The sequence below is a fragment of the Streptomyces sp. NPDC048171 genome (assembly GCF_043202655.1).
Taxonomy (GTDB): Bacteria; Actinomycetota; Actinomycetes; order Streptomycetales; family Streptomycetaceae; genus Streptomyces.
On the sequence record NZ_JBIDAU010000012.1, the window covers coordinates 226548 to 284218 of the forward strand.

Sequence of the window (57671 nt, forward strand, 5' to 3'; positions counted from 1 at the left end):
CGAACCGCGGGAGGTGGAGACCCTGTTCTCGGTCATCCGCCGCCTGCGCGACCAGGGCATCGCCGTCATCTACGTCAGTCACCGCCTGGACGAGCTGTACGCCGTGTGCAGCAAGGTCACCGTGCTGCGCGACGGTCGCCGCGTCCACCACGGAGACCTGGCCGACCTGGACCGCATCGACCTGGTGTCGACCATGCTCGGCCGCGAACTGGGGGAGGTGCGCGCGGAGGGGCAGACCAAGTTCTCCGGCGACCACCTGATCGCCGACGACCAACCGGTACTGTCGGCAGCGGAGTTGTCCGTCCGGCACAAGCTGCACGGTGTCTCGCTCGACATCCGGCCCGGCGAGGTCGTCGGTCTCGGCGGTCTCCTCGGCTCCGGACGTACCGAGACCGCCAAGGCCATCTCCGGCGCGCTGGCGCTGAGTTCGGGCAGCGTCACGGTGGCCGGGACACCGCTGCGCGGCGGCTCCACCCCCGCCTCCATCCGGGCGGGCATCAGCCTGCTCCCTGAGGACCGCAAGAGCGAGGGCATCGTCCCCGGTCTGTCCGTGCGGGAGAACATCGCGCTCGCCGTCCTGCCCCGGCTCTCCCGCTTCGGCCTGGTCTCCGAGTCCCGCGTCGACTCCGTCGTCGACACCTTCATGAAACGGCTGCGCATCAAGGCATCCTCACCCCACCAGAAGGTCGGCGAACTGTCCGGCGGCAACCAGCAGAAGGTGCTCCTGGCCCGCTGGCTGGCGATGAACCCGAAGGTGCTGCTCCTCGACGAACCCACCCGCGGCATCGACGTCGGCGCCAAGGCCGAGGTGCAGAAACTCGTGGACGAACTGGCCGCGGACGGCCTGGGCGTCCTGCTCATCTCCTCCGACCTGGAGGAACTGATCGAAGGGTCCGACCGCGTGGTCGTACTGAAGGACGGTGCGGTCGTAGGCGAACTGACCGGCGACGAGGTCACCGAGGACCGGCTGATGCGCACCATCGCCGGCGAGGCCCCGCCGCGGGACACGGCCGAGGAGGCGGTCAGCCATGGCTGAAGCCGCCCTCCGCACCGCACCCCTGGACAAGGCCCGCCTCATGCAGTGGCTGCAGACGTACGGCGTCTACGCCGGCGTGGCGCTGCTGCTGATCGTCAACATCGTCATCACCCCGCACTTCCTGTCCGCCGAGAACTTCCGCACCCAGGCCGTCCAGGTCGCGCCGGTCATCATCGTCGCGCTCGGCATGGCCCTGGTCATCGGCACCGAGGGCGTCGACCTGTCCGTCGGCGCCGTGATGGCGCTGGCCGCCTCCGCCACCGCCCTCTACCTCGGATACGGGCTGCTGCCCGCCCTGCTGGTAGTGGCGCTGTTCGCGGCCGGCGTCGGGCTCGCCAACGGAGCGCTGGTCGCCTTCATCGGCGTCCAGCCGATCGTGGCCACCCTGGCGCTCATGGTCGGCGGCCGGGGGCTCGCCCTGGTGCTGCTGCCCCAGCTGGAGGACCTGCGCAACCCCGCACTGGCCTCCCTGGGCTCGGGCGACGTGCTCGGCTTCCCGTACCTGATCCTGATCGCCGCCGGACTGGCCCTGCTGGTGGCCTTCGTGGTCCGCCGCACCACCTTCGGCCGCCAGCTCCTCGCCATCGGCGACAGCCGCCCCGCCGCCGAGCTGGCCGGACTCCCGGTACGCCGCGTCCTCATCCTCGTGTACGTGGCCTGCGCCCTGCTCGCGGCCGTGGCGGGCGTGCTGGCGACCGCCCGGCTCCAGGCCAGCGACCCCACCTCGCTCGGCAACCTGATGGAGCTCTCGGCCATCACCGCCGTCGTGGTCGGCGGCACACCCCTGACCGGCGGCCGGGTCAACATCGCCGGCACCGTGGCGGGCGCCGTCCTGATCCAGCTGCTCACCGCCACGCTGATCAAGCACGATCTGCCGCCCTCGTGGACCCAGATCGCCCAGGCCATAGTGATCGTGTGCGCCGTCTACGCGGCACGGGGACGGGGGAAGCGATGAGCGTGACCAAGACGGACGCGCCCGTGGTCACCGCGAGCAACGAACCGACGGACGCCACCGAGCCGGCCGGCTCCGCGCGGTCCGAGCGGCTGAGCGCCCTGGTCCAGCAGCACGGCGCCCTGGCCGTCCTGGTGCTCGTCTCCCTGGTGGCGTCGTTCTCCTTCGACTCCTTCGCCACCGGCGACAACATCACCAACATGGCGACCAGTTCGGCGTTCCTGGCCATCGTCGCCCTCGGCATGACCTTCGTCATCATCACCGGCGGCATCGACCTCTCCGTCGGCTCCCTGTTCGCCCTCGGGGGAGTCCTCGCCGCCTGGGGATCACGCCACGGCACCCTGGTCGCCCTGCTGCTGCCGCTCGCGGTCTGCGGACTGATCGGCGTCGTCAACGGACTGCTCGTGGCGCGCTCCCGCCTCGCCCCCTTCATCGTCACCCTGGCCGCCATGCTGGGCGCCCGCGGCCTCATGCTGGCCATCACCGACGAGGGCGCGAACACGTACCTCATCGCCAAGGGCTCCTTCCTCGCCGAACTCGGCCAGGGCAGCACCCTGGGCCTCGGCAACCCGGTGTGGATCACTCTCGCCCTGTTCGGCGCGGGCGCCGTGGTGCTGCGCCGCACGCGTTTCGGCCAGCACGTGTACGCGGTCGGCGGCAACGAGGACGCGGCGGCCCTGATGGGCGCCCCGGTCGCCCGCACCAAGATCCTCGTCTACACCCTCTCCGGGCTGCTGGCCGGGCTGGCCGGCGCCCTGAACGCCGCCTGGCTCGCCTCCGGCGTGACCATCCTCGGCAACGGAATGGAGCTGGACGCCATCTCTGCCGTCGTCATCGGCGGCACCCTGCTCACCGGCGGCCTCGGCTACGTCAGCGGCTCGCTCGTCGGCGTCCTGCTGCTCAAGGTCATCCAGAACGTCATCAACCAGATCGGCTCCCTCGACTCCTCCTACCAACTCGTCGTCAGCGGCGCCTTCCTGGCCCTCGTCGTCATCGCCCAGACCTGGCTGGGGCGCAGACGCCGGCTGATGTGACAGAGCCCCGGACGCGGCAGCCGTGCCTCACTCGCCCCGGCTGCCGCGTCCGGTTTCCACGGCCGGTGTTACGTCCACCCGCCGGCCGGTGCACCCCCCACCACCGACCGACAGGAGACGCCCAGCCATGACCACCGTCAAAGCGACCGGTCTCGTCGCCAAGTCCTGCGCATCGTTACTCTCCGCCGGACTGATCGCGATGCTCTCGCCCTCCGCCGCCGTCGCCGCCCCCGAGTACTCCACCTCCGAGGCCGGCAACCCCTTCGTCGACGGCTGGTACGCCGACCCCGACACCGCCCGCTACGACGGGCGGTACTGGGTCTTCCCGACGACCTCCAAGAGCTACGCCGAGCAGACCTACCTCGACGCGTTCTCCTCGACGGACCTGGTCCACTGGACCAAACACAGCGAGGTCCTGAAGACGGCCGACGTCTCCTGGGCGAAGTACGCGCTCTGGGCACCGGCGCCGATCGAGCGCGACGGCAAGTACTACCTGTACTTCGCCGCCAACGACATCCAGAACGACTCCCAGACCGGCGGCATCGGAGTGGCCGTCGCCGACCGCCCCGAGGGGCCGTACAAGGACGCGATCGGCGGCCCGCTCGTCTCCCGCTTCCACAACGGCGCCCAGCCCATCGACCAGGACGTCTTCATCGACGACGACGGGCAGGCCTACATGTACTACGGAGGCTGGGGCCACGCCAACGTCGTCAAGCTCAACCGGGACATGACCAGCCTCGGCACCTTCGCCGACGGGTCGACGTACAAGGAGATCACCCCGGCGGACTACGTCGAGGGGCCCCAGATGTTCAAACGGGGCGGCAAGTACTACCTGATGTGGTCCGAGGGCGGCTGGACCGGACCCGACTACTCGGTTTCCTACGCGATCTCCGACTCACCGACCGGTCCCTTCGAGAAGATCGACAGGGTGCTCGCCCAGGACCCCGCGGTCGCCAAGGGATCAGGGCACAACTCCGTGATCAACGTGCCGGGTACCGACATCTGGTACATCGTCTACCATCGCCGCCCGCTCAGCGAGACCGACGGAAACCACCGCCAACTCGCATATGACCGCCTGCACTTCAACGCAGATGGCACCATCCGCCGCATCCAGATGGGCGTGCGGGACAACTTCGCCGACGACAACGCCCTCGGCTGGCGGACCTACGGCGGTTCCTGGTCGGCCGACGGCGGACGCTACCGGGCGGGACACTCACTGGGCGGCAAGGCACTTCTCGACACCGACTTCGCCGACTTCACCTACGACGCCGACGTACGCCTCGGCCCGGGCAACGGCGACGCGGGCCTGACCTTCCGGGTGACCCGGCCGTCGGTCGGCGTGGACGGCTACACCGGGTACTACGCGGGACTCCGCCGGGACGGCGGAGTCGTGCTCGGCCGGGTCGCCGACTCCTGGACACCGCTGGCGACCGCGCACACGTCCATCGACCCCGGGTCCACCCACCGGGTGAGGGTCACGGCCGTCGGCTCTTCCATCAAGGTGTTCGTGGACGACATGACGACTCCGAGGATCTCGGTCACCGACGGGACGTACCGCAGCGGTGCCAACGGCGTCCGGGTCTTCGACACCGGTGCCTCCTTCGACAACGTGGCGGTCGGCCCGGTCCACTGAGAACAGCCGGCGGGAAGCGGGGCGAACCCGCTTCCCGCCGGGACCTCGGAAAGCCGGGAACCTACGGCTTCTCCTCGGTGTACAGAGCCCTCACCTCCTCGGCGGCGAGGGCCTTGTCGTAGGCGTGGACCTGGTCGACCGCCCCGTTCCAGAAGTCCGTCGGGTCGCCGCCCCACTGGGCGCGGCCCACGGCCAGCGGGCCGGTGCTCGGGTAGGCCGGTCCGGCGGCCGCCGTGGCGGCCGGCTCACCGTCGACGTACAGGCTGAGCCGGTTGTCCGCCCCGTCACGTACGCCGACGAGGTGGTACCAGCGGCCCGTCTCCGGAGTGGTCTCCATCCGGGCCCGCTGCTCGCCGGGCGTGCTGAAGGCGAAGGCGCCCTGACCGTACTGGAGGTAGAACGGGCTCGCCTGGCGCCGCGTGTCCTGGCTGACCGCGGTGGCGTAGTTGCCGGGGAGCGCGTCGAGCCGTACCCAGGCGGACACCGAGTAGCTGCCGGTGGTGTCGAGCACCGGCCCGTCCGTCTGCGCGGACTGCCCCTGACCGTCGAACTTCAGCGCGCTGCCGCTGACGCCCGGGGTCCAGGCCGTGCCCGCGGCGAGCTTCAGGTCCCGGCCGCCCGGCCCGCCGTCCGCGGCGGTGGTGCCGGAGCCCTCGTCGAGCGACCAGCTGCCGCCGCCCGTCAGGGGCTCCCGGTCGCCCGCGGCCGCGCCGGCCGCGATGACCTTGCGGTTGATCTCGCGGACCCGGTCCGGATCGACCTTGATCTCCCGGCGGTCGTAGGTGTACAGACCGTTGAGCTCGTTCTCCAGGTCGGTGATCTGCGTGTACACCGAGCCGGAGAGCTCCGCACCGGCCTGGGCCAGGTAGAACTCCTCCGTGTTCTCCACGTACTTGCGGGTCAGCGCCTCCTTGTCGGCCACGCCGCTGTAGATCACGGTCGGCGCGCCCGGCCACATGTGCCCCGGTGTGCGCAGCGTGAAGCCACCGTGCTCGCCGTCCATGGCGGCCCTGGTCTCGTCGGGGAAGGGCGGATCCTCGTTGTTGTAGTCGTGGTGGTCGATGATGTCGCCCTTGCCCGAGTCACCCTTGGAGTTGCAGCAGTTGACACCGCTGTGGGCGTTGACGATCCGGGACGGGTCGGCGGCCTTCACGGACTCGGCGAGACGGCCGGTGGCCTCCCGGTTCCACTCGCCCCAGCCCTCGTTGAAGACGATCCACCCGATGATCGAGGGCGAGTTGTGATGTTGCCGCATCATCTCCGTGCCCTGCTCGACGAATGCCTGCTGCCCGGACTCGTCGGGGAAGTTCCCGGAGACGAAGTCCTGCCACACCAGCAGCCCGAGCCGGTCCGCGTGGTAGAACCAGCGCGGTGACTCCACCTTGATGTGCTTGCGTACGGCGTTGAAGCCCAGCTTCTTGTGGGCCTCGAGGTCGAAGGCGAGCGCGTCGTCGCTCGGTGCCGTGTACAGACCGTCCGGCCAGAAGCCCTGGTCGAGGGTGGCGAGAGAGAAGACGGGCTTCCCGTTCAGCACCAGCTTCGGGAACCCGCCGACCTTCTCGACGCTGATCTTCCGCATGCCGAAGTAGCCGCCGACGCGGTCGGTCGACCTGCCGTCGACGAGCTTCACGTCGAGGTCGTAGAGGTACGGGTCGTCGGGGCTCCACAGGTGCTGCTTCGCGACGGGCAGCCGCAGCTTCTCGTTGGCCGGCCCGCTGACCCTGCCGACCACCTTGCCTCGCTTGTCACGTGCGACGGCCTCGACCCGTGCCTTGCCGGAGGCGTCACCGGACTCGACGGTCACCGCGAGGCTGCCGGTGTCGATGTCCGGAGTCGTGACTACGTTGTCAACGGACGCGCGCGCGACGGGTTCCATCCACACCGTCTGCCAGATGCCGGACGACTGGGTGTAGAAGATGCCGCCGGGGTTCCGGGACTGCTTGCCCATCGGCTGGTTGGCGCCGCCGGTGTCGGTCACCGCGACGACGACCTCCTGCGGCCCCTTGCCCTTCAGCGCGTCGGTGATGTCGGCACTGAAGGCGTTGTACCCGCCGGTGTGCTCCGCGACCTTCTTGCCGTTGACGAAGACGCGTGCCTGGTAGTCGACGGCGCCGAAGTTGAGCTTCAGGCGGTTGCCCGCCTTCTCGCTCCCGCCGACCTTCCAGCTCTTCGGCACCTCGACGAGCTTGCGGTAGAACATGTGGTCCTCGTGCCGCTCGAGGCCGGAGAGCTGCGACTCGACCGGGAACGGCACGATGATCTTCTCGTCGAGGTTCTTGCCGAAGACCGGCTGCTCCCCGGCCTCGGCGGCGCTGAACTGCCACGGCCCGTTGAGGTTCTTCCACTTCGACCGTACCTGCTGGGGGCGCGGGTACTCGGGCAGCGGGTTCTTCTCGTCGAGCCGGTCGCCCCACGGCGTGGTGAGCCGTTGGGTGGACTCGTTCTCCGCGTAGCGGACGACCTGGGGCACCGTCCCGCCGCCGTCGGTGAGGCCGCCCTCACCGTCGTAGGAGAACTTGACCTGCTGGTTCTTCTGGATGGGCTCCGCGAGCGTGATGAGGAGCGCGTTGCGGTCGCCGGGCGCCACCCGCACCGACTTGATCGGCATCGGGGTCGTGTCGGCCTCGAGCCTCAGGTGCTCCGCCAGCCCCTTGACCTCGCCGACCCTGCCCTCGAAGCGGGCCCGCACCTGCCGGCCGTCCTCGCCGACGTTCAGCTCCAGCGGGTAGACCTCGAAGTCGTCCGGCGGGGTGAACGCCGACATCGGCACGAGCTGCTTGTCCATCGTCGGCGTCGACCAGCGCAGGAACATGTTGGCGCCGCCGGTGTCCTGGAACATCTCCAGGCGGAAGTCGTGCTTCTCACCCGCCTTCAGGTGGACCGCCGCGCTGGTCTGCTCGTTGTCCCAGTCCGGCTGCCAGTGGTCGATGACCGGCTCGCCGTCGACGAAGAGCCGGAAGCCGTTGTCGCCGATGGCGTGGAAGGTGTAGTCGCCGGTGGCCGGCGCCGCGATCTGCCCGGTCCAGCGGGCGGTCGTGTGCTCCGTCTTGCCGGTCAGCTCCTGGAAGGTGCTGGTCAGGCCGGAGAAGTTGACCTGCGGGTCGAGCACGGTACCGCCGAGTTCGGCGAAGTCCCTCGCCCCCGGCGCGGACATGCTGAAGTACTCGCCCTTCAGGCCCTGCACCTGGACGGCGGCCGGGCCGTCCTGCTCGGCCCGCACCGCGGAGGTGCCGGTGGCCGCCTCCGCGGCCGTGGCGGAGGCCGTGAGGCCGCTCGTGGGCAGCACCAGGGCCGCCGCTGTCAGGATTGCCCACACTCTGGCTCGTGGGCGGGTGGGTGGTCTCGTCATCGGACCCTTCCTCGGAAGCCATCTTTGCAACGTTGGAAAGCTTGTGTCAGCGGAATGACAACACGCCCTTCGGCGCCTGTCCAGACCTCGCGCACCACTTCACTGATCCGCCGTCAACCCAGTCGCGGCAAAAGCTCACTCCCGTCGCGTCACACGAACTTCCAGAGGTGGTCGGCGGTCCCGTTGTCGTCGAACTGGACGACCTGCGCGCTGTTGCCGGTCGACATGCCGTCGACACCCAGGACCTTGCCGCTGTGCCGGTTCCGGATGCGGTACCAGCCGTCCCCGTCGTCCACCAGGGTCCAGAGGTGGTCGGCGGTGCCGTTGTCCTCGTACTGGACGACGCGGGCGCTGTCGGCGGTGGACATCCCGTCGACGCCGAGGACCTTGCCGCTGTTGCCGTTGCGGATCAGGTACCAGCCCTCACCGCGGTCCACGAGCTGCCAGGCGTGGTCGCTGGTACCGGAGTTGTCGAACTGCACGACGCGCGCGCTGTTCTCCAGCGACATGCCGTCCACGGCGAGGACCTTGCCGCTGTGCTTGTTCTGGACGCGCCGGAACGGGGGTTCGGGCGTCCAGGCCCTGCCGTCCGGCGTGGCCGTGGGGAACGAGGTGATGCGCAGCCTCGCGGCACCCATGGGGACGAGCGTGACCGTCTCGACGCGGGAGTCGCTGCGCGCCGGCCCCGCCTGCAGGGGCGCGACCACATTCTCGTCGTCCGCGATCCACTCCTCGACGCGGCGGGCCTCGGCGCTGATGCGGACCGGGACCGTCTCGTGGGTGAAGGGATTGTCGGGAACGGGACCGCGCGCCGGGGCGAATTCCAGGCGGGGCGACGCGACGAGACCGTAGTTCCACGGCGAGGTGGCGTGCACCGCGTACTCGGGGAAGGTGTCGTCGCCCCCGTACCGCTCGTACCGCTCGCCGATCCGGAGGGAGTAGGTGAGGGGCCCGTGCTGGACGCTGACGGCGTCGTGCTGGTCGGGCCAGTGGCGCAGCGTGGTCCGCTGGGGGAGACGCAGGGACACCTGGTCGCCGCTGCGCCAGGTCCGCCGCACGGTGACCCAGCCGGGCCCCGCCGCCGCGGCGACGGAGCGGCCGTTGACGCGGATCTCCGGACCGTCGCACCAGCCCGGCACCCGCAGGCGCAGCGGGAAGGAGACCGGGCGCGGCGTGGACACGGTCAGCGCGACGGTCTCGGTGAAGGGATAGCCGGTGTCCTCGGTGACGGTGACCGTCGTACCCCCGGCGACCTGCGCGCGGACCTCGCTCGGGGCGTACATCGCCGCGGCCAGTCCGCCGTCCGGGGTGGCCAGCCACAGCTCCTCGGTGAAGTAGGGCCAGCCCATGCCGTAGTTGTGCGGACAGCAGCGGTACTGGTCGACGCCGGGCTGGAAGGACTGCATGGCGAAGCCGTTCTGGAACTGCCCCTGTGTCTTCGGCCGGTTGTCCAGGTCGACGCCGTTGGCGCTGGTGACGTAGTGGACGGCCCTGCCCTGCGGGTCGAGGGAGGCGGGCAGCATGTTGAAGGCCAGGTCCTCGCACCGGTCGGCCCAGACCGGGTCGCCGGTGATCCTGGTGAGCAGTTCGTGGCTGGCCATGAACTCGACGATTCCGCAGGTCTCGAAGCCCTGCCGGGGGTCGGTGAACCCGGGCCGGTAGTTCTCGTCGCCCGCCATGCCGCCGCCGGGGAACCGCCCGTAGACGTCCATGACCCGGTCGTAGGCCCGGTAGGTGGCCCGGATCAGCTCCGGATCGCCGGTGACCTGCGCGTACTGCGCGGGCTCACGGAAGCCCTGCGCGATGTTGACGTTGTGCCGGGAGGGTGTGGGCCCCGTCCAGTCGGCGCCCAGGGTGTGCATCTTGGTGGCCAGGTCGAGCAGGAACGCCTCGCCGGTGCGGCGGTGCAGCCACAGGGCGACGTCGAGGCCGTCGCCCCAACGGTAGGAGACCCAGCTGGTGTTGAAGGCGCCGGGGCCCTGGGCGTTCATGAAGCGCAGGAACCGGGTCATGAAGGGGACGACGCGCTCGTCCCCCGTGTACTCCTCGTGCGTGCGCAGGGCCTGGAGGAGCGGCAGGAACGGCCAGAAGTCCGGACCGCCGTTCAGTGACGTGCGCAGCGCGCGCGGCCCGAAGAAGCCGTCGCTCTGCTGGGTGGCCAGGATCGCCTCGATCCAGGTGTGCGAGCGCGCGAGCGCGTCCCGGTCCCCGGTGGCGACCGCCATGGGCACGTATCCGCGCAGCCAGTACGGCACTTCCTCCCAGGCTCCGCGTTCCGGGTGCACCCAGCCGGTCGCGGAGAAGTCGAGGAAGTGCGACTTGCTCTCGAACCGGCCGCAGAGGCCGTCGAGCTGGAGTCCGAGCTGACCGGCGAGCCAGCCCCGCGCGGTGACGCTGCCGGCGGGCAGCTTGCGGAGGGCGTCCGGCGCGAGCGAGCCGGACGCCCTCGATGTGGCGGCGGCCGCGGAGGTGGCGAGCGGGGCGCCCAGCGCCGCCGTGCCGAGGGCCAGGGCGCCGGTGCCGAGGAGGGCGCGTCTGCTGACGGACATGCGGGTCTCCTGACTGTGGACTCGGATCCTTCAGGGCCGCCGGTCCCGTGAAGGGCCGCGCGGGGGCAGGGCTCCGTGTCGACGGGCGTACGAGGTGGGGGAGTTGTACATCGTTGGAAGACGGGAGCGCACTGAGGATCAGAGCACACCCCCGTGACGACCGTCCAGGGGTGTGACCCGCCCCGTCCGGCCGGACGCGCGCTTTTGGCCAGGGGCCGGCGGCAGCGGCTCAGGACCGCCCGGGACGGCCGGAGTCGGGCACGGCAACGGGCCGGAGCACCGTCAGGGGGCCTTCCTGACGGGCCGCCATGGCGAAGGGGAACCTGTCGACTTCCAGGCAGAGGCCGACGTCACCGGGGTGGTAGCCGCTCCGCAGCCCTGCGGCGAGTTCCGCCGCGGCGCGCGAGCTGCGCGCACGGTGGACATACGGGGCGGCGTCGACACCGTCACCGTCCACGCGACGGCCGATGTACTCGGCACAGGCCAGGTCCTCGTCGGCCCTGCCGTCCTCCCCGGTGACGACGAACGTGACCGGACCGGCCTCCTGGCTCCGCAGGAACCGCGCGGTGGGTCCGGCCACCACGAAGCTCGCGCACAGGACCAGCGGTGCGTCCGCGACGGCCAGCGCGCCCACGGTTCCCGCCGTCGTCTTCTGCACCAGCGTGCGGCCGGCGAATTCGGCGGACCTGAGCAGGCCCGGCGAGTTCACCGCGTCGAACCCGGCCGCCGGAGCACCGTCCTTCAGGGCGAGCCAACCCGGCCGGCTCTCCTTCAACTCGAGCGCCTCACGCTCCGTGGAGGCCAGGACGATCTTCTCCACGCCACGCGAGAAGGCCCAGGCGGCCACGGTGAAGGCCCGCATGACGTCGATGACGACCGCGACTCGGGGGACGTCGGTCAACTCCGGTATGCCAACGAAGTGATGATCCATCGTGCCATTGTGCCGCCCGGTCGGTCGTCGACTGCCTCGGCCACCGGGTGGCGGCCGACGTCGGACGGGCCGTGCCGGTTCTTGCCGTAACCGCAAGAGGGAGTGCCAGGTCGGGGGCGGCTGGCGAGACTGCGACCCATGATCCCAGCACCACGGCCGATGCCGCACACCTTCCGCCGTTCCGCGCGAACGGTGACAAGCGTTCTCGTCACCCTCCTGCTCACCATCGCCACCGCGGCCTGTTCCACACCGGCAGCGGAGGACGACGTCCCCGCGTACACCGCCGTCACCCGGGACGATCCCCGGTTCGAGAAGAGCTTCCGGCACGAGTTCGCCGACGTCGACGGTGTCCGTATGCACTACGTGAGGGGCGGCAGCGGCTCGCCGGTCGTGCTGATCCACGGGTGGCCGCAGACCTGGTACGGCTGGTGGCCGATCATGCCGGAACTCGCCGAGCACCACACCGTCTACGCCGTCGACCTGCCCGGACTGGGCGACAGCACCGGCTCCCCCTCCGGCTACGACAAGGCCACGCTGGCGCGGTACGTGCACAAGCTGATCGCCGACCGGCTCGGGCTGGACGACGCCCGTGTCATCGGGCACGACCTCGGTGCCGCGGTGGCATTCCAGTACGCGAGCCAGTTCCCCGGCGACACCGCGCGCCTGGGCTACCTCGACCTGCCGCTGCCCGGGCCCGCGATCGACGCGCCCACCTACCGCTCACTGAGCTGGCACATCGCCTTTCACGCCCAGCGGCGAGTCCCCGAGGCGGTCGTGGGCGACGACGTCAGGGAGTACTTGGCGCTCTTCTACCCCCAGGTCTCGTACCGTGGCTCGGCGTTCGGCGGCACGTCCGACGACTCCCCGTTCACCCGGGCCGAGATCAACGAGTACGCACGCACCTACAGCCGGCCGAAAGCCCTCTCGGGCGGCTTCGAGCTGTACCGCGCCCTCGACCGGGACGTCCGTGACACCGTGGCCGCGGCGCCGGTACGCGTACCGGCCCTGCTCATGACCGCGGAAGGACAACTCGACGCGATCCGGGGCACAGTGGCCCCTCGGATGACCAACATCGAGCGGGCTGTGGACGTTCCGCGAGCCGGACACTGGCTCGTCGAGGAGAACCCCCGCTTCGTCACCGCCGAACTCCTGAAGTTCCTCGACGGGTGAACCGGTCGGCTGCGCGAGCCGGCCGCCGTGGTCCGTGGCGGACGGCCTGGGCGCGACACGGTCGGCCGGCCTCGACCTCTGTGCCTCGATCCGCCGTAGCGGGGTAGTCGTGGCAGAGGACGGGAACCGGAGCAGGAGGTGCCGACGTGAGCGGATCATCACTACGGGCAGTGGGCTGGGCAAAGTCGTTGCCGCTCACCAGCGATGTGCGAACGGCTCGGGACTGGGCCCGCGGCCACCTGCGGAAGATGCGGTGGACCGCCACGGCTCCGGAGACGGTGGACGCCGTGCTGCTGACCGTCTCGGAGCTTGTCACCAACGCGCAGGTACACGCCCGCAGCAGCGCACAGTTGATGATGATGTGGGACGAGCACTGCTTGCACATCGCCGTGCACGACTCCTCCGGTGAGCTCCCCCTGGCCCGGGCGGCGAGCCCCGACCGCCTGGGCGGGCGCGGCATGTTCCTCGTCGACGCACTGGCCGATGAGTGGGAGGCCCGGCCCTGTCCCGACGGCAAGACCGTCATCGCCTGTTTCCGTCCGCCCGCCTCGGTCTCGTAACTCCCTCCGGTCCCTGCACCGACTCACGTCTGATCGCCCGCCCGCGGAGAAACCTGCCGCTCGAAGAGCGTCTCCAGCACAACCGTCGCTTTGGTCCCGTTGACGCCCTCGATGGCGTAGATCCGGCGCAGCACGTCCTGCAGCTGCCCGGTGGTCGCGGTCCTGACCTTCACCAGCACCGAGGCGCTGCCGGCGATGATGTGCGCCTCCAGGATCTCGGGCAGCGCGGCGAAGCGCTGTGCGGAGTCGCCCATCCACGCCGTCGAGTCGACCATCACGTAGGCGAGGACACCGCACCCGACCGCCGCCGGGTCCACTTCGGCCGTGGTCCGTCGGATGACCCCCCGCTCCCGCAGCTTGCGCACCCGCTCGTGAGCCGCCCCGGCGGACAGGCCCGCGGCCCGGCCGAGTACGGCGTAGGACTGCGTGGCGTCCTGCTGGAGTCGCGTCAGCAGGACACGGTCAATGTGATCCACAATTCTCCATTCGGCATGGGGCACCGGGCGCCATACGGCATCCTAGGATATGCATTGTCTGCCGAAGATTGTTCGGCCTGTCTGTGGGAGGGGACCCATGACCGACGAACGCCCCGCGTTGTACGAGATGCTCGACGACCGGTTCCGTACCGGGCGGTGCATGAACGGCGACGACGGCCTGGAGGTGCTGTACAGCGGATGCCGATGGGCCGAGGGGCCCCTCTACCTGCCTGCCTGGCGGCAGGTGATCTGGAGCGACATCCCCAACGACCGGATGCTGCGCTGGGACGAGGAGACGGGCGCCGTCAGCGTCTTCCGCCGCGCCGCCGGGCACCCCAACGGCAACACGCTCGACAGGCAGGGCCGGCTGATCACCTGCGAGCAGGGCAACCGCCGGGTGACACGGACCGAGCACGACGGCACGCTCACGGTGCTGGCCGACCGCTGGCAGGGCAAGCGCCTGAACAGCCCGAACGACGCGGCCGTGAAGTCGGACGGCTCCATCTGGTTCTCCGATCCGGACTTCGGCATCACCAGCGACTACGAGGGCTACCGCGCCGAGAGCGAGATCGCGGCCAACAATGTGTACCGGATCGACCCGGACAGCGGTGCGGTGGATCTGGTCGCCGACTGCTTCGCGGCACCGAACGGGCTCGTCTTCTCGCCGGACGAGCGTCAGCTCTTCGTCTCCGACACCCGGGCCGGCTGCATCCGGGTCTTCGACGTACGGGACGACGGCACCCTCTCCGACGGCAAGATCTTCGCCGAGGCCGCCCGTCGCGAGAACGCGCGCTTCGACAACCTCCGGTTCGACGCCGACGGCCGGCTCTGGGCGGCCGCGATGGCCGACGGGGTGCACTGCTACGACCCCGACGGCACGCTGATCGGGCGGCTCGGCATCCCCGAGACGGTGGCCAACATCTCCTGGGGCGGTCCCAAGCGCAACCGCCTCTTCATCACCGCGGAGACCAGCCTCTACTCGGTCGTCATGGGCGTCACGGGCACGCACCCGACCGGCCCGGGACGGCGGCCCTGGCTGGACCCGGAGCCCAGGTGACCGATGGGGTCGGGCCGGGGCCCTGGTCGAGGGCGGTCCGGACTTGCGGGTCGTCGTGCGCGCGAGCACCGTGGAGACATGAGTGGCAAGGACGGTCCCACACTCATCTCGTCGGTGCAGCGAGCCTTCCGGCTGATGGAAGCGGTCGGCGCGCACGAGGGCGGCGTCCCGGCCAAGCAGCTGGCACGTGAGACGGGGCTGGCCCTGGCCACCACCTACCACCTCCTGCGCACGATGGTGCACGACGGCTACGTGCGCAAACTCGACGACGGCACGTTCGTCCTCGGAGAGAAGCTGGGCGCACTGCACGGCGGAAGCCGCGAACAGGCGGCACTCAGCAGGGTCCGTCCGACGCTCGCCGAGTTGCGCGACGGCCTGTCGGCCGCGGCCTACCTGACCTTCTACGAAGAGGGCGAGATCAGGGTCGCGGAGATCGTGGACGGCCCGAAGGCCCCCCGTGTCGATCTGTGGGTCGGTTTCGAGGACGCGGGACACGCCACGGCGCTCGGCAAGTGCGTGCTGCGGGAACTGGACGAGGGGGCGCGCGCCGACTACCTCTCCCGTCACACACTGCACGACCTCACCCCGCGCACCATCACCTACCGCCGTGAACTGCTACGACGCCTCGACGCCGCAGCTCAGAGACCCGCCGTGACCGACGTCGAGGAGTACGCCCTCGGCACCGCGTGCGTGGCGGTGCCCGTCCGCCAGGGCGACACCATCGGCGCGCTCGGGATCTCCGTGAACGTCAGCCGTTCCGCCTCGCTCGACCAGGCCGTGGCGCGGCTGCTCGGCACGGCGGAACGGGTCTCCCGGGCACTCTCGCTCACCATCTGAAATCCGGGCCCTTGTGAGGGGGTGACGGCATCCCGTTTCCTGGATGACACAGGGCAAATCGGACAGCGATGTGAGGGACGGATAAGTGACTGACCAGAGCCTGGCAGGACCGCACGAGTACGGATCGGTCGCCCATTACGTGACGAACGGCTGGACCGTCGTCGGTGCCAGTGGTGAGATCGACATCGCGTTCGCGCCGGTCGTGCGAGCAGCGGTGGTCCGGCTTCTGGACGAGGGCCACCTGCACTTCGTCCTGGACCTGTGCGGTACTCCGTTCCTGGACTCGGCGGGCCTCGGCATGATCGTCGCGGTCACCAAGCGCATCCAGGCACACCACGGCTCCCTGCGGATCGCCTGCGACGACGAGCGGCTGCTCCGCGTCTTCACCCTCGGCGGGCTGCGTCCCGTCTACTCCTTCCACGACACCGTGGACCAGGCCGTCGCGCAGCCCGCGGGCGCCGAGGAACTCGCCGACTGGCCATACATGCGGCACTGACGTACGAGCCGAGCGATCGGGGACCCTAGACTCGCCGCCATGAACCGATGGGAACAGCTGACCGGCGGCACGTCCGGTGAGCAGTACGCCGCTCGTTTCGCGGAGCTGGCGGAACAAGGACAGGACGTACACGGTGAGGCACGACTGTGCGCCACGCTGGTGCCCCGCGGGGCACGCGTGCTGGACGCCGGCTGCGGTACCGGCCGAGTCCTGATCCAGCTCTCCCGACTCGGGTACGACGGCGTCGGCGTCGACCGTGACGCCTCCATGCTGGCCGTGGCCCGCAGAAGCGCGCCCCGGCTGACCTGGCTGGAAGCCGACCTGTCGGACTTCGACCCGGCCGCCGCCGGTGTCACCCCCGGCTTCGACCTCGTCGTCGCCGCGGGCAACGTCTTTCCGCTCCTCGCTCCGGGCACCGAGGCGGACGTCGCGGCCGCGCTCGCCCGCGCGCTGCGCCCGGGCGGCCTGCTCGTCGCGGGCTTCGGCCTCGACCGGGACCATCTGCCCGTGGCGCCCGGCCTCACCCTGGCGCAGTACGACGCCCACTGCACCGGAGCCGGTCTCACCCTCACCGACCGCTTCGCCACCTGGGACGCCGACCCGTATGACGGCGGCGGCTACGCGGTGAGCGTCCACCGCCGCTGACACCGCCCCGCCGCACCTTCACACAGTGCCGGCCCGCTCTCGATACCGCCGAAACTCGATCCGGTCGGGTCCGTCGGACTCCAGCTGCCCCGACACCGACCAACCGCACGCCTCGTAGAACGCGACGGCCGTGACATTGCCGGCAAAGGTCTCCAGGCGGATCTCCTGGTACTCGGCGAAGAGCAACCGCTCGGCCTGCGCCAGCAGCAGCCTCCCGAGCCCTTGGCGTTGACGGTCCGCGTCGATCATCAGCAGGTCGACGGTGGACTCCTCCGTGATCAGCAGTCCCACGAGGTCCCGGCCCGCCTCCAGGCAGTGGAGGTGCCCCTGGCGAAAGTGCGACTCGATGTGATCGTCGGAGGCCCCGCTGCCGATGAACCAGTCGACGCCCTCGTCCCCCAGGAATGGACGGTAACGTGCGTCGATGGTGCGCCGGGCAAGCTCCTGAAGGACCACGACGTCCTCCCCGAGAGCAGGACGGAGGACCGGGACCGGCCGGGGAAGCGGCATTGCGCAGAGCTCCAGACGGAAACGAGCCAAGACGAACCACGTCAGTCTGCCGGGCGACTCCTCGGGGTCAGAACGGCATGTGGCCACGGGCCCGGCGACCGGCCGAACCGCTGCGACCGACGGCCTTGGAGCTGCTGCGGAACGGCTTGCTGAGTGCGCGGCCCAGGACGCCGGGTGCCTTGCCGCCGGCCCGGGAGCCGGCGCCCAGCGTTCGCTGGGTGCCGCGCTGCGGACGATGGGACAGGCGCGGTACGAGGAACGCGAGCACGGCGAGAACGACGCACACGGCGACGATTCCGACGATCATCATGACGGGACTTCCTAACGTGAGGGACGTAGCTGTCGGTTGCCCTGTCGACGGGGGCCCATGCGTGCCGGGCGCCACAGGTCGTAGGGTGCCCAGGAAGGAGGATGAGCCGCGTGGCCATGGTGAAGGACATCGATGCCCGGCCTGCCGAGCACTGCGAGACGGCGGCGCTGGGCGTCCTGCTGCGGCATGGGGGACTCGACCTGTCCGAGCCCATGCTCTTCGGGCTCGGCTCCGGCTTGTCCTTCGTCTACTGGGCGAGTAAGAACATGGACTTTCCCTTCCTGGGCGGACGGGTCAAGCCGTTCGAACTCACCAGAAATCTGGCCGGCACACTCGGACTTGAGCTGCGGGTCGAGGAGACCACCTCCCCGCGCAAGGCATGGCACAACGTCGCGGCACCCATCGACGCCGGCCGGCCGGTGGGTCTGCAACTCGACAGCTACCACCTGGACTACTTCAGCACCAAGGTGCACTTCGGCGGGCACATCGTCGCCATGTACGGCTACGACGACCACGACGCCTACCTGGTGGACACCTCCCAGCAGGGCGGATCCGTCTCCACGAGCCTCGCGGCCCTGGCCGGTGCCAGGGCCGCGCGCGGCCCGATGACAGCACGGCACCGCTCCTTCACCCTCACGGTGCCCAGCGGCCTGACGCCGGCGCAGGACCGGATCATCCCCGCGATCAAGAGCTGCGCCGACGCCTTCCTCAACCCGCCCATCGCGAATCTGGGCCACCGGGGCATCGAGAAGGCCGCCGCACAAGTGCCGAAGTGGCTGGAACGAACCGGCAATCCGCAGGAGGACCTGCCGAGGGCCGCCGCCCTCATGGAGAGCGCCGGCACCGGCGGCGCCCTGTTCCGCAACCTCTACCGGGACTTCCTCGCCGAGTGCGCCCGGCAGATCGACGACGACCACCTGCGCACCGGACACAGCCTGTATGCCGAGGCGGCCACCCTCTGGACGCAGGTGGCCGCACTCGTCGCGGCGGCAGGCGGTTCCGGTGACGCGAGGAACCTCACGGAGGCCGGCTCGGTCCTCCACGACATCTCACGCGTCGAACGCGACGCGATGCGGGCACTCAGCCTGCTCCGGTGAAGCGGTCGGCCCAGTGGGCGGTGCGGTCGAGATATGCCGTCTGGGCTGCCGCGCCCGTGAGTCCGTAGGCGCCGTCGTAGGTCCGGTACCCGGGGTTCTCCGGCGGAACGGCGGCTGCCGGTTCGATCTGGCTGCCTTCGTGCCACTCGTTGAAGGACGTGACGGACACCCAGGTCGGGGAGCCGCCGATGGCGGGATCGAGGGCGTTGTTCCACTGCCGGTCGTACGCCGCGCCGTTGTTCCGCTCCACGGTGGGCGTCGTGTTGCCGGGCACGGCGCGGTCGTCGAGGTAGCCGGGTGCGACGGAGGGAGCCCAGATCAGGTCGTGGGCCCGGGCGTAGTCACCGGCCTGCTTCCAGCCCGGGGCCGTGGCGCCCGCGATCCCGTCGTAGGTGTACATCCCGGAGAAGTGCGCGATCTTGGTGGTGTCGGTGGTCTGGGCGAGCACGCTGCTGGTGCCGGTGACCTGGTCGAGCGGGGACCAGTCGGTGATGTCGAGGCTCTGGAAGACGTAGAAGGCGTTCCTGCCGCCGTGCTCGGGGGAGCGGTAGAAGGCCGGGTGGCTGCCGTAGGTGTCGTTGATGTACTGGACGTCGGCCACGGTCGACGCGGCGGTTCGGCCCGCGTACGGCTCCAGGTGCCAGGCCACCTTGATGCCCTTCTTCTGGGCGGCGTCGAGGACACCCCGGGCGAGCCGGTCCTCGTAGCTGCCCCGGCCCCACCAGCTGTAGACGAGCACGCCGGCGCCGGATCGGGCGATCCATTCCATGTGCTGGGCCACGGCGCCGGTGAAGTCGCCGGAGTCGTAGGGGCCGAGAGCCGGGTAGAAGTCGGCTCCGACGGCGTCCGGCGGGGTCTGGCCGCCCTGTTGCCAGTGCCGCCAGCTGCCGTTCGTCGCCGGGCTGCCGTACCAGGGGTAGTAGAAGAGGTGCACGTCCGGGTTGAGCGCTTCGGCGGCGGGTTCGGTGCTGACGCTCAGGGTGTCGATGTCGAACAGCGCGCCGCTGCCGCCGGTGAACCGCAGGAACAGCGGACCGGACCCGGTGGCGCCGAGCGTGGTCGAGACGTCTGTGAAGGTCTCCCAGCCGCCGGTCACCGGTACCCGTACGGAGCCGAGCAGCGTGCCGGTGGCCGAGCCGGACCGGACCTCGATCGTGCCGCCCGCACCCGCCGACGACACCCTTGCCGAGAAGGAGCGGGCGCCCTCGGTGGAGACGGCGGCGTAGCCCACCCAGTCGTCGTTGTCGATGTAGCCCAGTGTCCGCCCGCCGCTGGCAGCGGCGTGCGGGGCCGCCTGTACACCGGAGCCTGACGTGTACGACTCCGCCTCGATCCGGTCGGAGCCGCCGGGCGCGGAACAGTCGGCCGGAGCCTGCCCGGCCGCATAGCGGACGGCCCCCAGCAGCAGGGAGCGGAAGGCCGGATCGCCGTAAGACTGCGCGGTGTGACCGAGTCCCGTGTAGAAGGAGCGGCCGTCGCCCTGGCTGTGACACCAGGTGATGGGATGGTCGCCACCCATGCTGCCGCCGCTGTAGGTGGTCTCGTCCAGGGTCTGGAGCACGTGGACGCCGGGACGGGGATTGGCGCGGTAGTTGTACCACTCGTCGGTGCGTGTCCACGTCGCCCCCAGGTGGGCGGTCGCGGGATGGGTGCGGTCCTCGGTCGCCAGCGTTGCCTGCTGGATCGCGGGGTGGCTGTCGAAGTAGGCGCCGACGAGACGGCCGTAGTACGGCCAGTCGTACTCGGTGTCGGCGGCGGCGTGCACCCCGACGAATCCGCCGCCGGAGTCGACGTACGTCTCGAAGGCGGCCTGCTGGGAGCCGTTCAGTACGTCTCCGGTGGTGTTGAGGAACACCACCGCCTCGTAACCGGACAGGCCGGAGGGCGTGAAGGCGGCCGCGTCCTCGGTGGCGGTGACGGTGAAGCCGCCCTGGCCGCCCAGCTCGCGCAGGGCGTCGATGCCGGCCGGGATGGCGTCGTGCCGGAAGCCGGCCGTCTTGGAGAACACCAGGACGTCGAAGTCCGCCGCCCTTCGCAGTGGGTCGGCCTGTGTCGCCGGGGCCGGTGCGGCGAGGGCGCACGCGACGGCCGTGGCGAGGATCGCCGCTCCGTGACGCAGGCGTCTCGTGAGAGTGGACACGGTTCATCACCCCTTTCGCGTCGACGCGGAGAGCGTCAGGGTGTCGATGTCGAACAGGGATCCGCTGCCGCCGGTGAACGTCAGGAAGAGAGGGCCGGTCCCCGTCGTGTTCAGCGCCGTGCTGACGGTGGTGAACGTCTCCCAGTCGCCCGTCACCGGGACCGGCACCGAGCCGAGCAGCGGGCCGTTCTGCGACCCGGAGCGGAATTGCAGCGTTCCTCCCGCCCCGGCCGACGAGACCCTCGCGGAGACCGAGGTGGCGCCCGCCGTGGGCACGGAGTCGTATCCGGCCCAGTCCCCGCTGTCGATGTATCCGAGGGTCTGCCCGCCGCTCGCCGCGGCGTGCGCGGCCGGCTGCACTCCTGATGACGAGGTGTAGGACTCCGCCTCCCAGGTCCTGGTGGCGGGTCCGCCCGTGGTGAAGGTGAAGGCGTCGACGTCGAAGAGGTTGCCCTGGCCGGTGGGTCCGCGGAAGACGAGGTACAGCTCGGTGCTGTCCGGCGGCACTTGGGACAGTGGTGCCGAGACGTCCGTGAAGGTCTCCCACCCTCCGGTCACCGGCACGTTCGCGCGGCCCAGCAGCGTTCCGGTCGCGGACCCCGCACGGACCTCCAGCGTGCCGCCCGCTCCACCGGAGGAGACCCGGGCGGAGAAGCCGGAGGCGCCCGCGAGCGCGTACGGCTTGAAGGAGATCCAGTCGCCGTCGTCGGTGAAGCCGACCGTGTTGCCGCCCTCCGCGTTGCCATGGGCGGCGGCCTGGACGCCCGACTGGGCGGAGAAGTGCTCGGCCTGACGGTGACGGGGCTGCAGGGTGCGCAGCGAGTGGGTGGTCAGGCCCGCGGAGTCGGTGTACTCCGCGTCCAGGACGCCGTACAGGTTGGCGGCGCTGTCGTGCTCGCCGTCGACCGGGATCGTGAGGGAACCACTGCACCCGTTCGTGGACGTGATGGCGTGGGTGTGGCTGTCGTGCCCGAGCAGATAGGTGACCTTGACCTTGGAGCAGTCGATGCCGCCGTCCTCCGGATCACTGACCTGCGTCCGGAAGGGAATGGTGTCCCCGAACGAGAACAACTGCCCGTCGAGGGGCTGCTGGAGTGTGACGGACGGGGCGGTGTTGCCGGCCGTCACGACCAGGCTGGCGGTGCCGGTGAGGCCCTCGGCGTCCTTGACGGTGAGGGTGGGACGGTAGGTGCCCTTGGTGGTGTAGGTGTGGCTGGGATCGGCCTGAGTGGACGTCGAGCCGTCGCCGAAGTCCCACGAGTAGGTGAGCGGCTTGCCTTCGGGGTCGGAGCTGCCCTGGGAGGAGAACTTCACGGTGAGGGGCAGGCCGCCCGAGGTCCGGTCGGCGGAGGCCTTGGCCACCGGGTTGCGGTTGCTGCCGGCCAGGTACTCGATGCGGTACAGCGCCTGGTTGTTGCTGCCCGTGCCGTAGTCCAGGACGTACAGCGCGCCGTCGGGGCCGAAGTCGGAGTCCATGACCTGCGTCCCGCTCCACGGGAAGTCCTCGATCGCACCGTAGCCGCCGCTCCCGGTGACCTCGACGGCCTTGATCCACCGACGTCCGAACTCCGTCGCGAAGTAGCGGCCGTCCAGGGTCTGCGGGAACTTCACGGAGGAGTCCAGGGCGGGGTCGTAGCGGTAGATCTCGCCGCCCATGGGGGACTCGGAGCCGCCACCGAACTCGGGCGGGGAGCCTTCCAGCCCGTACTTGATCCAGCTCGGCTTCGCGGCGGGCAGCTTGGCCTGACCGGTGTTGCGGAAGGAGTTGTTGGCGGGTCCACCGCCGCAGTCGTACTTGGTGCCGGAGGGGCCGCTCGGGAAGGTGTACTCGTTGTACGTCTCGGCCGCCGTGTTCGTGCCCGTGCAGTAGGGCCAGCCGTAGTTGCCCGGTCCGGTGATGCGGTTGAACTCCACCTGGCCGCCGGGGCCGCGGTCCGAGGCGGTGCCGCCGGCGTCGGGCCCGTAGTCGCCCAGATAGACGATTCCCGTGGGACGGTCGACGGACATCCGGAAGGGGTTGCGGAAGCCCATGGCGTAGATCTCGGGCCGTGTCCTCGCGGTGCCGGGTGCGAAGAGATTCCCGGCGGGCACGGTGTAGCCGCCGTCGGCGGTCGGCTTGATCCGCAGCAGCTTGCCGCGCAGGTCGTTGGTGGAGCCGGAGCTGCGCTGTGCGTCGAACTGGGGGTTGCGGTCGGTGCGTTCGTCGATCGGGGCGTATCCGGCCGAGTCGAACGGGTTGGTGTCGTCCCCCGTGGTCAGGTAGAGGTTGCCGGCCGCGTCGAAGTCGATGTCGCCGCCGACGTGGCAGCATTGGCCGCGGTCGTTGGGGACTTCCAGGATCACCTTCTCGGCAGTGGTGTCGAGGGTGCCGTCGGCCTTGAGCGTGAACCGCGAGAGATTGAGGTGCCCCTTCCACGCCTCGAAGTCGGCGGCGCTGCCGGTGACGGGGGCGTCGCCCGCGGGGGTGTTGAGCTTGGGGGAGTAGTACACGTAGACGTAGCGGTTCACGGAGAAGTCCGGGTCCACGGCGATGCCCTGCAGACCCTCCTCGTCGTGCGTGTAGACGTCCAGTTTCCCCGCCTGCTTCGTGTTGCCGGCGGCGTCGGTGCGGCGGATGGTGCCGTCGCGGGAGGTGTGCAGGACGGACCGGTCGGGCAGCACGGTGAGCGACATGGGCTCGCCCAACTCCGCGGCGCCGGTCGCCATTTGTACCTGCTGGTAGTCGGACGCGGGGATGTCGGCGGCCTGGGCCGCGGAAGCGGGCGGAGGGCCCACCGCGGCCGCGGCGGCCACCAGGAGGGCGAGGGCGGTGATCGTTCCGCGTCTCGGGCGAGGACGCTGGGACATGCTGGTGGTTCCTTCCTGACGTCATGGGGGTTGTCAGGCAAGGCGCGCGCCGGATGCGCGTATTGCCGTCCGAGCACTGCGTGCAATGTGCAGTGATTGCGGGTGGCACGTGGAAAGTTGCGAGGAATTGCGATTCTTATGCAGGCTGGCAATGTGCGACACATTTGTCAAGCGCCTGTCAAAAAGGGCCTCGGCCGTCCCGTCGGTCCACTGGGCCGGCCGAGGCCCGGCGTCCGATGCCTCAGGGGTAGTTCACCAGATTGGCCACGTTGGTGGACGAGTTGGAGGGCCCGCCCCGGTCGTTGATGACATGCCGGATCGTTCCGGTGCCGCCGAGGGAGACGGTCACCATGTTCCGGAAGCGTACGTTCGGGTTGTTGGGGACCTCGAAGGCGTGCTCCGCGGTGACCTGCGGATTGACGTTGAAGAAGCAGTAGCTGCCGAGGCCGTAGGCCTGGTGGCTGGTGACGGAGTCGGCGACCTTGTAGGCGGCGTAGCCCTGGGTCGAGCCGTTCATCCAGGCGGCCTGGTTCGGCGGGTCGTAGGGCATCTCGTTCTGGTAGAAGTACGTCCGCCCGCCGTTTCCGTTCCAGATGGTCTGGTGCTTCTGGTAGTGCTCGACGAACAGGCCGTACATGGTCACGTCGTCACCGTTGACGACGAGTCCGGTGTCGGCGGTGTTCGTGTTCCAGCCGATGCCGCTGCCGTGGTCGCCGCGCCAGATCCACATGTGGTCGCCGATGACGTCGTCGCTGTTGACGACGAGGCTGGTGGTCGCCTTGCCGACGGCCGCGCCGCCGACCCGGAAGTACACGTCGTGCAGGGAGGTGGGGTTCGCCGAGTGGTCGGCGGCGGCACCGGCCGGACCGACCTCCATCAGCGTGCGCGAGTTGGTGGTGCCGGCGTCGAAGAGCACGCCCGCGATCTTCACGCCGTCGACGTCGGCGACGGTCATGGCGGTGACGCCGTTGTCCGGAATGAACGTGGCGAGTCCGAGGCCGAGGACCACGGTGTCGGGCCGGGTCACCCGCAGGGTCTGGTTCAGGTGGTAGACGCCGGGGGTGACCAGGAGGTTCTTCCCCTCGGCCAGGGCCGCGTTGATCTGGGCCGCGGTCGCGCCCGGCTTGACGACGTAGAACTGGTCGATGCCGAGTGAGCTGCCCGCGGCGTTGCCGTTGGCCCAGGTGGTGGCCGTGGAGTCGGCCCGCAGCGCGGGCACGAACACCCGGTACCCGCCCGCGTCGTCCACGTACAGGAACGGCTTCTCGCGCACGGTCGGGGTCTGGCCGACCGTGGTGTACGGCGGGTTGGGGAAGGTGTTGCCGGGGACGCCCTGGCTGCCGACGAAGACCATGTTCCAGTTGGACCCCGTCCAGCTGCCGAGCTGGGAGTTGCGGGTCAGCCACTGCTGCTGGGTGCCGGAGCGCACCTGGCCGTCGATCCTGCTGTCGGCCATGAAGCCGCCGCTCGACCAGCCGCCGTCACTCAGCTCCAGATTGCCGCGGACGTGCATCCGCCGGTACCCGGAAGCCTGTGACACCGCCCACCGGTCGGTGCCGCCGGGCGGGTTCACGGACAGGTTCTCGGCGCCGCGCCAGAAGTTGTGCGTGGCGTTCTGCGGCGGGAACCAGTCGGCTTCCACATGCACGCCGCCGTTGATCGTGACGGAGTCCGGCGACTGGCCGAGGCCCAGGACCTGGGTGTAGAAGCCGACGTTGACGTCATTGCCGTACGTACCCGGCTTGAACATCACCGCGTAGCGCTGGGAGCCGAACTGGTTCGTCTCCTGCTGCTCGAAGATGGTGTCCAGTCTGCTCTGAATCGTGGACGACGGCATCGAAGGGTCGAAGACGACCACGTTGGGACCGAGGTCCACGTCACCCGGTGCCGTGTTCACCGGCGTGACCTGGAACCGCTGGGCGGCCGAACCGTTGCAGGTGTACTGCACCAGCTGGACGCCGTCGGCCGTCGAGGCGGACGGAACGTCGAGGCACTTGCCGCTGTGCCGGTTGACGAAGTGGTACGCGCCGCCACCCTCGTCGACGGGCTGCCACTGCTGGTTGGCGCCACCGCCGTAGGTCCACAGGTGGACCGGGGCGTTGTCGGCCGTGGACACGTTGCTCACGTCCACGACCTGGTTGGCGTCGTTGCGGTTGTCGATCCGCACGTAGCCGTCGCCGGAGGGTGTGAAGTTCCACTGCTGGGCCGTGGTGCCGTTGCAGGCGTACTGCTGCACCACCGTGCCGTTCACGGTCCCGGCCGCCCGGGCGTCGAGACACTTTCCGCTGTTGGTGTTCACCACCCTGGACCAGCCGGTGGGCAGGGCGGCCGCCGCCGCGGGGGCGGCCTGGGCGGGGTGGACGGCGGTGAGGACCGAGGCGGCCGTGGCGGCGGCCACGAAGAACGCGGTCCACGGTCTGCGGGTACGTCGTGGGGATCGGAGCATGTCGTCTCCTGTGCCGGCGAGGCGGCGTGAGTGGGGGGTGGGCACGGCGGACCGGTCAGCCGTTGTACTGGGCGAAGACGCGAGTGAAGTCCCAGGGCTGCTGGGAGACGCCCGAGCAGGTGTCGGCCCCGCCGCCGGTGCAGGGCCGGTCGCGGTTGACCGACCAGAAGGTCAGTCGCGCGAGGTGCCGCTGCTGCGCGTAGGCGAGGATGGTGCGGAAGTCGGCGACGGTCACCGTCTCGGAGTTGTCGGTGATGCCGTTCATCGAGGAGATGCCGGTGTGCCGGTATGCCTGGTCGTCCGTGTACCCGTAGGCGTTCTTGACCGCCGTCTTGAGGCCCTCCGCCGCACGCACGGTGAGCTGCCCCATGTTCTGTCCGGCGCCGCCGAAGTTGAACGGCATGATCGTCCAGCTGTCCACGGTGAGGCCGGCGGCGGCGGCCTTGCCGATGAGGCTGCTGTCGGGGCCGTTCTGGCCGGTGCCGAAGGTGACGTACACCTTGATGCCGGGGTTGTTGGCCTTGACGGTCTTCAGTGCGTCGACCGTGCGCTGCTGCACGGTCGGGCTGTCGTACGCCGCGGCCTCGATGTCGATGTCGATCGCCTTGAGTCCGTAGGCGTTGATCACCTTCTGGTACGCGGCGGCCAGTTCGCCGGCGCTGCCGCACGAGCTCTCGAGCTTGTTGCCGCTCCAGCCGCCGAAGGACGGGATGACATCGCCCCCGGCCGCACGGACGGTGTTGACGGTCTGCTGGTCGACGCCCCCGGTCAGTGGGCGGCCGCCGTCCCACTGCGGGTTGCAGTACCCGTTGCTGAGTACGAACGCGAGCGTGAACCACTTGACTCCGGTCGCGTTCATCACGGTGGTGGGGTTCGGCGGGCTGCCCCAGCCGTTGTAGAGGTACGGCGCGACGGCCATGGCCCCCGGGCCCGGACCCGGGTCACCGCCGGTCGGCGCCGACCACTTCTGGTTGGCCGCCCCGGTACACGTCCAGATCTGCAGCGGGGTGCCGTTGGCGGAGTTGTTGCCGGCCACGTCCAGGCACTTGTCGGCCTGTGGGTTGACGATGTCGCGGGCGGCGGTGACGGTCCACTGCTGGGCCGCGCTGCCGTTGCAGTCCCACAGCTGGGTCCGTGTGCCGTTGGCCGTTCCGCCCGAGGCGACGTCCAGGCACTTGCCGAGCGCGCGGACGGTGCCGTCACCACCGACGGTCCACTGCTGCGCGGCGGTGCCGTTGCAGTCGTAGAGCTGTACGGCCGTGCCGTTGGCCGTGGCGGCGCCGGCGACGTCGACGCACTTGCCGCCGAGCCCAGTGATCTGCCCGGTGGCCGCCGCGGCGCCGTTCGCGGGTCCGCCGGTGAGGCCGGGGAGAAGGGCGGCGGCGGTCACCGTGCCCAGTGCACCGCGTAAGGCGGGTTGACGCAGGAGCGTCGTGGTCATGGTCATGGGGATGCCTCTCATATGGACGTCAGACATGTCATGAATCTGTCAATCAGGATCGCGACGCCTCCCGTCGGCCGGTTAGTTCACAACGTGAGTTAAGAAGTGAGAGATGTAGCTGTCAAGGGTTTGGTACAGACCAACTCAGGAGCCGGAGGGCCCCGCACACTCGAGGCTCGCGAGGTCGACCGCGTCGGCCATGGCCTGCATGCCCTTGTCGTTGGGGTGCAGGTGGTCGCCGTTGTCGAGGAAGGGCAGCAGCCGCTCGGGATCGTGGGGACTGCGCAGGACCCGGTCGAAGTCGGCCAAGCCGTCGAACTCGCCGCTGTCCCGGACGAACGCGTTGACCTCCTGCCGTACGGCCTCTCCCGCCGCGTCCCACTCGGACCAGCCCTTGTACGGGCCGACGGTGGCGCCGACCACGCACAGGCCGGCGTCATGGGACCGCTCGATGATCTCCCGGTAGCCGGCGATCACGTCCTCCGCCGTCACCCCGGTGTGGGCCTTGATGTCGTTGATGCCCTCGAAGAGGAACACGGTCCGGACCCCCGGGTGGGACAGGACGTCTCGCTCCAGCCGGCCGAGCGCGCTCTGCCCGGCACCGTCGGCGAGCACCTTGTTGCCCGAGATGCCCTCGTTGGCGACGCCCTCGACAGTGGTCGCGGTGGACCCGCGCAGCCGGCGTGCCAGATAGTCGGGCCAGCGGCGGTTCAGATCGGTCGAGGACTGCCAGCCATCCGTGATGGAGTCGCCCAGCGCGGCCACGGCACCGATGGAAGCGGGGGTCCGTACGGTGACGGCGTCGAGGTAGTACCAGGAGCCGGTGCGGTCCCCCCAGTCGGTGGCGCTCTCGTCGGCGGTGTGATCGCCCTGCGTGACGTACGACGTCGCCATGGCCATCCCGTGGCCGGTCGCGGGCCCCGCGGCGTTCGGGCTGTGCACGCTGACGACCAGGTCCGACCCGGCGGCGAACCGGCCGGGGAGCGGATCGCTGTAGACGGTCTGTCCGGCGGGGACGGTGACCGGGCGGGCACCGTCGAACGTCAGCCGCCTGTTGCTTCCGCGCACCAGCTCGGCCCCCGACTTCTGGAGGCCCGCGTAGACACTGTCGAAGGTCACCGGCCGGTCCCCGAAGGCGTTCGACAGCCGGATCCGAAGGTGGTCGCCGCCGACGCTGGTGCGCACGACGAGCCGGTAGCCGCGCCCCGCGACCCCCTCGCCAAGGCGGTCAGCACTGGAACCCCAGGTGATGGTGGAGTGCCGGCGAGTCGCTTGACCCGCATCCGCGGCGAGGGCGTGTCCGGAGGGCACGGCCAGGGTGAGCACCATCGCCAGTGCTCCTCCCACGGACGCGATCCGCCGGGTCACCGGTCGAACCCCTTCAGCGTGACGGACGCACCGGGTTTGAGCACGACATCGCGGGAGCGGCCCGCGAACATGACCGTCGTCGTGCGCCCGCCGACGCTGCGGAGCCGCAGCGACGTGGGCCTTGCGTTCCGCCACTCGAGGTCCACGACGAATCCGCCGCGCGCCGGAAGGCCGGTGACGTGGCCGGAGGCGGCCCAGGCGTCCGGCAGGGCCGGGAGCAGTTCGAGATGGCCGGGCCGCGAGTACAGCAGCATCTCGGTCATCGCGGCCGGGGTACCGAAGTTGGCGTCTATCTGGAAGATGCCGCGGCCCTTCTCCACCTCATAGATGTCGAAGAGGTTGAAGGCGGTGCCGTTGCTGCCGCCGCTCGACGGCCGGAGGTTGTTGATCACCAACTGGTACGCCTTCTCGCCGTCCTTGAGCCGGGCCCAGCACAGGCTGCGCCAGGCGTTGGCCCAGCCGAAACTGTTCATGCCGCGCGCGGTCAGCTGAGCGGTGGCTCCGTCGACGATCTCCCCGGGAGTGGTGCCGTCGGGGCGGATGCGGTCGCCGGGGAAGAGGCCGACCAGCCCGGACAGGTGCCGGTGCGTGGTTTCGCCGAGGTCGTCGGGCGACATCCATTCCTCCAGCCACCCCGTCTTCGGACTGACCCGAGGCAGGTACAGCCGCTTGCGCATCCCGGCGACGGTGTCGGCGTAGTTGGCGTCCCTCTTCAGCAGGGCGGAGGCGGCCGCGAAGTTGCCGAACAGCGTCCGGACCAGTTCCTGCGCGTACGTGATGCCCTTGGCGTCGAGCGGTCCGTGCTCGGGGGACCAGTCGCTGTCGGCGATCAGCACCTCCTCGGTGGTGCCGGGGAGGGTGTGGGTCAGCAGCCGTGCCTCCCAGAACTCGCAGGCGCCCTTGAGGAGCGGGTAGATCTTCGCGAGGTAGGCGGAGGACTGGGTGTATTCGTAGTGCTCGTACAGGCTGTTGCACAGCCACGCGTTGCCCGCCGGGTGCCACCACCAGCCGCCACCGCCATGGGGGTTGGTGGAGATGGCCACGGTCCACCCGGCTGTGCGGCCGCTGGAGTTGCGGTAGCGGTTGCGCGGGTCGTTGAAAAGCTCCTCGGTGAGCCTGGTCCAGGCGGGGAGCTGGGCGAGGCAGTAGGCGGTGAAGGCGTCGAAGCACCGGGACAGACCGGTCCGGTCGGCCATCCAGTAGTTCATCTGGACGTTGATGTCCGTGTGATAGTCGCCCATCCAGTCCGGGTCGTTGCCGTCCAGCCACAGGCCCTGGAGGTTCAGGGGCAGGCTGTCTCGCGAGCCGGAGATCATGAGGTAGCGGCCGAACTGCAGGTAGGCCGCCTCCAGGTCCGGATCTGGCACGCGATCACGGGTGCGCGCGTGGAGGCGTTCCCAGGTGTCCAGCTCGCGTTGTCCGGCTGTGGATTCACCGAGCGAGAGGTCGAACCGGCCGTAGAGCGCGCGGTAGTCGGCGACGTGGGTGCGTCGCAGGACGTCCGCCGATTCCGACATGGCGTTGCGGACCTTCGTACGGGCCAGCCGCTCCGGGTGCAGGGAGGGGTCGCGGAAGCCGGTGGTGGCGTCGGGCGCGTAGTTGGTGCCGGCGCTGACCACGACGGTGAGTTCCTCGCAGCCCGAGAAGTCGATCCGCGTGTCACCGACGGTGACCCTGCCGCCCCTGCCGCGGGCCTTGACGGCGGCGCCGTAGCGCAGGCCGTTCGCGAGCGTCGCGCCGAACGACTCGGCGCCTGTGGGCTGCTCGCCGTGCGTGCCGGTCAGGGTGATAGCGCCGGTGTAGCGTCCGCCGCCGCTCTGGGTGAAGTGCAGGACGATGACGTCGTCGGGGTGGCTGGCGTACATCTCGCGCCGGTAGGTGACGTCGGAGCGCACGTAGGAGCTGGTGACCACGCCCTGGGAGAGGTCGAGGTCGCGGCGGTAGCCGTGGACGGCGCCGAGGTCGTGGTCGGGGATGTCGACGGTGAGCCGGGCGAGCAGCGTGAAGGAGCCGAAGTCGGCCCGCCCGTAGGGGAACTGGCCGTCCTTGTCCAGGGTGTCGTTGAGTCCGCCGGTCCACATGGTGGCGTCGGTGATCAGCAGCAGTTCGCGCCCGGGGTCGTTGCCGGCGAGCGCGCCGATGCGGCCGTTGCCGACGGGCAGGCCCTGTTCGATGAGCGAGCCCTCGTCTCCGGGGGCCCGCCACCACAGCCGGTGACGGGAGGAGCCGGCGGCCGGCGCGTCCTCGGCGGGGCGGACGGGAGCGGCGGAGGCGGTGAAGGCGGGCAGCGTGCCGAGGGCGGCGGCGAGTCCCGCGGTGGTGGCGAAGGAGAGGAGGGTGCGTCTGCTCGGTTCGTTCGGGCAGGCGTTCATGGCGGCTCCGGATGCGTCTGGTGCGGGGGCCCGGCGCGGTCCGGACCCCCGCCGGGGAGGGCGAAGGGAGACCGGGCCCCTGCCAGGGAGGACGAAAGGAGATCGGAGGGCTACTTCTGCACGTCGATCCGGTCGATGTCCGGCGCGTATCCGTCGCCTCCGCTGTCGATGGTGATCGTGTTGGCCCCGGCCCTCAGCCTCACCGGTACATGGACGCTGTTCACCGTGGACCAGTCACCTGTGGAGGCGAACTTGTGCCGGGTGGCGCCGCCTCCGTTGGCGGAGATGAGCGCCGACCGGGCGTCGCCGGTGATGTAGGAGACCTTGATCTGGTAGGTGCCGGCCCGGCGCACGACGACGTCGTTGACGGTGACCTTGCCGCCGCCGTAGAGGTTGCCGACCTTGCGGCCGTCGGAGCAGGCGGAGCAGTCGGCCACGGAGGCGTTGCCGTCGAGGCTGCCCGCCTCGGCCTCGTAGCCGGTCCACTTGAGGCCGGTGCCGAGCGGTGTGACCGTGAACAGCCGGGAGCCGTGCGCGGGCAGAGCCTCGGTGATCTCGCCCCGGTAGGTGCCGAGCCGTTCGCCGTTCCACACGTCACGCACCGAGGCCCTGCCCTGGAAGCCGAGCGTCGACCAGTCGGCCATCACCGGGGCGGGCGCGTCGGAGAGGTTGAACAGCGCCACGGTGTAGGTGCCGTTCGGGTTCTTCGCGGCCCACACCTGCTGGGGGTCGGACGTGGTGACCGGTTCGGCGGGCGGCGCGCTGCTCTGGTTGATCGCGATGACCTCGCGGTTGGTCAGCAGCGACAGACCGTAGGAGTCGAGCCGGGTGAGATCGTCGCCGGTGTAGAGCGGGGACTTGGCGATCGCCCACAGGGTGGCGTAGCTCTGCCGCTCCGCCTTGGTGAGGCCGTCCATCTCACCGTTGCCGACGTTGAGGGAGTCGAGGTCGTTCCAGCCGCCGGGACCGGCGTGGTCGGTCCAGGCGGGTGCGTCGTCCCACCGGTCGTCGACCGAGTTCTCCCAGCTCACCAGAGTGTTGCAGTAGCACTCGACGTCGGTGTCGATGCGCCAGCCGTTGGAGTACTTCCTCCAGTCGGCGACGTGTCCGTAATCCAGCGACCAGGACAGCTCCAGGTGGATCGGACGGCCGGCGGTGTCGATCGCCTTCTGCCAGGCGGCGACGTCGGCGACGTTGTCGTAGTTGTCGCCGCTCTTGAAGGAACCGGGGCCGACGCCGTCGAGCTTGAGGAAGTCGTAGCCCCAGTCGGCGAACATCTGCGCCTGGGAGTCGATGTACTTCTGCGCGCAGGGCCGAGAGAAGTCGATCTTGTACGAGCTGTCCCAGCCATTCGTGGTGCGCAGGTCGTCGTGGACGATGTCGGCGGTGGTGCATCCCTCGGCGTTCCAGATCGGCGTCCTGCCGTCGCCGTACGCCTCCTTCTGCAGGCCGACCGGGAGGTAGATACCGGCCTTCAGCCCTTTGCCGTGGATGCGGTCCGCGACGGCCTTCATGCCGCTCGGGAAGCGCTCGGGATCGGCCTTCTGCCGGCCGTACTCGTCGAACCGAGGCTTCCAGGACCAGTCCATCCACCATCCGGCGTCGATGTTGACGTATTCGTAGCCGTACTTCTTGAGTTTGGCCGCCATGGCGTCGGTCTGCTTGGTGACGTTCGCCTCGGTGAGGTAGCTGTAGTCGCCCTTCGGGTTGAGGCCCGGGTACTTGGACGACTGCATGGTCCAGCTGGTCCAGCCCATGAAGGGCTTGGCGGCCGGCGTCGTGGTCGTGGAGGCAGGGGCCGCGGGCGTTCCCGGCTCGGCTCGTGCGTCGGGGACGGCCGTCATGAGCCCGGCGGTGAGGGCCAGGACGACGACGGCTCGCAGCCGCCTTCCGGGCAGGGCGGAGTACGAGGATGACCGCACGGGGCGTACCTCCTGGTGATCGGGGTGGTGAGGACGGGAAGGCGGCTCAGCCCTTGCTGCAGCCGATGGCGCGGTGCCTCAGAGAGTCGCGGCAGCGCCGTTGGCGCGCGGCCGGGCGGTGTCGGATCGGATGAAGCTCTGGATCGCGGTGGCGGCCGCACCGCGTGCCCATTCCTCGAAGGGCAAGGGGCGGGTCTGTACGTCGCACCGCGCGGCGGAGCCGAACGCGTAGGCGGCGAAGGTGTCGCGGATCTGGTCGGCGAACAGGTCGTAGGCGGCCAGGCCCTCGCCGGAGATGATCACTCGCTCGGGCCCGAGCAGGTTGGCCATGGTGGCGATGCCGCGGCCGATGGCCTCTCCGGCGGCGGCGTAGACCTCCCGCACCCCCGGGATCCCCCGCCGTGCCAGGTCCACGGCTTCGGCCGGGTCGGAGACCGCTTCTCCCGTCCTCTCGCTGATACGGCCGAGGATGGCCCCGTCAGCAGCGATCGCCTCCACACAGCCCCGGTTGCCGCAGCGGCACATGGGGCCGGCCGGGTCGATGGCGACGTGCCCGATCTCACCGGCCACCCCGTGCGCCCCGGCGACCACCTCCCCGTGCACGACGAGTCCGCAGCCGATGCCCGCGCCGACGGTGACCAGCGCGAAGTCGGACAGCCCGACGCCCGCACCGAACCATTGCTCGGCGACGGTCAGCGCGCGCACGTCGTTCTCCACGGTGACCGGCAAGCCGGTTGCGGTGCCGGCGAGTTCGCCGAGCGCCACCTCGCGCCACTCCAGGAACGGCGAGTAGCGCACGATTCCCTCGGCGCGGTCCACGTCGCCGGAGACGGCGAGTCCGAGTCCGAGTACCGGGACACCGAAGCCCTCTGCCTCGGTGAGCAGTTCCCGCACGAGCTCCGAGATCGCGGCGAGTACCGCGGCCGGGGCGGGATCCGTGAGCGGTATGTGCCGGGCCACGCGGATCCGGCAGCACAGGTCGGTGAGGACGCCGATGAGTTCGTCGCCGGTCGCCTTGATCCCGACGAACAGCGCTCGGCCTGCGTCGACCCGCACCGGGTTGGCCGGCCGCCCCAGCGCCCGGCGGGCGTCGTCGACGTCCTCCACCACATACCCGGCCCCGATCAGCGGCCGTACCGCCTTGGTCACCGCCGCGGCCGACAGGCCGGTCCGCTCGGCCACCTCGGAACGGGTGAGAGGACCGTGCGAGAGCACCGTGGTGAAGATCTGCGCGACCGCGGGCGTCTGGGCCGGGAAGACCTCGGGAGGGGGCGTCGGAGGCGAAGTCGACTGCATGGGCGGGAACTTAGGGCCGTTATTTTCCGGTGTCAATGAAAGAAGCAGGAACGCTTGAAGTCATGACTGAGCAACCTGAAAACTTTCAAACAGACTGCAAAACCTGCCTGTTGGCTCCCCATCGAAGGCAAGGCGTGTCGTTCTCGCCCATCCAAGACGGCCTGGGAGGCGAAGGCGGCCGGCATGCACACCACCGCATGTGGCGGTACCGCGGGTAACCAAAGCCCTTTTCAAGGACGACTGGCCCCTCGTGACGACGAGCTGCTCGCTCTCACTTCTCTCGCGCAACAGCTATTGACGCTTGTTTGTGAGAGTTTTACTTTCCTTCGTGTGAGAGCGCTCTCAAGACGTCGCTTACGTCAAGACTTTGAGGTTTCCTCCATGCCAGTCTCCCGCTCGCGATCCGCCTCTCGAAGCAGACCCGTCGCCGCTCTGATGCTGGTCACCGCGCTGGCCGCCGTGGGGCTCGGCCCCGCCGCGACTCCCGCGGCCGCGGCCGAAGTGCCGGTGGGCTCCGGCAGTTACTCCGACACCCGTCCCGCCGGAACCTCCGGGCCGACCACCAACACCGGTGCTCCGGTGACCCCCAAGGTCACTCCGGGTGCCAAGGGCAAACCGGTCCCGACCAACGACTGGTGGTCGTCCCTCGCCTTCCAGAGGTACGGCGACAATCCCTACTCCACCCCGATGTACGGGCACCCGCTCACCTACCAGGCAACCGCCGGCGGGCTGGAGGTCGGCTACCCCACCACCCCTGCGGTCGTCGGCGAGGGCCGCCAGTACGAGTATGCGCACAAGCGCGACCTGACCCTCGGCCTGACCGGCCTGAACTCCCCGGACACGAAGGCCGACGCCTGGTCCGACTGGACCGTCACGCCCTACTGGTCCGACGGCACCCGCACCCTGCGCACCACCATCGGCCACGGTCTTCCCTTCGTGTACGCCAAGGGAACCGGTGGCAACGCCCAGATCGCCACCGCGTCCACGCCCACGGTCTTCGCCGACCAGGGCAACGTCCTCGGGATCACAGTCGGCGGCCACCACTACGCCCTCTTCGCCCCCAGCGGCAGCGACTGGAACCTCTCGGGCTCCACGGTCACCGCGGCGCTGGGCGCCAAGGACTACTTCTCGCTGGCCGTGCTGCCGTCGGCCGACGCGCTGGCCACCTACAAGAAGTACGCATACAGCTTCGTCACCGGCTCCAAGGCGAACTGGTCCTACTCGGCGGGCTCGGTCCGGACCGGCTACACCCTCACCACTCAGGCGCAGGAGGGCAGCGAGACGGGGACCCTCCAGGCGCTCTACCGCCACCAGTGGCTGCACACGACGGATCCGCTGACCTCCTACACGTACGTGTCGTCGCGCGGCACGATGAAGGTGCGCGAGGGGAAGACGTTCACGACCGCTCAGAAGTCGTCGCCCGTCCTGCCCGCACTCCCGAAGTCGTCGGGCGTCGACCGGGCGCGCCTGAAGACCCACCTCGACGAAGTGGCCAACGCGGCCGACCCCTTCTCCGGGGCGACCGACACGTACTGGACGGGCAAGGCGCTCGGCAGACTGGCCCAACTGGTCCCCGTGGCCGACCAGATCGGGGAGACCGCCACCCGTGACAAGCTCCTGGGCCTGCTCAAGGGCCGGCTCCAGGAGTGGTTCACCGCCGGTGGCGCGAGCGAGTTCTCCTACGACAGGGACTGGAAGACCCTGACCGGCTACCCCGCGTCGTACGGCAGCGACACGGAGCTCAACGACCACCACTTCCACTACAGCTACTACGTCTACGCGGCCGCGATCATCGCCCAGTACGACCGGGCCTGGGCAGCCGACTCGGCGTGGGGCGGCATGGTGAAGACCCTCATCAAGGACGCGGCCAACCCCGCCCGCGACGACACGGCCTTCCCCTTCCTCCGCGGATTCGACGTCTACGCCGGCCACAGCTGGGCCTCGGGTCACCAGGGCTTCGCCGCGGGCAACAACCAGGAATCGTCGTCCGAGTCGACGAACCTCAGCGCGGCCCTCGTGCTCTGGGGATCGGCCACCGACGACAACGAACTCCGCGACCTGGGGACCTATTTGCTCACCACCGAATCGGAGGCGATCGCGCAGTACTGGTTCGACGCCGACGAGCAGGTGTTCCCCTCCGGTTTCGGTCACGACACCGCCGGGATGGTGTGGGGGAGCGGAGCGGCGTACGCGACGTGGTGGACGGCGAACCCCGAGGAGATCCACGGCATCAACGTCCTCCCCGTCACCGGGGGATCACTGCACCTGGCCGGACACAAGGCCGCGATCCGGCGCAACCTCGCCGAACTGGCGCGGGAGAACGGCGGCCCAGCGGTCGAGTGGCGTGACATCCTCTGGGAATTCGAGTCGCTCGCCGACCCGGCCGCGGCCAAGGCCAAGTGGGACGCGGGCCAGGCCGGCTACACCCCCGAGCAGGGCGAATCCAAGGCGCACACCTATCACTGGATCAGCACCCTGGACACGATCGGGGCCCCGGACACCGCGGTGACGGGCGACATCCCGACATCGGCCGTCTTCAGCAAGGGGACCACGCGCACCTACGCGGCGCACAACTTCGGCGCGTCCCCTCGCACGGTCACGTTCTCCGACGGCGCGACCCTGACGGTCCCGGCCCGCTCCACGGCGACGGGCACCGGAACGGGCGGCGGCGACCCGGATCCGGATCCGGATCCGCCCACGGGGAACGTCCTCCAGCTCCGTACAGGAGGCGCACTGACCACGGCGAACGGGACGACAGCCGGCAGCGACACCATCCCGTCCGCGGGCGGCGCGAATCACGACGGCACGCCGTACCAGCCGCTGGTCTACGAGGCCAAGAAGGTCAACGGCACTTACGCGGCCGGGGCGTCCACGGCCTTCCGCCTCCAGCTCGACGCGGGGAACGCGGTCGGACTCGGCCAGCAGGCGAGGATCAGCTACGACCTCACGGGCGACGGCTCCTTCGAACGGACGGAGACCTACCGGTACTTCGCGACTGATCCTGTGACCGGCTGGGAGACCTACGGCGAGAGCAGCGGCCTCAAGTCGGCGACGGGCACGCTGGGGAACCTGACGGGCGGCACGGTCCGCCTGGAGGTCTGGTCGGCGATCGGCAACGCCCCGGCGAAGCTGCGCACCGGGACGGCCGATTCGACACTGACGATCCCGTTCGGCTAGAAACCGGCCCCGCCGGAAGTGGGCATGCGGGCCCGTCGCCGCAGCCCCGTGCCCGTAGCCGCCCGGTTCCGGCGGCTACGGGCACGGTGGAACCGATCGACAGGCAGTGCGGACGCGAGCAGACCCGGTCGGATCCGACAGGGCACAGCTGGGCAGGACCGGGTGGCCGCGACGACGGCGGTGACCTCGCCGCACCGTTCCGGGCGGGACCCCGATGCACAGTCCGGGCGTCTCGGCCGCCCGAGCGCGTCCTGTCGGGTGAGCCGTCCCCGCGCCGGTTTTGCCCTCCCGGGAGCCGGGGCACTGGGCACGCCATGGGTGACTACGACAACGCGATCACGGTGAACGTTCCTCCCGGCAGGCTCTTCGCCTACCTCTCCGACGTGGAGAACCTGCCCGCCTACATGCCGCGCCTGACGGCCGCGCATCCCCACGACGGCGACCGGGTCACCGTCACCGCCCACATCGACCCGCCGGACGCCCCTGAACAGGACGTGACCAGCGAGGCCTGGATCCACGTCCTGGAGGACGGGAAGACCCTGGAGTGGGGCGCACCCGGGCCGCACGACTACCACGGCCGCCTCCACATCAGCGAAGGTCCCAGCGACGCCTCGTCCCGCCTCAAGGTCGAGCTGCACACGCAGCGGGCCGAGGGCGGACACATCAACGAAGGGCTCCAGGAAGCCCTGCAGGGCATCAGGGACGCGGTCGAGTCCGCCGAGCACTGACCCGGCACCGGGGCCGCCCTCCGGTGCGAGTGCCCGGCGGCACCGGGGGGCTAAGCCGACACTGCTCCACGCGCGAGGGGGTGAAGTTGGTCAGCACCCCCATCACCTCGGCAGGCGTCATCGACGAGTCCATGTGGAAGTGCAGGGATGGCATGACCCGCTCCTTGGTTCGGGAAGGCGGAACCGTCAGGGCTCACCTCCCAGGATGCGCCCCGGGCGGCACGAACGCACGGCCACCGTCCGGGCCCGGTATCCGTTTCATGTGAAACGGTCACGAACGGTTCGGTAGCTGTACGATGCCCCCCATGGCCTCCCAAGCTTCCCGCCGCGCCTCCGAGACCCGTGCCAGCGACCGCCCCGGCGACGCCTCTCCGTTCGCGCTCGGGCTGCTGCTGCGGCGTGCGCACTGGCGGGCGGCCGGCCTGATGTCGGAGGCACTGCGCCCGCTCGGCATCGAGCTGCGGCACTTCGCCGTGCTGATCGTGCTGGTCGACCGCGGCCCCACGGTGCAACGTGACCTCGCCGAGGCGACGGGGACGGACAAGGCGGGGATCATGCGGGTCGTCGACGACCTGGAGCGCCGCAACCTCGCCGAGCGCAAGGCCGTGCCCGGGGACCGCCGGGCACGGTCGGTGGAGATCACGCCCGAGGGGCTGGCGCTCTTCGACGCCGCGCACGTCGCGGCCGAGCCGCTGGCCGAGCGGCTGGTCGCCGACCTGGGGTCCGACGGCTCGGAGCAGCTCACACGGCTGCTGACCGTGCTGGCCCACCCCGGCGACCGGAAGCCGGTCCCGCCGGCTCACGCCGGATGAACCGAGGTCGCGCCATGCTCACGTGTCGGCATCCGCGGTGTGGCGGTCGGCCAGCGCCTTGGCCTTCGTGACCGCTTCGCTGTGCGCGCGCTCCCTTGAGGCCTGGAAGAGGGGGACCAGTTCCGCCATGGCGGGGTTGCGCGGAGCCATGGTGAGTTCCGGGACGATGAAATCGACGTCCAGGCCGAGAGTGCGCCCGAGGACGGCCTCCAGGTAGTTCTGCACGAACTCGAAGCCTTCGCGTGGCGTCCCGGGCGCGTAGGAGCCGCCGCGGCTCGCGACCACCACGGCCGGAGTCCCCTGTGCCGAGGGCGCCTCACCGGCCGTGCGACCGAGCAGCAGCACGCTGTCCAGCCACGCCTTCAGGGTCGACGGCACCGTGTAGTTGTACATGGGAGCGCCGATGACTACGGCGTCCGCCAGCTCCAGTTCCTCGATGAGCTCCAGGCGGGCGGCGAAGGCGGCGGACTGGCCGGGCGTGTGCTCCGACGCATCGGCGTAACCGGCCGACCAGGCGTCGTGGGTGATGTGCGGGACGGGTTCGGCGGCGAGGTCGCGGTAGACCACCGTGCCGCCCGGGTGCTGCTCCTCCCAGCCCCGGCGGAAGGCGGCCGTGACCGACCGGGACGCGGACGCCCCGGAGGGGAAGACGGACGAATCGATGTGCAGAAGTGTGGCCATGAAGCGTCTCCGTGCAGAGGTATCGGGGCCCGGACGGCGGCCGGGCTGCTCACGCAATGAAGTTATACACGAGATGGTCGCGAATGATACTGTCGCGCTCGAGACCATGATCATGAGCAACTAGGGAGATGCGTCTTCATGGACGTCTACGAGGCGGTCGCGAGTCGACGGTCCGTACGCCGATTCACCGACCGGCCCGTCCCTCGCCAAGTCCTCCAGCGTGTGCTGTCCGCCGCCGCGTGGGCACCCTCCGGATCGAACCTCCAGCCCTGGCACGCCTTCGTCCTCACGGGTGGACCGCTGGACTCGGTCAAGAAGCGGGCGGGTGCCCGGCTGGCCGCAGGCGGCCCCTGGGACGAACCCGAGTACGAGCAGTACCCGCCCGACCTCAAGTCCCCCTACCAGGAGCGCCGGAACGCCTTCGGGGAGCAGCGCTACGGGGCCCTCGGGATCCCGCGGGCCGACGTCGAGGCACGGCAGCGGGCCGCCTCGGCGAACTGGGACTGCTTCGGGGCGCCGGCCGCGATGTTCTGCTACATCGACCGCGATCTGGGCCGCCCGCAGTGGAGCGACGTGGGCATGTTCCTCCAGACGGTGATGCTGCTCCTGCGCGCCGAGGGGCTGCACAGCTGCACGCAGATGGCGTGGGCCAAGTTCCACCGGACCGTCGCCGAAACCGTGCGGCCACCGCGGGACCTGACCCTCTTCTGCGGTATGTCGATCGGATACGAGAGCCCGGATGCCCGCACCACCCGCACCGGCAGGGCTCCGGTGCGCGAGACGGTCACGTTCGTCGACGTCTGAGACTCATTCCTTCGGGCGCCTGAAGGAGCCTTTGCCCCCGGTCCCCCACACAGTGGTCCGTGAGCCACACATTCATGAGGAGAGGATTGCCATGAAGATCGCGGTCATCGGCGGTACGGGGCTGATCGGATCACAGGTCGTGGAGAAGCTGAACGCGGCCGGACACGAGGGGGTGCCGCACTCGCTGTCCACCGGCGTGGACGTCATCAGCGGGCAGGGCGTGGCTCAGGCCGTCGCCGGAGCGGACGTCGTCGTCAACCTGACGAACAGCCCGACCTTCGACGACGCCTCGCCGGCCTTCTTCCGGACCTCCATGGACAACCTGCTGACCGCGGCCCGCGAGGGCGGGGTCGGTCACTTCGTCGTCCTCTCCATCGTCGGCGTCGACAAGGTGCCGGAGCTGGACTACTACCGTGCGAAGGTTCTCCAGGAGGAGCTCCTGCGGTCCGGGCCGGTGCCCTACTCCATCGTGCGCGCCACCCAGTTCATGGAGTTCATGGACGCGGCGCTGACCTGGACGGCCGACGACGACACCGTCCGTCTCCCGGCCACGCCCATCCAGCCGATCGCGGCCAAGGACGTGGCCGAGGCGGTCGCACAGGTCGCGCTCGGCGCCCCGCTGAACGGCGTCCGCGACATCGGCGGACCCGAGGTCTTCGCCCTCGACGAACTGGGCCGGCTGACCCTCTCCCACAGGGGCGACGCCCGCTCGGTCGTCACCGACCCCACCGCCGGCATGTTCGCGGCCGTCAAGGGTGACGTGCTCACCGACATGAACGCCCACCTGGCACCGACCCGGTACGCCGACTGGCTCTCCTGATGTGCGGGGGGTGGGGGGCCGGGCAGCCTGCTGCCTGGCCCCCCACCCACACAGCCCTCAGCGGCGCATCAGCGCGAAGACGCCCCAGCCGAGGTACTCACGCTGGTAGCGCGTGTAGCGGACCGGTTCGGCGGAGAGCTCGGCCCGGATCTCGGCCGCCTGCTCGTCATCCGGATGGCGGTCGAGCCACCGCCGCATGTTGAGCCACTGCGCGGCCTGGTACCGGTCCCAGCTGTCCTGATCGGCCAGACCATCTCCACGACGTCGTACCCGAGGGAACCGAACCGCTCGATCAGCTCCGGCAACAGCAGAAAATCCTCCTTGCCGCCGGCATGGCAGGCTCGGGCGGTCTCCTGGTCCGGCACTTCCCGGCGCCAGTACGGTTCGCCGATCAGCATCAGCCCGCCCGGGGCCAGACTGGCGGAGAGCAGTTCGACCGTGCCGGTCACGCCGCCTCCGATCCAGGTCGCGCCGACGCACGCCGCGAGCCCGACCGGTTCGTCCGCGACGTGTCCCGACGCGTCGCCGTGTACGAACTCGACCTGGTCCGCGACACCCAGTTCGGCCGCGCGGGCACGCGCCCGCCCGGTGAACACCGTGCTGATGTCCACCCCGGTGCCGGCGATGCCGTGGTCACGGGCCCAGGTGCACAGCAACTCGCCGGAACCACTGGCGAGGTCGAGCACACGCGTCCCGGAGGCCAACCGCAGGGCACGGCCCAGCGCCGCGAGCTTGCCGGCGGTGAGCGGGTTGTGAATGCGGTGGCTACTTTCGCGAATGGTGAAGATGCGTGGAAGATCCACGAGAGGTGTTCCTTCGGTTCGATGCGGTCATGGCCTTCGAGGGGGACAGCCGGCCGAAGTCGGCCGCCGGAACTCGGACCGTCATCAAGAACACCTCGCGCAGTACGTACGGATCCTGGACGCCGTCAACGTAGACGGCCGTGGCCGACCCTTCCACCCATTAACCGGGAGCGGGCCACGGGGGAGACGCGGCACCGCCGCGAAGCGCACGCCGCCGGGGTCAGGGACGCTCGCCGGCCACGTCGTCCTCGCTCGGTGCCGGCCCCGTGTGGGGACGGTCCTGGGCCCACAGCCGCCGCAGCCGGTCCAGGCGGGAGATCGCGGGCGTGGCCGTGACTCCGTGCAGGACGACGGAGGCGAGGACGGTGAAGGCGACGACCGCCCACAACTCACCGGAGGGCACGTGAAACCCTTCCGTTCCGAGCGCGTGCGCGAGGTAGAACAGCGACCCGATACCGCGGACTCCGAAGAAGGCGGTGACCAGACGTTCCCGGGGTCCTGCCGCCGTGCCGAGCTGCGCGACCCAGCCGGTCAGGGGCCGGGTGACCAGCAGCAGGAGCAGACCGACGACGGCGCCCCGCCATGTCAGGTCCTCCAGGGCGCCCTGCGCCACACAGACACCCAGCAGGAACAGGAGCCCGGCGGTGAGCAGCCGCTCGACCTGCTCCACGAAGTCGTGCAGCACCGTGTGGTATCCGTGGTCGCGCTCGGCGGCGCGGATGCGGCAGGCGGTGACGAAGACGGCGAGGAAGCCGTAGCCGTGGGCGAGTTCGGTGACGCCGTAGGAGAGGAACGTGGCACCCAGGGCGACGAAGCCCTCCCGGTGCTCGGACAGCCGCACGGCCTGCCGGGCGGCACGGAAGAAGAGCCAGCCGAGCAGCTTGCCCACGGCCAGGCCGGCCAGCACGCCGACCACACAGGCGTACACCACGTCGACCAGCAGCCAGTGACCCACCCAGCCGCCGGACAGGCCGGTGCCCGCCGCCGCGGTCAGCGCGATCGCCGCCATGACGACGGGAAACGCCAGACCGTCGTTGAGGCCCGCCTCGCTGGTGAGGGCGAATCGGACCTCGTCCTCGTCGTGCTCGGAGTCGGTGGGCGCGCCCACCCGCACCTCGGAGGCGAGCACCGGGTCGGTGGGCGCGAGCACGGCCGCGAGCAACAGCGCCGCGGCCGGCGGCCAGTCCAGCAGCCACCAGGCCAGGAGCCCCGTCGCCGCGATCGTGAGCGGCATGGTGATGCCGAGCAGTCGCCAGGTGGCACGCCACCGGCGCGCACCGAAGGGGCGGTTGAGCGCGAGGCCCGCGCCCATCAGGGACACGATGACGCAGATCTCGGTCAGGTGCTCCACCCACACCCGGTCGCGCGCCAAATCGATCTCCGGCAACGGGGTGGGCAGCAGCTGCAGCAGGATCCCGCAGGCCAGGAAGACCAGCGGCATGGACAGCGGCCGCCGGGCCACCAGCCGGGGGAGCACCGCCGCCGCCAGAGCACCCGCCCCGAGCACGGTGAAGAGGAAATCAGCCAAGGTCACCGCTGACGTGTGCCCGCCGACCCGAGACCGTACGCGCACCGCTCGCCCAGGGTGTCCCCGGAGGCGCCAGGATTCACAGCTCGGCGTCCGCGTCGCGGCGGGTGCGCCGCCGGTCCGGGGCGGTCGGATTACCGAAGTCTGACGTCGTCCCGGTGCCCCTGGCCCAGTGACCCCCGGGGTGCTCCAATGACAACGTGAACCCTGAACCACCCGAGAGGAACGGCGCTCCCGTGGGCCGGCGCATCTTCCTCGGCACCCTCGGCCTCGGAGCGCTCGGGGTCGTCGCCGCACCCACATTGCAACGCGGTATGGAGGCGTTCCTGGGCGGCGCCGCCCAACGGGACCCCACCGGCCTGACGGACCTCCTGCCCAACGGCGGCGGCTTCCGCTACTACTCGGTCACCTCCTCCGTACCGCACAAGGACGCCGGGAGCTACCGGCTCACTGTGGACGGCCTGGTCGATCGACCGGCGACGTACTCCCTGGCCGACCTCCGCGCCCTGCCCCAGACCCGCATGGTGCGCGACGTCCAGTGCGTCACCGGGTGGCGGGTGCCGAGCACCGCCTTCGAGGGGGTGCGTCTGTCCGCGCTGCTGGAGGCCGCGGGGGTCCGCGGGACGGCGGGCGCGGTTCGCTTCACCTGTTTCGACGGTGCGTACTCGGAGAGCCTCACCCTGGAACAGGCCCGCCGAGCGGACGTCCTGGTCGCTCTGCGCATGCGGGACGAGGACCTCGGCCATGCGCACGGCGGCCCGGTGCGGCTGTACGTGGCCCCCATGTACTTCTACAAGTCCGCAAAGTGGCTCTCCGGAATCACGCTCACGAAGAGCGTCCGGCCGGGCTACTGGGAGGAGCGCGGCTACGACGTGGACGCCTGGGTGGGCCGTTCGAACGGACGGGACGATGAGCCGACGACCTGACTTCCCTGCCGCCTCCGCCCGCGTGCCGCGGTTCAGCCCCACCGAACGCTGGGCCCACCGGGTGACGGCCGGGCTGATGGGCGTGTGCGTGCTGACCGCGGCCTGCCTGTACGTGCCACAGCTGGCCCAACTCGTGGGCCGCAGAGCCCTCTTGGTCACCGTGCACCAGTGGGCCGGTGTGGCGCTGCCGGTTCCGGTCCTGGCCGCGCTGGGTTCGCGCGCCCTGCGCACGGACCTCGGTCTGCTGAACCGCTTCGGCCCGCACGACCGGCGCTGGCTGCTCGCCGTCCTGCGCAGGGACGGACGGCGGGCCTCCCGTCCAGCGCACAAGTTCAACGCGGGTCAGAAGATCTACGCGGCCTGGGTGGCGGGCGCGACGCTGGTGATGCTGGGCACCGGGCTGATGATGTGGTTCACCCACCTCACGCCCCTGGTGTGGCGCACCAGTGCCACGTTCGTCCACGACTGGCTGGCCCTGACCCTCGGCATCGTCCTGGCGGGCCACGTCGGGATGGCCCTCGCCGACCCCGAGGCCCGGCGGGGCATGCGAACGGGTTCGGTCACGCGGGCGTGGGCCGAGCGGGAGCATCCGCTGTGGGCCGACCAGCTCTCGGGCGGACCCGGGCCCTCCGGGAGGCGGCCCGCGCCGACGGGACCGCGACCGACCACCACGGACCCGGCACCCTAGCGCGATGCCGCCCGGGGCCGACGCTTCCGGGCGCTCGGCTCAGCCGCGGTCGTGGAGGGTCACCTGATAGCCGTCGGGGTCGGCGAAGGTGAAGGTGCGGCCGAACGGCCCGTCGACGGGGTCCGAGACGATCGTCGTCCCGGCGGCGGCGAGGGCGTCGTGGATGTCCTGCGCGTCGGGGGCGTGCAGCCACAGGGCCATTCCCCGGCCGGGCTGCGCGATCGCGTCCAGGTCGACGCCGGCGACGACGTCGCGTACGGCGAACGCGATGGGCTTGGTATCGAACACGACGGCGTGCGGCGGCCCCGCGTCGGAGCGCTTCAGTCCGAGGTACCGCTCGTAGAAGGCTGCGGAGCGCTCCAGGTCGCGCACCTGCAGCGAGATGAAGTCCGGTCCGGTGACGGCCATGATCTGTGCCTTTCCTTGCATGTCAGTCTTCTGACATGCGCCACCGTATGTCAGACTGCTGACATGAGTCAAGGTGAGCCCGGGATCGAGCTGGACACGTCGTTGGGGTACATGCTGAAAGCGGCTTCGAGCGCCCTGCACTCCGCCATGGAGGCCGTGCTGAAGCCGATGGGCATGACGATCACCCACTACTCCTGCCTGGAACTGCTCGCCCAGCGGCCGGGCCTGTCCAACTCCGAGCTGGCCCGCGGCACCTTCGTCACCCGGCAGTCGATGAACGTGCTCCTGCAAGCCCTCGAACGCCAGGGGCTGGTCGTGCGCGCCGCACAGGCGCCCGTGGGCAGGGCCCTGCCCACGGAGCTGACCGCCGCCGGGCGTCGCCAGCTCCAGGCGGCCAGCGCCGCGGTCCGCCGCGTCGAGCAGGACATGCTGGCCCGTCTGAACGCGGCCGATCAGGATCAGATGCGGCGCCTGCTCGGGGAATGCATCGCCTCGCTCGGTACACCGCCGGCCCCGGCGGACTGAAGGCGGGTGGGCCTTGCCGGCCGACGGGGCGTGCGTTCGTGCTACAAATGCCTTCTCGGCTCCCGTGGCCGGTGAGCAGGTCCGGCTGTTGGGAACGAGCAGCTCTCCTTCTGTGTGATCAAAGGGGCGGCCGTGTCCGACCGTACTTACCAGGACGAAGCGGGCTTCACGGCGCCCGCTTCCTTGCCCGTCCTGGAGCGGCTGACGCTGCTCGCCGACACCACGGCCCAGCTGATCTCCAACATCGATGTCGACGAAGCGCTTCATCGCGTGGTCGCCCTGATCGTGCCGCGTCTCGCGGACTGGGCCGTCATCGACCTGGTCACAGCGGCCGAAGAGGTCTCGCGGCACATGGTGGTCCATGCGGAGAAGGGGAACCTCGTCAGACGAGAGGACCTTCAAGGTCCCATGCCGCCGGTCTCCGAGCACTCACCCATGCCGTTGTCCCGGGCCCTGCGCGGTGTCGCCTCGAATCTGGCCGGGCCGGAAACCTACCAAGGGCCTCCCGACAGCGGCATCGCGGTGGAACAGCGCAGACTGTTCGAGGCCACGGGGATCAGGACCGCGGCCATCGCTCCCATCCGCGGTCCCCGGGAGGTCGTCGGTGCCCTCACGCTGGGGCGCTCGGACGCAAGCGACCAGGACTTCACCGCGGACGACCTCGCCCTGCTCGAGGACATCGCCCGACGCGTCGGCCTGGCTCTGGAGAACGGACGTCACTACCAGCGCCAGGCCCAGGTCGCCGAGACCATGCAGCGATACCTGCTGCCCCAGCTCCCGCAGCTGCCGGGTATCGCGATGACCGCTCGCTACCTGGCCGCGCCGGATGCCTCTCATATCGGCGGAGACTGGTACGACGCCTTCCCGCTGCCCTGCCGCGACACGGCACTGGTCATCGGAGACGTGGTCGGACACGACCTCGAGGCCGCGGCCGGGATGGCACAGCTGCGCAACATGCTGAGAGCGTTCGCCTGGTCCGAGGACCGGCCGCCGCAGGGCATCGTCGAGGAACTCGACCAGGCCCTGGCGCACATCACCGATGTCCGCATGGCCACCATGATCATGGCCCGCCTGCAGCCGGACCCCACCGGGGTGTGGCATCTCCGGTGGACCAACGCCGGACACCCGCCGCCTCTCCTCGTCGACCACAACGGCCTGAGCCGGTATCTGGACGAAGCCCGCGGTCTGCTCCTGGGCACCGCGATGAAGCAGCCCCGGACCGACGCCCACATCGTCCTGCCTCCCGACTCCACCCTCGTCCTCTACACCGACGGTCTGATCGAGTCCCGCACGCACTCCCTGGACACCGGGATGGAGAACCTGCGCCGGCATGCGGCCTCCTTGGCCCACCGTCCGCTGGACGGCTTCGCCGACGAGCTACTGCGACGTGCCCGTCCCGCCGACAACGACGACGACGTGGCGCTGCTGGTCCTTCGCATCCCGTCGCCCTGACGGGCCTGCCTCCCTAACGCCGCACCGGTGCGGTCCGCCGCTCGTGCTCCGGGACCAGCCGAATCTCGCGACCGCGCCAGCGCCGGCGCAGCCAGCGGTCGTGGCCGGCGACCACGATGGCACCCGGGCCAGTGGCCAGCGCGTCCTCCAGCTCGTCGCACAGCCCGGGGGAGAGGTGGTTGGTCGGCTCGTCCAGCAAGAGCAACTGGGGCGGACGGGCGACCAGCAGTGCCAGCGCCAGCCGACGACGCTGACCCACCGAGAGCCGGCCGACCGGTTTGTCCAGATCGGCCTCGTGCAGCAGGCCCAGCGACACCAGTGGCACCCTCTCCGCCCGAGCGGCGCCCAGCGCCGTCTCGTACGTGTCACGGACCGTACGCCCGGGACGGTCGAAGACACTGTCCTGGTCGAGCACCGCCACCGACAGGCCCCGCCGCCTGCGCACCTCGCCCTCGGTGACCGTCATCCGCCCCGAGAGCACGGCCAGCAGCGTCGACTTTCCCGCTCCGTTGCCGCCCGTGACCAGCAGCCGGTCGGTGGCGGCCACCTCCAGCCCGTCCAGCGCCAGCCGCCCCGGCACTCGCACGCCGCGCAGAGCGACCAGTGGCTGTGTGCCCTCGTCCACCGGGGCTGCCAGATCGCCGGCCGCGAACCGCAGGGGCCGCGGCGGCTCGCCGACCTGGGCGCGCTCCAGTTCCTCCAGCCGCCGGGTGGCGTTGCGCACCCGGCGGGAGATCGACGCCTGGACCCGGCCGCCCCGGTGGCCGTAGCCCATCTTCTCGTTGTCGGTGCGACCCCGGTCCGGCGCCACCCGGTGCGCGGTCACCCGCGCCGACGTGCGGAGCTCCTCCAGTTCCTCCTGCTCCTCGGCGTACCGCCGCTCCCAGCGTTCCCGCTCCGCGCGCCGCTGGGACAGGTAGGCGCTGTAGTCGCCGCCGTAGCGGACCGGGCCGTCCACGGCCGGGTCGAGATCGATCAGGTCGGTGCAGACGGCGTCGAGGAACGCCCGGTCGTGGCTGGCGAACACGACGGCGCCGGGCATCGAGCGGACCTGTTCCTCCAGGAAGGCGGCGGCACCGTCGTCCAGGTGGTTGGTCGGCTCGTCCAGGAGCAGCGCCGAGGGCCGCCGGACGAGCAGCGCGGCCAGGGCGAGCCGGCCGCGCTGCCCGCCCGAGAGTGAGCCGAGCGTACGGGCATGGTCCACGGCGCCGAGACCCAGCCCGTCCAGGACCAGGGCGGCGCGGCGGTCGGCGTCCCACGACTCCCGGTCCTGGACCTGCTCCAGGCGCTTGCCGTAGGCGTCGAGGACGTCCCGGTGGCCGGGGTCGTCCTCGGAGACCCGGGCGAGTTCCCCGCCCAGGCGGTCCAGTTCGGCGAGGTCCTCCCGGGCCTCGCGCAGCGCCTCGTCCAGGACGGCTGCGACGGTCGTACCGGCGTCGAACGGCAACTCCTGGTGGAGGAAGCCGAGGTCGGCGGGGCGGGTGACGCTGCCCGCGTCGGGTGCGTCCACCCCGGCGAGGACCCGCAGCAGGGTCGATTTGCCGGCACCGTTCTCACCGATCAAACCGATGCGGTGGCCGGGGGAGGCGGTCAGTGAGACACCGTCGAGGACACGGCGTCCACCAAGGTTGCGGATCAGGTCGTGGGCGAGAAGTGCGGGCTGTGGCATGAATCGGTCGTCCTTCGTGATCGGTGGTCGGCCCGCCGGGCACAGGGCCTCGGACGCGGGCCGCGTCACACGTGACGGCTCACATCGCCGGAGCCTCGGCCTCCTCCAGCGTCCCGCCGGCCAGCCGCAGCCGCCGGGTGATCCCGATCCCGGCGAGGAACCGCTCGTCGTGGCTGACCACCATGAAGGCGCCCCGGTAGGAGTTGAGCGCGCTCTCCAACTGGCCCACGCTGACGAGGTCGAGGTTGTTCGTCGGCTCGTCGAGCAGCAGCAGATGCGGCGCCGGCTCCGCACACAGGACGCACGCCAGGGTGGCGCGCAGCCGCTCACCGCCGGAGAGCACACCGACCGGCAGATGCGCACGCGGGCCACGGAAGAGGAACCGGGCGAGCAGATTCAGCCGCTCCCCCTCGGGCCGCTCCGGGGCGAACCCGGCGAAGTTCTCCGCCACCGTTCGGCCCAGGTCCAGCAGGTCCAGCCGCTGCGAGAGGTAGGCGATCCGTCCGTCGTTGCGCTTGATCTCTCCGCTGTCCGGGAGCAGGTCGCCGGTGATCAGCCGCATCAGGGTGGTCTTTCCGGCGCCGTTGGGGCCGGTCAGCGCGATGCGCTCCGGGCCCCGGACGGTGAGGTCGACGCCGTTCGCGGCGAACACGTCCGCGTCACCGAGCCGCACCCGCACGCCCTCGGCGAGGAACAGGTTGCGTCCGGCGGGGACCTGGGTGTCGGGCAGTTCCAGGCTGAGCCTGACCTCTTCGCGCAGGGCGCGGCCGGCCTCGTCGAGGCGGGCCTTGGCCTCGCTGACCCGGGCGGCGTGCATCGTGCCGGACTTGCCCGCGGCCTCCTGCGCACCACGCTTCATGTTCCCCGCGAAGATCCGCGGCAGCCCCGCGTTCTTCAGGTTCCTCTGCGCGTTGCCGGCACGGCGCTCGGCGCGTTCACGGGCCTGCCGCATCTCCCGCTTCTCGCGCTTGAGTTCCTGCTCGGCGCTGCGGACGTTCTTCTCGGCGACCTCCTGCTCGGCGAGCACCGCCGCTTCGTACTCGGTGAAGTTGCCGCCGTGGAGCCGCAGCTCGTCGCTGCCGAGTTCCGCAATGCGCTCCATGCGGTCCAGGAGCGCCCGGTCGTGGCTGACCAGGAGCAGGCAGCCGGTGAAGTCCGACAGGACGTCGTACAGCTTGTGCCGGGCTTCCGCGTCGAGGTTGTTGGTGGGCTCGTCGAGGAGGAGGACGTCGGGCCGCTTGAGCAGTTGGGCGGCGAGGCCGAGGGATACGACCTGGCCGCCGCTGAGCGTGGCGAGGCTTCGGTCCAGTGCGAGGCCGGTGAGGCCGAGACGGTCGAGCTGCGCGCGGGTGCGCTCCTCGACGTCCCAGTCGTCGCCGATGGTGGCGAAGTGCCTCTCGTCGACGTCCCCGGACTCCACGGCGTCCAGCGCGCGGATCACTTCGGCGACGCCGAGCACCTCGGCGACCGTGAGATCCACCGTCAGCGGCAGGCTCTGCGGGAGGTGTCCGAGGGTGCCGCTGACCGACACCGAGCCGGTGAGCGGCCGTAGTTCACCGGCGATCAGCTTGAGCAGGGTGGACTTGCCGGAACCGTTGGGGGCGACGAGACCGGTGCGGCCCGGCGGCACGGTGAAGGACAGGCCGTCGAAGACCCGCGTGTCGTCGGGCCAGGCGAAGGAGAGGTTCGAACAGACGATGGCGGCGTCGGACATGAAGAGGAGACCCCTGAGGAAACGAGGGCAGAGAGCTGTCCCCTGCCCTGGGCAGACGTGGGAAAAGAGGTACGACAGGACGGGCCACCTCGGCAGCGCTCCCGAGCGCCGGCCGGTGGCCGTCAAATCCGGATCTCACCCGGAGATGTCGTCGTCACCCACCACGTCTGAAACTCCTCGATAGACGGTCTACACGGCTGCCGAGAATAGCAGGAACGGTCCGCACTCCAGGGGGCGCCGGCGCAGGCAGGTCGATCCTGCCGACCCGGGGGCCTCACCGCTCGTGCCGGTACGTCGGGTCGGCGGGCCCCGGACGGTCCGTGCCGGTCGCGGTGGCGAGATCCGCGGCGAGGGCGTGCAGCCACACCTCCAGGTCGACCAGGATGGACCGCGCCCCGGGCGACGTCCCGGACCGGACGACGGGGGACAGCGGTGCGATCCGCAACGTGACCCCCCGCGACGGAAGATCGGCCGCCCGCATTGCGGCAGCCGCGACCTGCCGCCCCGCCGTCTCCACCCACTGCCGTGCGCCCGGCGGAAGGCCGGGCACACCCTGCGCGGGCGGCAGCCAGTAGGCGCCGCTGAGCACGCGCGAACCGTAGTTGAGGGCGGCGAGCCAGTCCGGGCCGTCGTCGTCCGACCGGAGCGCGGGCTCCGTGCGGAACTGCGCGTACGCCGCCTCCGCGATGCGCAGCCGATGCAGGGCGGGCCACAGGGAGCCGGCCGTGGGCCGCTCCGCGATCTCGCCACTCGGCTCGGTGCGGCGGCCGGTCAGGGAATCGGCGGTGTCCCGCACCACGGGCGCGGTGGCACGCAGCAATGCCGCCACACTGCGCCGCATCTCCGTGCGCGCCCCTGCCGGCCACGCGAGGAGCCCGCACACCAGCCCGATGCCGCTGCCGGTCAGCACGTCCACCAGGCGCGCCTCCTCCAGCCGCCACGTCACCGGGGCGATCTGGGCGAACGCCGTCGACACCACCATCGTGAACAGGCCCTGCGCCCACGCGGGTCCGCCGACGGGTCCCACCGAGAAGGCGATCACCATCATCGGCACCAGCAGACCGGCGTAGAACGCGGTCGCGTCACCCGCCCCGATGATGAGCGCCCCCGCGACGACGGCACCGATCAGCGTGCCCGCGGCGGCCGACCGCACGGCCGACCAGGTGCCGACCGCCGTCGTCCGCGCCAGGGTGAGCACGCTCAGCAGAACCCAGAAGCCGTGCGACAGATCGAGCGACCCGGCCACGAGACGGGCGAGGGCGAGCCCCAGCGCCGTACGGACCGCGTTCTGGAACACGACGGAGCGCGGCGTGAGATTGCCGCGGATCCGCACGAGCCAGAGGGGCACCACCGGCACCCTCGCGTACCAGAACTGCTCGTGGGGGAGACCGGGCAGAGCCGGGCCGCCGCCCGTCGCCAGGTCGGCGGCGGAGCGCACCGTCACCGCCGAGGCCGCCACCGTCAGCAGCGTCGACCTGCGCCGCAGGAGCGCATAGGGAGGATCGCCGCGGCCCTCCGGCTCGCCGGCCCGCTCGTCCAGAAACCGCGCCGTCATCTCCTCGATGAACTCGGCGCCGCGGACCGAACGGCCGCCGCGCAGGACGCCCGCGGCGTCGGAGCAGGTCGCCGCGACACCGTGCAGCAGGGTCTGCGAGGCCGTGTCGGCGGGAGCAGGCGGCAGTTCCCCGAGGGCGGCCAGCTGGTCCAGCAACCGGCGGGCCGACGATCCGGCCTGGGCCAGCGCCCGGTCCCTCCGGCCTGCACCGGTCGGCCGGCACTCGTGGGGTTGCCGGGAGAACCGCAGCTCCCGCCCGGTCGTCCGCAGCCGGCGAGCCGTCCCGTCGTCGACGGATTCGGCCCGGAGCAGGAGCCTGGTGGTGTGGGCCGCCAGGTCAAGGGTGTCCGCGACCCGCTCGGCGTAAGAGGGTCGCCGCGGCGACGGGAACAGCAGCAGCTCGCCCACCAGCAGCGCCGTGGCGCCGAGGAACAGGCCCAGCAGCCGCTCGGGCAGGGTGTCGGGGGCGTAGGGCGGGAAGCAGGCCAGGATGTAGCAGAGCTGCAGTCCGGGTACGACGCTCGCCAGCCGTGGGGTGCAGGCCGCGCCGAACGTCAGGGCGAGGGCGACGAGGAGCATTCCCACGGCCGCCGCCCATGTCGTCACCGCGAGGGCGGTACCGAGCGCGACCAGCGCCGCCGCTGCGGGCGCGGCCCGCAGCACACTGCTCGCGCGGTGGCGCCCCGAGCCCGCCGGCGAGGACAGGGCGCCGAACGCGATGGGGGTGAAGAGGGCGTACAGGGCGACGACCGGCCGGTCCATGAGGTACGCCGCAGGGTAGAAGCCGGCGGCCGCGGCGAGCGCGACCCGCACCGCGCGCCCGCTTCCGCCGAACGACTGGGTGAGTGACGGCAGTCTCGGCATCCTCACCCTCCCCGACGGCTCACCGGCACGGACTCCCCGACCACGGAGTCCCGCGGACGCCACATCATGCCGAGCGCACGCGGCCGGCGACGGCCGCCGCACCCCGGAGGTCCGGCAGGCTCGCCCGACCGGCGCATCGGAGACGGGCGAGCGGCGCGGAGCTGCCGGGTACGGCTCGTTTCAGCCGTCGGCGGTGGTCTTGAGGACGTCGCAGGTGTTCTGGAACTCCTCCATCAGCCGGGTGGCCTCGACGACGAGGACCCCGTAGGGGCGGGAGGCGTCCGACAGGGGAAGCGAGTCGTCGTGGGCCGCCGTGAGCACGTCCTGCAGGGCGTCCTGGGCGAGCGTGGCCAGGTGGCACATCTCCTCGGCCTGTCCGGAGAGACTGTCGGCCTCGAGTGACGCCATGATGTGGGCGATGTCGCGCAGGCTGCGCGTGAAGTTCGCGTACGCACGCAGGGTGGGCTTGTAGGTGTAGGTGTTCTCCGTCTCGCGCCAACGCCCCAGGCTGCGCGTCAGGGAGCCCAGCTGGTAGACGGCGCGCTCCAGGGCGTCGACGCTCTGCCGATATCGCCCGAACGTCAGGTAGCTGCGGTGGGCGGGCAGCAGGCGGCGCGGGTTGAACGGGAGGCTGTTCTCCGCGGTGGCCAGCCCCGCCCGCGCCTGCCCCACCGCCCGCTGCGCGCTTTCGCCGGCGGCACGCCACTGCTTGGCCCGTTCGGCGTCCACGTCGCCCGTGCACAGGCCGTCGGTCATGTCGTCCAGCAGGCTCTCGATCTCGGCGGCCAGGACCTGGAGACCGTGCTCGGCGCCGCGGTACCGCAAGGGCGGCGCGATGGCCAGGTTCACGAGGAGGCCGAGACCGCATCCGACGAGCACCAGCAGGACGATCTGCCCGAGCTCGGTCACCCGCTCGCCGGTGCTGGTCGCGGCGGCGTAGGTGGAGAAGGCGAAGAAGGCCGCGGTGGCGACCTGCGAGCGCTGCTCGCCCAGGGCCGGCCACTGTCCGATGGCCAGGGCGATCACGGCGACGATGACGAACGCGACGAGATCCGGGCCGGCGACGAACCCGACGGCCGCCTGCACGGCCACCCCCACGGTGACCGCTGCGGTGTAACGCAGCGCCTGCCACACCGACTGGTAGATCGTCGCATTCATGATCAGTACGGCGGAGAACGGTGCGAACGCCGGCGAGGCCGCGTGCAGGAGGTCCTGCGCCGTCCACCACGCCAGTGTCGCCGCCAATGCGCTCTTACCGATCAGGAGCGCCGTGTTCCGCTCGTGTCCGGGAGCATCCCACGCCCTTCGCAGCCATGCCCCGCAGCCTCGCACCCATTCCACTTTCGTGCCCCGAACTCCCACTCGCTGATCTCTTACGGCGGGGCAGGTACCCACCCCGGGCCAGATATGTAAAGGACGACAATTCGGTTCGGAGGCGTCCACGCCGAGAAGGCAGTGTGTCACCGCGGGACAGGGCATCGGCCCCCGACATTCCGGACCTGCTGCCACCGGGCCCTTGTCCTGGGCATCGTGATCGCCGAGTAGTGATGCTGTGGGGGCGTTGTAAAGAACCGCCCACTCGGTATATTTTCTGGTCGCGCCCGTCGGTCTTATGCGGGTTTGTGGCGCCGTTGCTCTTCGCTGCGCAAGAGAGGCGTGGAGTGCGCGGGTGCTTGTGACCGGGTCGGCGGCCGGGGCGTTCCTGCTGCCGGCTGTGCGTAATGCCTGAGGACTAGGGGAGGTCCTGCGGTGGAGAGTCTTCTGCGTGCACAGGTCGTAATCGTTGGTGGTGGGCCGGTCGGTATGCTGCTGGCGGCCGAGCTCGGCGGCCGGGGAGTCCGCACCGTTGTCCTGGAGGCGCGGGACTCGGTCTGCGACCGGCCCAAGGCGAGGGTGCTCCATGCGAGGGCTCTGCAGGGCCTGGCCAGGCGGGGATACTTCACGGAGCTCGTGCCGCGGGGGATGTCGGGCGCTGCCGAAGCCGAAGTGCCCTTCCGCTTCGGTGGAGTTCCCGGACTGACGATCACCGCCTCGGCCTCGGAGCCGGGGCCCGTGCTGAAACGGCCGCAGGCCGACCTCGAGCGGCTGTTTGAGCAGCGGGCGCGGGCGGCCGGGGTGCGGGTGTTGCGCGAACACCGCGTCACGCAGCTGGTCCAGGACCTGGACGGTGTGCGGGTCCTGGCGGAGGGGCCGCTCGGGTCTGTCGAGTGCACGGCCCTGTACCTCGTGGGGGCGGACGGCGGGCGTGGGGTGGTGCGGGAACTGGCGGGCTTCGCGGCCCGTACCTTCGAGGCCACGACGTCCGGACTGTCCGGACTGGTCAGGCTGGACGACGCGGATGTTCCGGGCCTGGGGTGGCACCACACTCCGCGTGGCTGGATCGTCGCGCACGACATCCCCGGGGCTGGGACCCATGTCAGGACTCTCGACTGCTCAGGTGCGCATGCCGGGCGCGATGTGCCGCCTACGGAGGGGGAGTTGCGTAGTGAGGTGGCGCGGATCGCGGGTCGGGAGGTGGGGTTCGGGGAGGTGCGCTGGCTGAGCCGCTTCAGTGACTTCTCGCGGCTGGCGGAGTGTTTTGGACGGGGCCGGATCTTCCTTGCGGGGGATGCGGCGCATCTGCATTTCCCGGTGGGGGCACAGGGGTTGAGCCTGGGGGTGCAGGATGCGCTGAACCTGGGGTGGAAGCTCGCGCTGGCGGTGCGGGGGCGGGCGGGGGCGGGGCTGTTGGACACGTATGACCAGGAGCGTCGTCCGGCTGCTTCGCGGGTGATCGAGGTGACGCTGGCGCAGTTGGCATTGATGCGTGCGCGGCCGGAGGCGGAGGCGCTGCGGTCGGTGTTCGCGGGGGTGGTGGCCTGCGGGGGTGGGGGGAGCCGGTATCTGAGCGATCTGATCAGCGGACAGGATGCGGTGCTTCCGCCCGAGGCGGGGGCCGTGGGGCGCGTCCTGGGGAGTGACGGGGCGTGGGAGGGGAGGTTCTTGCCGAATGTGGCGCTGCGTACGGCGCAGGGGCCGTCAGATGTGGTGGCTCTGCTGCGTGGGGGTGGGTGGCTGCTGCTGCTCTTCGGCGAGCGCGGTGGGGAGTACGGACGGCGGGCGGGGGCGTGGGGAGATCTGGTGCGGCGGGTGCGGGCGGAGCCCGTGGGGGAGGTGGCGTGTGACGCGCTGCTGCTGCGCCCGGACGGGTACGTGGCGTGGTCGGGCGGTGATGCCGGGGCCCGGTCCGGGCAAGGGGGCGACGGTGAACGGCTCGAGGAGGTGCTGGTGCGGTATCTCGGGTGCGGGTCGCCGGGGGTGCCGGCCGGGCGGGTGGCCGGCTCGGACGCGGTTGCCGGGGTCGTCGGTTGACGGTGTGTGGGTGGGGGCAGCGGGTCGAGGTCAGTGGGTGGCGGTGGGTTGGGGGTGGTGGTTGCGGGTTTCGTTGTGGATGTGGTGGCCGCGTTGTTCGGTGAGGTCGAGGGTGGCGAGGATGGAGGGGTGGGTGATGCTGGGGAGGAGGTGTTGGAGGAGGGCGGTGGTGCGCTGGGTGAGGTCGCGGTAGTCGGTGAGGGTTTGGGACATCGACTGGATGCCGGCGAACGTGCCGACGATGACGTCGGCGGTGATGGTGGGGTTGACGTGGGGGAGGAGTTCGCCTTGGCTTCGGGCGGTTTCGAGGAGGTGGCGGCAGATGCGGCTCCAGTGGAGGAAGGGGCCGGTGCGGTCGAGGCCTTGGGCGTGCTGGTCCATGGTGAGGCGGACGGCGGCGCGGACCATGGGGTCGTGCTGGAGGCGGTAGGCGTGGAGGAGGACTTCGTCGGCGAGTTCTTGGAGTTTGCAGGTGCGGGCGGGGATGGGGGTCTGCTGGTCCTGTTCGTGCAGGACGCCTTGGGCGAGTTGTTCCTTTGATTCGAAGTGGAAGTAGAGAGCGCCTTTGGTGACGCCCGCGGTGTTGAGGATTTCGGCGATGGTGGCGGCTTGGTAGCCGCGTTCCTCGAAGACTTTGGCGGCTGCGGTGAGGATGGTCTGGCGGGTGCGGATGGCGCGGTCCTGTTTCGCCA

General features: G+C 70.5%; 43 protein-coding genes and 1 pseudogene (2 of these 44 cut by a window edge). 21 read left to right on the plus strand and 23 right to left on the minus strand.

Annotated features, from left to right (window positions below):
* The 4 genes from ACGF3J_RS31390 to ACGF3J_RS31405 form a co-directional block, all read left to right on the plus strand.
* Positions 1-1036, plus strand: the 3' portion of a protein-coding gene (locus tag ACGF3J_RS31390) for a sugar ABC transporter ATP-binding protein (RefSeq protein WP_161326076.1). The gene continues 524 nt to the left of window position 1, outside the view; the window shows 1036 of its 1560 coding nt (coding positions 525-1560); its start codon lies beyond the left edge, outside the window; the stop codon is at positions 1034-1036.
* Positions 1029-1991, plus strand: a complete 963-nt coding sequence (locus ACGF3J_RS31395; protein WP_386928481.1) for an ABC transporter permease — start codon at positions 1029-1031, stop codon at positions 1989-1991. Before ACGF3J_RS31390 ends, ACGF3J_RS31395 begins: the two co-directional genes overlap by 8 nt.
* Positions 1988-3022 (plus strand): ABC transporter permease, encoded by a 1035-nt coding sequence (locus ACGF3J_RS31400; protein WP_393855291.1) that lies wholly within the window; start codon positions 1988-1990, stop codon positions 3020-3022. Before ACGF3J_RS31395 ends, ACGF3J_RS31400 begins: the two co-directional genes overlap by 4 nt.
* Positions 3023-3149: 127 nt before the next feature.
* Positions 3150-4655, plus strand: a complete 1506-nt coding sequence (locus tag ACGF3J_RS31405) for a glycoside hydrolase family 43 protein (RefSeq protein WP_393855292.1) — start codon at positions 3150-3152, stop codon at positions 4653-4655.
* Between the two features lie 61 nt (positions 4656-4716).
* Here the strand turns inward: ACGF3J_RS31405 and ACGF3J_RS31410 are convergent, their stop codons facing one another.
* The 3 genes from ACGF3J_RS31410 to ACGF3J_RS31420 all read right to left on the minus strand — a co-directional run bounded on the left by ACGF3J_RS31410 (position 4717) and on the right by ACGF3J_RS31420 (position 11484).
* Positions 4717-8004, minus strand: a complete 3288-nt coding sequence (locus tag ACGF3J_RS31410) for a LamG-like jellyroll fold domain-containing protein (protein WP_393855293.1) — start codon at positions 8002-8004, stop codon at positions 4717-4719.
* A 149-nt stretch (positions 8005-8153) separates the two neighbouring features.
* Positions 8154-10553: a beta-L-arabinofuranosidase domain-containing protein gene (locus tag ACGF3J_RS31415; RefSeq protein WP_393855294.1), complete on the minus strand. Its 2400-nt coding sequence runs from the start codon at positions 10551-10553 to the stop codon at positions 8154-8156.
* Between the two features lie 229 nt (positions 10554-10782).
* On the minus strand, positions 10783-11484 hold the full coding sequence (locus tag ACGF3J_RS31420) for a 2-phosphosulfolactate phosphatase (RefSeq protein WP_393855295.1): 702 nt from the start codon (positions 11482-11484) through the stop codon (positions 10783-10785).
* 138 nt (positions 11485-11622) lie between these two features.
* Between ACGF3J_RS31420 and ACGF3J_RS31425 the strand changes: the two genes are divergently transcribed.
* Together ACGF3J_RS31425 and ACGF3J_RS31430 are read left to right on the plus strand one after the other, a co-directional pair.
* On the plus strand, positions 11623-12654 hold the full coding sequence (locus tag ACGF3J_RS31425) for an alpha/beta fold hydrolase (protein WP_393855296.1): 1032 nt from the start codon (positions 11623-11625) through the stop codon (positions 12652-12654).
* A gap of 146 nt (positions 12655-12800) precedes the next feature.
* Entirely contained in the window at positions 12801-13214 is a 414-nt protein-coding gene (locus ACGF3J_RS31430) for an ATP-binding protein (RefSeq protein ID WP_161329350.1), read from the plus strand.
* A gap of 23 nt (positions 13215-13237) precedes the next feature.
* Here ACGF3J_RS31430 and ACGF3J_RS31435 read toward each other — a convergent pair whose 3' ends face one another.
* Positions 13238-13690: an Lrp/AsnC family transcriptional regulator gene (locus tag ACGF3J_RS31435; protein ID WP_393855297.1), complete on the minus strand. Its 453-nt coding sequence runs from the start codon at positions 13688-13690 to the stop codon at positions 13238-13240.
* 97 nt (positions 13691-13787) lie between these two features.
* Here ACGF3J_RS31435 and ACGF3J_RS31440 point away from each other — a divergent pair, with 97 nt between their 5' ends.
* The 4 genes from ACGF3J_RS31440 to ACGF3J_RS31455 all read left to right on the plus strand — a co-directional run bounded on the left by ACGF3J_RS31440 (position 13788) and on the right by ACGF3J_RS31455 (position 16725).
* Positions 13788-14747 carry an SMP-30/gluconolactonase/LRE family protein gene (locus ACGF3J_RS31440; RefSeq protein WP_393855298.1) on the plus strand — a complete coding sequence of 320 codons (960 nt, stop codon included), beginning with the start codon at positions 13788-13790 and terminating at the stop codon, positions 14745-14747.
* A gap of 78 nt (positions 14748-14825) precedes the next feature.
* Positions 14826-15584, plus strand: a complete 759-nt coding sequence (locus ACGF3J_RS31445; protein ID WP_161329353.1) for an IclR family transcriptional regulator — start codon at positions 14826-14828, stop codon at positions 15582-15584.
* A gap of 85 nt (positions 15585-15669) precedes the next feature.
* Complete coding sequence (locus ACGF3J_RS31450) at positions 15670-16080, plus strand: STAS domain-containing protein (protein ID WP_161329354.1); 411 nt, start codon at positions 15670-15672, stop codon at positions 16078-16080.
* Positions 16081-16119: 39 nt separating this feature from the next.
* Entirely contained in the window at positions 16120-16725 is a 606-nt protein-coding gene (locus ACGF3J_RS31455) for a bifunctional 2-polyprenyl-6-hydroxyphenol methylase/3-demethylubiquinol 3-O-methyltransferase UbiG (RefSeq protein WP_161329355.1), read from the plus strand.
* Positions 16726-16743: 18 nt separating this feature from the next.
* On the opposite strand, the gene ACGF3J_RS31460 is transcribed toward ACGF3J_RS31455, so the two are convergent.
* Both ACGF3J_RS31460 and ACGF3J_RS31465 read right to left on the minus strand, forming a co-directional pair.
* On the minus strand, positions 16744-17181 hold the full coding sequence (locus ACGF3J_RS31460; RefSeq protein ID WP_393855299.1) for a GNAT family N-acetyltransferase: 438 nt from the start codon (positions 17179-17181) through the stop codon (positions 16744-16746).
* A gap of 121 nt (positions 17182-17302) precedes the next feature.
* Complete coding sequence (locus tag ACGF3J_RS31465) at positions 17303-17545, minus strand: DUF6411 family protein (RefSeq protein ID WP_361360183.1); 243 nt, start codon at positions 17543-17545, stop codon at positions 17303-17305.
* 110 nt (positions 17546-17655) lie between these two features.
* Between ACGF3J_RS31465 and ACGF3J_RS31470 the strand changes: the two genes are divergently transcribed.
* Positions 17656-18642, plus strand: a complete 987-nt coding sequence (locus tag ACGF3J_RS31470; protein WP_161329360.1) for a BtrH N-terminal domain-containing protein — start codon at positions 17656-17658, stop codon at positions 18640-18642.
* Here ACGF3J_RS31470 and ACGF3J_RS31475 read toward each other — a convergent pair.
* From ACGF3J_RS31475 to ACGF3J_RS31510, 8 genes are all read right to left on the minus strand, one after another.
* On the minus strand, positions 18626-20782 hold the full coding sequence (locus tag ACGF3J_RS31475; protein WP_393855300.1) for a ThuA domain-containing protein: 2157 nt from the start codon (positions 20780-20782) through the stop codon (positions 18626-18628). The two genes, ACGF3J_RS31470 and ACGF3J_RS31475, sit on opposite strands and share 17 nt — an antisense overlap.
* 6 nt (positions 20783-20788) lie before the next feature.
* Positions 20789-23629 (minus strand): carbohydrate-binding protein, encoded by a 2841-nt coding sequence (locus ACGF3J_RS31480; RefSeq protein ID WP_393855301.1) that lies wholly within the window; start codon positions 23627-23629, stop codon positions 20789-20791.
* A 241-nt stretch (positions 23630-23870) separates the two neighbouring features.
* Positions 23871-26075 carry an RICIN domain-containing protein gene (locus tag ACGF3J_RS31485; protein ID WP_161329833.1) on the minus strand — a complete coding sequence of 735 codons (2205 nt, stop codon included), beginning with the start codon at positions 26073-26075 and terminating at the stop codon, positions 23871-23873.
* A gap of 55 nt (positions 26076-26130) precedes the next feature.
* Positions 26131-27516 carry a ricin-type beta-trefoil lectin domain protein gene (locus tag ACGF3J_RS31490; protein ID WP_393855302.1) on the minus strand — a complete coding sequence of 462 codons (1386 nt, stop codon included), beginning with the start codon at positions 27514-27516 and terminating at the stop codon, positions 26131-26133.
* Positions 27517-27660: 144 nt separating this feature from the next.
* Positions 27661-28845, minus strand: a complete 1185-nt coding sequence (locus ACGF3J_RS31495) for an SGNH/GDSL hydrolase family protein (RefSeq protein ID WP_393855303.1) — start codon at positions 28843-28845, stop codon at positions 27661-27663.
* Positions 28846-28880: 35 nt separating this feature from the next.
* On the minus strand, positions 28881-31256 hold the full coding sequence (locus tag ACGF3J_RS31500; protein WP_393855304.1) for a glycoside hydrolase N-terminal domain-containing protein: 2376 nt from the start codon (positions 31254-31256) through the stop codon (positions 28881-28883).
* 110 nt (positions 31257-31366) lie between these two features.
* On the minus strand, positions 31367-33178 hold the full coding sequence (locus tag ACGF3J_RS31505) for a CBM35 domain-containing protein (RefSeq protein ID WP_161329837.1): 1812 nt from the start codon (positions 33176-33178) through the stop codon (positions 31367-31369).
* A gap of 78 nt (positions 33179-33256) precedes the next feature.
* A complete protein-coding gene (locus ACGF3J_RS31510; protein ID WP_161329838.1) occupies positions 33257-34474 on the minus strand; it encodes an ROK family transcriptional regulator in 1218 nt (405 codons plus the stop codon).
* Between the two features lie 381 nt (positions 34475-34855).
* Here ACGF3J_RS31510 and ACGF3J_RS31515 point away from each other — a divergent pair, with 381 nt between their 5' ends.
* The 3 genes from ACGF3J_RS31515 (at position 34856) to ACGF3J_RS31525 (ending at position 39191) form a co-directional block, all read left to right on the plus strand.
* Positions 34856-37651, plus strand: coding sequence for a glycosyl hydrolase (locus tag ACGF3J_RS31515; protein ID WP_393855305.1), 2796 nt, complete (start codon positions 34856-34858; stop codon positions 37649-37651).
* 314 nt (positions 37652-37965) lie between these two features.
* A complete protein-coding gene (locus ACGF3J_RS31520; protein ID WP_161329840.1) occupies positions 37966-38379 on the plus strand; it encodes an SRPBCC family protein in 414 nt (137 codons plus the stop codon).
* A 305-nt stretch (positions 38380-38684) separates the two neighbouring features.
* Complete coding sequence (locus tag ACGF3J_RS31525; protein ID WP_393855306.1) at positions 38685-39191, plus strand: MarR family winged helix-turn-helix transcriptional regulator; 507 nt, start codon at positions 38685-38687, stop codon at positions 39189-39191.
* An 18-nt stretch (positions 39192-39209) separates the two neighbouring features.
* Here ACGF3J_RS31525 and ACGF3J_RS31530 read toward each other — a convergent pair whose 3' ends face one another.
* Positions 39210-39872, minus strand: coding sequence for an FMN-dependent NADH-azoreductase (locus ACGF3J_RS31530; protein ID WP_161329843.1), 663 nt, complete (start codon positions 39870-39872; stop codon positions 39210-39212).
* Positions 39873-40010: 138 nt separating this feature from the next.
* On the opposite strand from ACGF3J_RS31530, the gene ACGF3J_RS31535 reads away from it, so the two are divergent.
* Entirely contained in the window at positions 40011-40676 is a 666-nt protein-coding gene (locus ACGF3J_RS31535) for a nitroreductase (protein ID WP_161329844.1), read from the plus strand.
* 91 nt (positions 40677-40767) lie between these two features.
* Positions 40768-41496, plus strand: coding sequence for an SDR family oxidoreductase (locus ACGF3J_RS31540; RefSeq protein ID WP_161329845.1), 729 nt, complete (start codon positions 40768-40770; stop codon positions 41494-41496).
* Positions 41497-41553: 57 nt separating this feature from the next.
* Here ACGF3J_RS31540 and ACGF3J_RS31545 read toward each other — a convergent pair.
* Together ACGF3J_RS31545 and ACGF3J_RS31550 are read right to left on the minus strand one after the other, a co-directional pair.
* Positions 41554-42299 (minus strand): annotated as a pseudogene (locus ACGF3J_RS31545) (SAM-dependent methyltransferase).
* 220 nt (positions 42300-42519) lie between these two features.
* Positions 42520-43833: a cation:proton antiporter gene (locus ACGF3J_RS31550; RefSeq protein WP_393855307.1), complete on the minus strand. Its 1314-nt coding sequence runs from the start codon at positions 43831-43833 to the stop codon at positions 42520-42522.
* A gap of 194 nt (positions 43834-44027) precedes the next feature.
* Here ACGF3J_RS31550 and ACGF3J_RS31555 point away from each other — a divergent pair, with 194 nt between their 5' ends.
* Together ACGF3J_RS31555 and ACGF3J_RS31560 are read left to right on the plus strand one after the other, a co-directional pair.
* Positions 44028-44753 (plus strand): molybdopterin-dependent oxidoreductase, encoded by a 726-nt coding sequence (locus ACGF3J_RS31555; RefSeq protein ID WP_393855308.1) that lies wholly within the window; start codon positions 44028-44030, stop codon positions 44751-44753.
* Complete coding sequence (locus ACGF3J_RS31560) at positions 44737-45441, plus strand: cytochrome b/b6 domain-containing protein (RefSeq protein WP_393855309.1); 705 nt, start codon at positions 44737-44739, stop codon at positions 45439-45441. Before ACGF3J_RS31555 ends, ACGF3J_RS31560 begins: the two co-directional genes overlap by 17 nt.
* A 39-nt stretch (positions 45442-45480) precedes the next feature.
* Here the strand turns inward: ACGF3J_RS31560 and ACGF3J_RS31565 are convergent, their stop codons facing one another.
* The gene (locus ACGF3J_RS31565) at positions 45481-45849 is read right to left on the minus strand and encodes a VOC family protein (RefSeq protein WP_161327323.1); all 369 of its coding nucleotides are present in this window, start codon (positions 45847-45849) and stop codon (positions 45481-45483) included.
* Positions 45850-45912: 63 nt separating this feature from the next.
* Here ACGF3J_RS31565 and ACGF3J_RS31570 point away from each other — a divergent pair, with 63 nt between their 5' ends.
* Together ACGF3J_RS31570 and ACGF3J_RS31575 are read left to right on the plus strand one after the other, a co-directional pair.
* The gene (locus ACGF3J_RS31570; protein WP_393855310.1) at positions 45913-46374 is read left to right on the plus strand and encodes a MarR family winged helix-turn-helix transcriptional regulator; all 462 of its coding nucleotides are present in this window, start codon (positions 45913-45915) and stop codon (positions 46372-46374) included.
* Positions 46375-46506: 132 nt separating this feature from the next.
* On the plus strand, positions 46507-47826 hold the full coding sequence (locus ACGF3J_RS31575; RefSeq protein WP_393855311.1) for a PP2C family protein-serine/threonine phosphatase: 1320 nt from the start codon (positions 46507-46509) through the stop codon (positions 47824-47826).
* 13 nt (positions 47827-47839) lie between these two features.
* Here ACGF3J_RS31575 and ACGF3J_RS31580 read toward each other — a convergent pair whose 3' ends face one another.
* From ACGF3J_RS31580 to ACGF3J_RS31595, 4 genes are all read right to left on the minus strand, one after another.
* Positions 47840-49495: an ABC-F family ATP-binding cassette domain-containing protein gene (locus ACGF3J_RS31580; protein ID WP_393855312.1), complete on the minus strand. Its 1656-nt coding sequence runs from the start codon at positions 49493-49495 to the stop codon at positions 47840-47842.
* Between the two features lie 79 nt (positions 49496-49574).
* Positions 49575-51209, minus strand: a complete 1635-nt coding sequence (locus tag ACGF3J_RS31585) for an ABC-F family ATP-binding cassette domain-containing protein (RefSeq protein ID WP_393855313.1) — start codon at positions 51207-51209, stop codon at positions 49575-49577.
* A gap of 274 nt (positions 51210-51483) precedes the next feature.
* Positions 51484-53628, minus strand: a complete 2145-nt coding sequence (locus ACGF3J_RS31590; protein ID WP_393855314.1) for an FUSC family protein — start codon at positions 53626-53628, stop codon at positions 51484-51486.
* A 180-nt stretch (positions 53629-53808) separates the two neighbouring features.
* Positions 53809-54990: an aromatic acid exporter family protein gene (locus ACGF3J_RS31595; protein ID WP_393855315.1), complete on the minus strand. Its 1182-nt coding sequence runs from the start codon at positions 54988-54990 to the stop codon at positions 53809-53811.
* A 387-nt stretch (positions 54991-55377) separates the two neighbouring features.
* Here ACGF3J_RS31595 and ACGF3J_RS31600 point away from each other — a divergent pair, with 387 nt between their 5' ends.
* Positions 55378-56979 (plus strand): FAD-dependent monooxygenase, encoded by a 1602-nt coding sequence (locus ACGF3J_RS31600; RefSeq protein ID WP_393855316.1) that lies wholly within the window; start codon positions 55378-55380, stop codon positions 56977-56979.
* A gap of 30 nt (positions 56980-57009) precedes the next feature.
* On the opposite strand, the gene ACGF3J_RS31605 is transcribed toward ACGF3J_RS31600, so the two are convergent.
* A protein-coding gene (locus ACGF3J_RS31605; RefSeq protein WP_161331251.1) for a ScbR family autoregulator-binding transcription factor crosses the window boundary here: on the minus strand, positions 57010-57671 show its 3' portion. The gene runs 1 nt beyond the window's last position; the window shows 662 of its 663 coding nt (coding positions 2-663); its start codon straddles the right edge of the window (only 2 of its three bases are visible, at positions 57670-57671); the stop codon is at positions 57010-57012.

Excerpts from the sequence above, each read along its gene's own strand:
- ACGF3J_RS31395 (WP_386928481.1), top strand. The coding sequence starts at position 1,029 with ATGGCTGAAGCCGCCCTCCGCACCGCACCCCTGGACAAGGCCCGCCTC.
- ACGF3J_RS31400 (WP_393855291.1), top strand. The coding sequence starts at position 1,988 with ATGAGCGTGACCAAGACGGACGCGCCCGTGGTCACCGCGAGCAACGAA.
- ACGF3J_RS31405 (WP_393855292.1), top strand. The coding sequence starts at position 3,150 with ATGACCACCGTCAAAGCGACCGGTCTCGTCGCCAAGTCCTGCGCATCG.
- ACGF3J_RS31410 (WP_393855293.1), bottom strand. The coding sequence starts at position 8,004 with ATGACGAGACCACCCACCCGCCCACGAGCCAGAGTGTGGGCAATCCTG.
- ACGF3J_RS31415 (WP_393855294.1), bottom strand. The coding sequence starts at position 10,553 with ATGTCCGTCAGCAGACGCGCCCTCCTCGGCACCGGCGCCCTGGCCCTC.
- ACGF3J_RS31420 (WP_393855295.1), bottom strand. The coding sequence starts at position 11,484 with ATGGATCATCACTTCGTTGGCATACCGGAGTTGACCGACGTCCCCCGA.
- ACGF3J_RS31425 (WP_393855296.1), top strand. The coding sequence starts at position 11,623 with ATGATCCCAGCACCACGGCCGATGCCGCACACCTTCCGCCGTTCCGCG.
- ACGF3J_RS31440 (WP_393855298.1), top strand. The coding sequence starts at position 13,788 with ATGACCGACGAACGCCCCGCGTTGTACGAGATGCTCGACGACCGGTTC.
- ACGF3J_RS31445 (WP_161329353.1), top strand. The coding sequence starts at position 14,826 with ATGAGTGGCAAGGACGGTCCCACACTCATCTCGTCGGTGCAGCGAGCC.
- ACGF3J_RS31455 (WP_161329355.1), top strand. The coding sequence starts at position 16,120 with ATGAACCGATGGGAACAGCTGACCGGCGGCACGTCCGGTGAGCAGTAC.
- ACGF3J_RS31465 (WP_361360183.1), bottom strand. The coding sequence starts at position 17,545 with ATGATGATCGTCGGAATCGTCGCCGTGTGCGTCGTTCTCGCCGTGCTC.
- ACGF3J_RS31480 (WP_393855301.1), bottom strand. The coding sequence starts at position 23,629 with ATGTCCCAGCGTCCTCGCCCGAGACGCGGAACGATCACCGCCCTCGCC.
- ACGF3J_RS31485 (WP_161329833.1), bottom strand. The coding sequence starts at position 26,075 with ATGCTCCGATCCCCACGACGTACCCGCAGACCGTGGACCGCGTTCTTC.
- ACGF3J_RS31490 (WP_393855302.1), bottom strand. The coding sequence starts at position 27,516 with ATGACCACGACGCTCCTGCGTCAACCCGCCTTACGCGGTGCACTGGGC.
- ACGF3J_RS31495 (WP_393855303.1), bottom strand. The coding sequence starts at position 28,845 with ATGGTGCTCACCCTGGCCGTGCCCTCCGGACACGCCCTCGCCGCGGAT.
- ACGF3J_RS31500 (WP_393855304.1), bottom strand. The coding sequence starts at position 31,256 with ATGAACGCCTGCCCGAACGAACCGAGCAGACGCACCCTCCTCTCCTTC.
- ACGF3J_RS31510 (WP_161329838.1), bottom strand. The coding sequence starts at position 34,474 with ATGCAGTCGACTTCGCCTCCGACGCCCCCTCCCGAGGTCTTCCCGGCC.
- ACGF3J_RS31515 (WP_393855305.1), top strand. The coding sequence starts at position 34,856 with ATGCCAGTCTCCCGCTCGCGATCCGCCTCTCGAAGCAGACCCGTCGCC.
- ACGF3J_RS31520 (WP_161329840.1), top strand. The coding sequence starts at position 37,966 with ATGGGTGACTACGACAACGCGATCACGGTGAACGTTCCTCCCGGCAGG.
- ACGF3J_RS31525 (WP_393855306.1), top strand. The coding sequence starts at position 38,685 with ATGGCCTCCCAAGCTTCCCGCCGCGCCTCCGAGACCCGTGCCAGCGAC.
- ACGF3J_RS31530 (WP_161329843.1), bottom strand. The coding sequence starts at position 39,872 with ATGGCCACACTTCTGCACATCGATTCGTCCGTCTTCCCCTCCGGGGCG.
- ACGF3J_RS31535 (WP_161329844.1), top strand. The coding sequence starts at position 40,011 with ATGGACGTCTACGAGGCGGTCGCGAGTCGACGGTCCGTACGCCGATTC.
- ACGF3J_RS31540 (WP_161329845.1), top strand. The coding sequence starts at position 40,768 with ATGAAGATCGCGGTCATCGGCGGTACGGGGCTGATCGGATCACAGGTC.
- ACGF3J_RS31560 (WP_393855309.1), top strand. The coding sequence starts at position 44,737 with ATGAGCCGACGACCTGACTTCCCTGCCGCCTCCGCCCGCGTGCCGCGG.
- ACGF3J_RS31565 (WP_161327323.1), bottom strand. The coding sequence starts at position 45,849 with ATGGCCGTCACCGGACCGGACTTCATCTCGCTGCAGGTGCGCGACCTG.
- ACGF3J_RS31570 (WP_393855310.1), top strand. The coding sequence starts at position 45,913 with ATGAGTCAAGGTGAGCCCGGGATCGAGCTGGACACGTCGTTGGGGTAC.
- ACGF3J_RS31580 (WP_393855312.1), bottom strand. The coding sequence starts at position 49,495 with ATGCCACAGCCCGCACTTCTCGCCCACGACCTGATCCGCAACCTTGGT.
- ACGF3J_RS31585 (WP_393855313.1), bottom strand. The coding sequence starts at position 51,209 with ATGTCCGACGCCGCCATCGTCTGTTCGAACCTCTCCTTCGCCTGGCCC.
- ACGF3J_RS31590 (WP_393855314.1), bottom strand. The coding sequence starts at position 53,628 with ATGCCGAGACTGCCGTCACTCACCCAGTCGTTCGGCGGAAGCGGGCGC.